This window comes from Serratia sp. JSRIV001 (genome assembly GCF_019968745.1).
Lineage (GTDB): Bacteria > Pseudomonadota > Gammaproteobacteria > Enterobacterales > Enterobacteriaceae > Chania > Chania fonticola_B.
Genome location: NZ_CP074147.1, coordinates 921,685 through 979,355, shown reverse-complemented (window position 1 = coordinate 979,355; position 57,671 = coordinate 921,685). Strand labels below are relative to the sequence as shown.

48 protein-coding genes (2 of these 48 only partly in view) are annotated in these 57,671 nt (G+C 55.4%); 17 read left to right on the top strand and 31 right to left on the bottom strand.

Annotated features, from left to right (window positions below; genetic code table 11):
• Nucleotides 1-37, top strand: partial view of an amino acid ABC transporter permease gene (locus tag KGP17_RS04345; RefSeq protein ID WP_059199800.1) — the end only. 731 nt of this gene lie to the left of the window's left edge; the window shows 37 of its 768 coding nt (coding positions 732-768); its start codon lies beyond the left edge, outside the window; its stop codon occupies nt 35-37.
• Entirely contained in the window at nt 21-743 is a 723-nt protein-coding gene (locus tag KGP17_RS04340) for an amino acid ABC transporter ATP-binding protein (protein WP_059199799.1), read from the top strand. Before KGP17_RS04345 ends, KGP17_RS04340 begins: the two co-directional genes overlap by 17 nt.
• A 48-nt stretch (nt 744-791) precedes the next feature.
• Here KGP17_RS04340 and KGP17_RS04335 read toward each other — a convergent pair whose 3' ends face one another.
• From KGP17_RS04335 to cysG, 5 genes are all read right to left on the bottom strand, one after another.
• Nucleotides 792-1,109, bottom strand: coding sequence for a DUF3561 family protein (locus KGP17_RS04335; RefSeq protein ID WP_059199798.1), 318 nt, complete (start codon nt 1,107-1,109; stop codon nt 792-794).
• An 88-nt stretch (nt 1,110-1,197) separates the two neighbouring features.
• Entirely contained in the window at nt 1,198-1,815 is a 618-nt protein-coding gene (gene cysC, locus KGP17_RS04330; protein ID WP_223498900.1) for an adenylyl-sulfate kinase, read from the bottom strand.
• A gap of 1 nt (nt 1,816) precedes the next feature.
• Nucleotides 1,817-3,247, bottom strand: a complete 1,431-nt coding sequence (gene cysN / locus KGP17_RS04325; protein ID WP_059199796.1) for a sulfate adenylyltransferase subunit CysN — start codon at nt 3,245-3,247, stop codon at nt 1,817-1,819.
• 12 nt (nt 3,248-3,259) lie between these two features.
• Nucleotides 3,260-4,168 (bottom strand): sulfate adenylyltransferase subunit CysD, encoded by a 909-nt coding sequence (cysD, locus tag KGP17_RS04320; protein WP_024485711.1) that lies wholly within the window; start codon nt 4,166-4,168, stop codon nt 3,260-3,262.
• Between the two features lie 10 nt (nt 4,169-4,178).
• On the bottom strand, nt 4,179-5,609 hold the full coding sequence (gene cysG, locus KGP17_RS04315) for a siroheme synthase CysG (RefSeq protein ID WP_094982117.1): 1,431 nt from the start codon (nt 5,607-5,609) through the stop codon (nt 4,179-4,181).
• A gap of 331 nt (nt 5,610-5,940) precedes the next feature.
• Between cysG and KGP17_RS04310 the strand changes: the two genes are divergently transcribed.
• The 3 genes from KGP17_RS04310 to KGP17_RS04300 all read left to right on the top strand — a co-directional run bounded on the left by KGP17_RS04310 (nt 5,941) and on the right by KGP17_RS04300 (nt 7,722).
• A complete protein-coding gene (locus KGP17_RS04310) occupies nt 5,941-7,023 on the top strand; it encodes an aminopeptidase (protein ID WP_223498899.1) in 1,083 nt (360 codons plus the stop codon).
• A gap of 83 nt (nt 7,024-7,106) precedes the next feature.
• The gene (locus KGP17_RS04305; RefSeq protein ID WP_024485708.1) at nt 7,107-7,382 is read left to right on the top strand and encodes a hypothetical protein; all 276 of its coding nucleotides are present in this window, start codon (nt 7,107-7,109) and stop codon (nt 7,380-7,382) included.
• Between the two features lie 13 nt (nt 7,383-7,395).
• Nucleotides 7,396-7,722, top strand: a complete 327-nt coding sequence (locus KGP17_RS04300) for a type II toxin-antitoxin system RelE/ParE family toxin (RefSeq protein WP_223498898.1) — start codon at nt 7,396-7,398, stop codon at nt 7,720-7,722.
• A 51-nt stretch (nt 7,723-7,773) separates the two neighbouring features.
• Here KGP17_RS04300 and cysH read toward each other — a convergent pair whose 3' ends face one another.
• The 3 genes from cysH to cysJ all read right to left on the bottom strand — a co-directional run bounded on the left by cysH (nt 7,774) and on the right by cysJ (nt 12,188).
• The gene (gene cysH / locus KGP17_RS04295) at nt 7,774-8,508 is read right to left on the bottom strand and encodes a phosphoadenosine phosphosulfate reductase (protein WP_179248794.1); all 735 of its coding nucleotides are present in this window, start codon (nt 8,506-8,508) and stop codon (nt 7,774-7,776) included.
• A gap of 162 nt (nt 8,509-8,670) precedes the next feature.
• A complete protein-coding gene (gene cysI, locus KGP17_RS04290; protein ID WP_223498897.1) occupies nt 8,671-10,386 on the bottom strand; it encodes an assimilatory sulfite reductase (NADPH) hemoprotein subunit in 1,716 nt (571 codons plus the stop codon).
• Complete coding sequence (cysJ, locus tag KGP17_RS04285) at nt 10,386-12,188, bottom strand: NADPH-dependent assimilatory sulfite reductase flavoprotein subunit (protein ID WP_094982120.1); 1,803 nt, start codon at nt 12,186-12,188, stop codon at nt 10,386-10,388. Before cysJ ends, cysI begins: the two co-directional genes overlap by 1 nt.
• 419 nt (nt 12,189-12,607) lie before the next feature.
• Between cysJ and queD the strand changes: the two genes are divergently transcribed.
• Nucleotides 12,608-12,967: a 6-carboxytetrahydropterin synthase QueD gene (gene queD, locus KGP17_RS04280; RefSeq protein ID WP_021179400.1), complete on the top strand. Its 360-nt coding sequence runs from the start codon at nt 12,608-12,610 to the stop codon at nt 12,965-12,967.
• Between the two features lie 210 nt (nt 12,968-13,177).
• Here the strand turns inward: queD and queE are convergent, their stop codons facing one another.
• Nucleotides 13,178-13,849 (bottom strand): 7-carboxy-7-deazaguanine synthase QueE, encoded by a 672-nt coding sequence (gene queE / locus KGP17_RS04275; protein WP_021179399.1) that lies wholly within the window; start codon nt 13,847-13,849, stop codon nt 13,178-13,180.
• A gap of 319 nt (nt 13,850-14,168) precedes the next feature.
• Between queE and KGP17_RS04270 the strand changes: the two genes are divergently transcribed.
• From KGP17_RS04270 to KGP17_RS04255, 4 genes are all read left to right on the top strand, one after another.
• A complete protein-coding gene (locus KGP17_RS04270; RefSeq protein ID WP_094982122.1) occupies nt 14,169-15,506 on the top strand; it encodes an aromatic acid/H+ symport family MFS transporter in 1,338 nt (445 codons plus the stop codon).
• 398 nt (nt 15,507-15,904) lie between these two features.
• Nucleotides 15,905-17,596 carry a urocanate hydratase gene (gene hutU / locus KGP17_RS04265; protein WP_024483429.1) on the top strand — a complete coding sequence of 564 codons (1,692 nt, stop codon included), beginning with the start codon at nt 15,905-15,907 and terminating at the stop codon, nt 17,594-17,596.
• On the top strand, nt 17,593-19,128 hold the full coding sequence (gene hutH / locus KGP17_RS04260) for a histidine ammonia-lyase (RefSeq protein WP_166734121.1): 1,536 nt from the start codon (nt 17,593-17,595) through the stop codon (nt 19,126-19,128). Before hutU ends, hutH begins: the two co-directional genes overlap by 4 nt.
• 140 nt (nt 19,129-19,268) lie before the next feature.
• Nucleotides 19,269-20,663, top strand: coding sequence for an amino acid permease (locus tag KGP17_RS04255; protein WP_059199787.1), 1,395 nt, complete (start codon nt 19,269-19,271; stop codon nt 20,661-20,663).
• Nucleotides 20,664-20,714: 51 nt separating this feature from the next.
• Here KGP17_RS04255 and KGP17_RS04250 read toward each other — a convergent pair whose 3' ends face one another.
• The 14 genes from KGP17_RS04250 to rlmD form a co-directional block, all read right to left on the bottom strand.
• The gene (locus KGP17_RS04250; RefSeq protein ID WP_094982125.1) at nt 20,715-21,911 is read right to left on the bottom strand and encodes a methionine gamma-lyase; all 1,197 of its coding nucleotides are present in this window, start codon (nt 21,909-21,911) and stop codon (nt 20,715-20,717) included.
• A 32-nt stretch (nt 21,912-21,943) separates the two neighbouring features.
• The gene (locus KGP17_RS04245; protein WP_094982126.1) at nt 21,944-22,315 is read right to left on the bottom strand and encodes a hypothetical protein; all 372 of its coding nucleotides are present in this window, start codon (nt 22,313-22,315) and stop codon (nt 21,944-21,946) included.
• An 11-nt stretch (nt 22,316-22,326) separates the two neighbouring features.
• The gene (locus KGP17_RS04240; RefSeq protein WP_223498896.1) at nt 22,327-23,517 is read right to left on the bottom strand and encodes an FAD/NAD(P)-binding oxidoreductase; all 1,191 of its coding nucleotides are present in this window, start codon (nt 23,515-23,517) and stop codon (nt 22,327-22,329) included.
• Between the two features lie 292 nt (nt 23,518-23,809).
• Nucleotides 23,810-24,532 carry a hypothetical protein gene (locus KGP17_RS04235; RefSeq protein WP_223498895.1) on the bottom strand — a complete coding sequence of 241 codons (723 nt, stop codon included), beginning with the start codon at nt 24,530-24,532 and terminating at the stop codon, nt 23,810-23,812.
• Between the two features lie 165 nt (nt 24,533-24,697).
• Nucleotides 24,698-25,441, bottom strand: coding sequence for a molecular chaperone (locus tag KGP17_RS04230; RefSeq protein WP_071926039.1), 744 nt, complete (start codon nt 25,439-25,441; stop codon nt 24,698-24,700).
• Nucleotides 25,442-25,449: 8 nt separating this feature from the next.
• Nucleotides 25,450-26,787, bottom strand: a complete 1,338-nt coding sequence (locus KGP17_RS04225) for a fimbrial protein (RefSeq protein WP_071682260.1) — start codon at nt 26,785-26,787, stop codon at nt 25,450-25,452.
• A 29-nt stretch (nt 26,788-26,816) separates the two neighbouring features.
• Nucleotides 26,817-29,384 (bottom strand): fimbria/pilus outer membrane usher protein, encoded by a 2,568-nt coding sequence (locus tag KGP17_RS04220; RefSeq protein WP_223498894.1) that lies wholly within the window; start codon nt 29,382-29,384, stop codon nt 26,817-26,819.
• A 20-nt stretch (nt 29,385-29,404) separates the two neighbouring features.
• Nucleotides 29,405-30,133, bottom strand: a complete 729-nt coding sequence (locus KGP17_RS04215) for a molecular chaperone (RefSeq protein WP_059199782.1) — start codon at nt 30,131-30,133, stop codon at nt 29,405-29,407.
• A gap of 138 nt (nt 30,134-30,271) precedes the next feature.
• Nucleotides 30,272-30,805 (bottom strand): fimbrial protein, encoded by a 534-nt coding sequence (locus tag KGP17_RS04210; protein WP_059199781.1) that lies wholly within the window; start codon nt 30,803-30,805, stop codon nt 30,272-30,274.
• 631 nt (nt 30,806-31,436) lie between these two features.
• Nucleotides 31,437-32,732 (bottom strand): phosphopyruvate hydratase, encoded by a 1,296-nt coding sequence (eno, locus tag KGP17_RS04205; RefSeq protein WP_021179388.1) that lies wholly within the window; start codon nt 32,730-32,732, stop codon nt 31,437-31,439.
• Nucleotides 32,733-32,812: 80 nt separating this feature from the next.
• On the bottom strand, nt 32,813-34,450 hold the full coding sequence (gene pyrG / locus KGP17_RS04200; protein WP_024483442.1) for a glutamine hydrolyzing CTP synthase: 1,638 nt from the start codon (nt 34,448-34,450) through the stop codon (nt 32,813-32,815).
• A 365-nt stretch (nt 34,451-34,815) separates the two neighbouring features.
• Nucleotides 34,816-35,610, bottom strand: a complete 795-nt coding sequence (gene mazG, locus KGP17_RS04195) for a nucleoside triphosphate pyrophosphohydrolase (RefSeq protein WP_059199780.1) — start codon at nt 35,608-35,610, stop codon at nt 34,816-34,818.
• Between the two features lie 60 nt (nt 35,611-35,670).
• Nucleotides 35,671-37,905 (bottom strand): GTP diphosphokinase, encoded by a 2,235-nt coding sequence (gene relA, locus KGP17_RS04190; RefSeq protein ID WP_021179385.1) that lies wholly within the window; start codon nt 37,903-37,905, stop codon nt 35,671-35,673.
• A 9-nt stretch (nt 37,906-37,914) separates the two neighbouring features.
• The gene (gene rlmD, locus KGP17_RS04185; RefSeq protein WP_223498893.1) at nt 37,915-39,252 is read right to left on the bottom strand and encodes a 23S rRNA (uracil(1939)-C(5))-methyltransferase RlmD; all 1,338 of its coding nucleotides are present in this window, start codon (nt 39,250-39,252) and stop codon (nt 37,915-37,917) included.
• Between the two features lie 67 nt (nt 39,253-39,319).
• Between rlmD and barA the strand changes: the two genes are divergently transcribed.
• Nucleotides 39,320-42,052 carry a two-component sensor histidine kinase BarA gene (barA, locus tag KGP17_RS04180; RefSeq protein ID WP_059199778.1) on the top strand — a complete coding sequence of 911 codons (2,733 nt, stop codon included), beginning with the start codon at nt 39,320-39,322 and terminating at the stop codon, nt 42,050-42,052.
• 275 nt (nt 42,053-42,327) lie between these two features.
• Here the strand turns inward: barA and garR are convergent, their stop codons facing one another.
• From garR to KGP17_RS04160, 4 genes are read right to left on the bottom strand one after another with little or no spacing between them, the layout of a single operon-like run.
• A complete protein-coding gene (gene garR / locus KGP17_RS04175; protein ID WP_223498892.1) occupies nt 42,328-43,212 on the bottom strand; it encodes a 2-hydroxy-3-oxopropionate reductase in 885 nt (294 codons plus the stop codon).
• A gap of 10 nt (nt 43,213-43,222) precedes the next feature.
• The gene (gene garL, locus KGP17_RS04170) at nt 43,223-43,996 is read right to left on the bottom strand and encodes a 2-dehydro-3-deoxyglucarate aldolase (protein ID WP_059199776.1); all 774 of its coding nucleotides are present in this window, start codon (nt 43,994-43,996) and stop codon (nt 43,223-43,225) included.
• A gap of 21 nt (nt 43,997-44,017) precedes the next feature.
• Nucleotides 44,018-45,349 (bottom strand): glucarate dehydratase, encoded by a 1,332-nt coding sequence (gene gudD, locus KGP17_RS04165; protein WP_059199775.1) that lies wholly within the window; start codon nt 45,347-45,349, stop codon nt 44,018-44,020.
• A 48-nt stretch (nt 45,350-45,397) separates the two neighbouring features.
• A complete protein-coding gene (locus tag KGP17_RS04160) occupies nt 45,398-46,756 on the bottom strand; it encodes an MFS transporter (RefSeq protein WP_024483471.1) in 1,359 nt (452 codons plus the stop codon).
• A gap of 443 nt (nt 46,757-47,199) precedes the next feature.
• Here KGP17_RS04160 and garD point away from each other — a divergent pair, with 443 nt between their 5' ends.
• Nucleotides 47,200-48,771 carry a galactarate dehydratase gene (gene garD, locus KGP17_RS04155; protein ID WP_223498891.1) on the top strand — a complete coding sequence of 524 codons (1,572 nt, stop codon included), beginning with the start codon at nt 47,200-47,202 and terminating at the stop codon, nt 48,769-48,771.
• 252 nt (nt 48,772-49,023) lie between these two features.
• Entirely contained in the window at nt 49,024-49,983 is a 960-nt protein-coding gene (locus KGP17_RS04150) for an IS110 family transposase (protein ID WP_059199085.1), read from the top strand.
• A gap of 126 nt (nt 49,984-50,109) precedes the next feature.
• Here the strand turns inward: KGP17_RS04150 and KGP17_RS04145 are convergent, their stop codons facing one another.
• The 3 genes from KGP17_RS04145 to dgt all read right to left on the bottom strand — a co-directional run bounded on the left by KGP17_RS04145 (nt 50,110) and on the right by dgt (nt 54,559).
• Complete coding sequence (locus KGP17_RS04145; protein ID WP_059199773.1) at nt 50,110-51,264, bottom strand: CdaR family transcriptional regulator; 1,155 nt, start codon at nt 51,262-51,264, stop codon at nt 50,110-50,112.
• A gap of 179 nt (nt 51,265-51,443) precedes the next feature.
• The gene (degP, locus tag KGP17_RS04140) at nt 51,444-52,850 is read right to left on the bottom strand and encodes a serine endoprotease DegP (RefSeq protein WP_059199772.1); all 1,407 of its coding nucleotides are present in this window, start codon (nt 52,848-52,850) and stop codon (nt 51,444-51,446) included.
• Nucleotides 52,851-53,041: 191 nt separating this feature from the next.
• The gene (gene dgt / locus KGP17_RS04135; protein WP_223498890.1) at nt 53,042-54,559 is read right to left on the bottom strand and encodes a dGTPase; all 1,518 of its coding nucleotides are present in this window, start codon (nt 54,557-54,559) and stop codon (nt 53,042-53,044) included.
• 138 nt (nt 54,560-54,697) lie between these two features.
• On the opposite strand from dgt, the gene mtnN reads away from it, so the two are divergent.
• The 4 genes from mtnN (at nt 54,698) to KGP17_RS04115 (ending at nt 57,279) form a co-directional block, all read left to right on the top strand.
• Nucleotides 54,698-55,399: a 5'-methylthioadenosine/S-adenosylhomocysteine nucleosidase gene (gene mtnN / locus KGP17_RS04130; protein ID WP_223498889.1), complete on the top strand. Its 702-nt coding sequence runs from the start codon at nt 54,698-54,700 to the stop codon at nt 55,397-55,399.
• A gap of 1 nt (nt 55,400) precedes the next feature.
• Nucleotides 55,401-56,207 carry a vitamin B12 ABC transporter substrate-binding protein BtuF gene (gene btuF / locus KGP17_RS04125; protein ID WP_166734105.1) on the top strand — a complete coding sequence of 269 codons (807 nt, stop codon included), beginning with the start codon at nt 55,401-55,403 and terminating at the stop codon, nt 56,205-56,207.
• Nucleotides 56,204-56,818, top strand: a complete 615-nt coding sequence (locus KGP17_RS04120) for a TRIC cation channel family protein (protein ID WP_059199769.1) — start codon at nt 56,204-56,206, stop codon at nt 56,816-56,818. Before btuF ends, KGP17_RS04120 begins: the two co-directional genes overlap by 4 nt.
• A 224-nt stretch (nt 56,819-57,042) precedes the next feature.
• A complete protein-coding gene (locus tag KGP17_RS04115) occupies nt 57,043-57,279 on the top strand; it encodes a hypothetical protein (RefSeq protein ID WP_059199768.1) in 237 nt (78 codons plus the stop codon).
• A 54-nt stretch (nt 57,280-57,333) separates the two neighbouring features.
• On the opposite strand, the gene erpA is transcribed toward KGP17_RS04115, so the two are convergent.
• On the bottom strand, nt 57,334-57,671 hold the 3' portion of the coding sequence (gene erpA, locus KGP17_RS04110) for an iron-sulfur cluster insertion protein ErpA (protein ID WP_021179368.1). 7 nt of this gene lie beyond the right edge of the window; the window shows 338 of its 345 coding nt (coding positions 8-345); its start codon lies beyond the right edge, outside the window; it ends in the stop codon at nt 57,334-57,336.

Sequence of the window (57,671 nt, the reverse complement as noted above, 5' to 3'; positions counted from 1 at the left end):
GGAAAAAAGGTTCGGTAAAAGTGATTCGCGTACATAACCTGCAAAAACAATTTGGCGAAGCCCACGTGCTGCGCGGGATCTCCTGCCAGATCGCGCCGAAAGAAGTGGTATGCATTATCGGCCCTTCCGGCTCCGGTAAAAGTACCTTTCTGCGCTGTATCAACGCGCTGGAGACGCTCTCGGGCGGTGAGATCGACGTCAATGGCTTTGCCATTCACGATCAGAAGACCGATCTGAACAAGATGCGTGAAAGCGTGGGCATGGTATTCCAACGCTTTAACCTGTTCCCGCATATGACGGTGTTGGAGAACATCATCATGGCGCCGATGGACGTGAAAAAACTGCCTCGCAGCGAGGCTATTGAACGTGCAGAGGTGCTACTGAATAAAGTGGGCCTGCTGGACAAAATCGATGCCTATCCCAGCAGCCTGTCCGGCGGGCAGCAACAGCGTGTCGCCATCGCCCGCGCATTGGCGATGGAACCGCAAATCATGCTGTTTGATGAGCCTACCTCGGCGCTGGATCCGGAGTTGGTCGGGGAAGTGTTGGCGGTGATGAAGGCGCTGGCTCTTGAAGGCATGACCATGGTGGTAGTAACCCATGAAATGGGCTTCGCCCGCGAAGTGGCCGACCGGGTGCTGTTTATCGATCAGGGGATCATTCAGGAAGAAGGCACACCGGAGCACATCTTCGGTAACCCGACCAATCCGCGCACCCAGGCATTTTTAAGCAAAGTTTTGTAACCTTCGGCACCGCTTTGACATCTCTTGGGCGCACTGGCGCCCTTTTTATTACCAGCCACTCAGAAAGCTGAACACCAGCCAAAACAGACAGATGACGGTGATACCGGTCAGCAGCAGCGTGAGGAACAAACGCCCGCGCAGCACCACGCTGAAGACAATACCCAGCAGCACCGAGGCTGGCATCAAAGCCAGGAAAAACGGCCAAGTATAAAGAAGGAAAAACAAGGTGTTAGAACCGTAAACTATAAAAGGCACGGTAAACGCCAGCCAATAGAAGACAAAGCCGCTGGTGCCGCCCAAAAAGGAGTACGAGGGTTCCTCTTGCTCGAGTTGGCTATCAATCACTAGTGGCGTGGCATTTTGCATAGCGTTCCCTGGTCTATTGGCTCGCTCTGCGGCGACTTGCTAGAGTAAAAAGCGCGTAGCTCGATCACGCCACGCGCTTTTTGCGAATTCAGGGTTTGATAATAGCCTGACCACGCAGCAGGTCTAACAATTGCGCGGTCAAATTTGTTACCAATTGTTCACCATTAAGCCGGATATCCGGCCGTTCCGGCGCCTCGTACACCGAATCGATACCGGTGAAATTACGCAACTCACCGGCGCGGGCCTTTTTGTACAATCCTTTCGGATCGCGAGCCTCACAAATCGCCAGCGGGGTGTCGACAAACACTTCGATAAACTGTCCCTCGGCCAACATTTCCCGCACCATCTGCCGTTCGGCACGGTGCGGTGAGATAAACGCCGTCAACACCACCAGCCCAGCATCCACCATCAGCTTGGCCACTTCCCCCACCCGGCGGATATTCTCGCGCCGATCGTCGTCGGAGAATCCCAAGTCGCGGCACAGGCCGTGGCGCACATTGTCACCATCCAGCAGATAGGTACTGACCCCCAACTGATGCAGCGCCTGCTCCAGCGCGCCAGCCACGGTCGATTTCCCCGAACCAGACAGGCCGGTAAACCATAGCACCACACCCTGATGGCCGTTCGCTGTTTCACGCTCCGCACGCGTAACCGCATGCGGGTGCCACACAACGTTTTCGTCTTTCGCTAACTCAGCCTCGGCCACGTTAATTCCCCTTCAGCAGGTCACGCGCACCCCAGTGTGGGAAATGCTTGCGTACCAAGGCGTTCAGCTCCAGTTCAAAGGCGCTGAAATTGCCCGCCGCTGCCGGATTATCCTGCTGCAAGGCTTCGCGGATCAACCCCGCGCCAACCGTGACGTTGGTCAAACGATCGATAAAGATCAGGCCGCCGGTATCATGATTTTGTTGATAGCTGTCCAGCACCAGCGGTTCGTCGAAGGTCAGCTCCACCAGCCCAATGCCGTTCAGGGGCAACACGTCGGCCTGATGCTGCGCCAGCGAGTTGATCTCCACCTGATGGCGAATGCTCTCAACGCGGGCGCGAGTTTTCTTCCCGGCTACCTTGATGTCGTAGCTTTGGCCCGGTAACAACGGCTGTTCTGCCATCCATACCACGTCCGCCAAGGCGCTTTGCGTGGCCTGTAGGGTTTCGCTGGCATCCACCAGCAGGTCGCCCCGGCTGATGTCGACTTCATCTTTCAGCACCAGCGTGATCGCTTCACCCGGCCCCGCCTCCTGCAGATCGCCATCAAAGGTCACGATGCGCGCCACGGTGGATTCAACGCCAGACGGCAGCACCTTGATGCGCTGGCCCACGCGGACCACACCGGCAGACAAAGTCCCGGCATAACCGCGGAAATCGAGATTCGGGCGGTTGACGTATTGTACCGGGAAGCGCAGCGGCTGATGTTCACGCTCGCTGATGACATCCACACTTTCCAACACCTCCAACAGTGTCGGGCCGCTATACCAAGGCATCTGTATGCTCTGGCTAGCAACGTTGTCACCGTCCAGTGCCGACAACGGGACGAATTTAATCTCCAGGTCGTTGGGCAACTGCTCGGCGAAGCTCAGGTAATCCTGTTTGAACTGTTCAAACACCGCCTGGCTGTAATCCACCAGGTCCATTTTGTTCACCGCCACCACCAGGTGGCGAATACCGAGCAGCGTGGCGATAAAACTGTGGCGACGGGTCTGATCCAGCACGCCTTTGCGCGCATCGATCAGCAGGATCGCCAAGTCGCAGGTCGAGGCACCGGTAGCCATATTGCGGGTGTACTGCTCATGCCCCGGCGTATCGGCGATGATAAATTTGCGCTTTTCGGTCGAGAAATAGCGGTAGGCCACGTCGATGGTAATGCCCTGCTCACGTTCTGCCTGCAGGCCATCCACCAGCAAGGCCAGATCGAGCTTCTCCCCTTGGGTGCCGATGCGTTTACTGTCGGTATGCAGGGTTGAGAGCTGATCTTCGTAGATCTGGCGGGTATCGTGCAGCAAGCGGCCAATCAGGGTGCTTTTACCGTCGTCCACGCTGCCACAGGTCAGGAAACGTAGCAGGCTCTTGTGCTGCTGCGCGTGCAGGTAGGCTTCTACCCCGCCCTGTTCGGCGATTTGTTGTGCAATAACGTTGTTCATTCCGGCGGCTCCTTAGAAATACCCTTGGCGCTTTTTCAGCTCCATCGAACCGGACTGATCGCGGTCGATCATGCGGCCCTGACGTTCGCTGGTGGTAGAAACCAGCATTTCCTCGATGATCTCCGGCAGCGTCTGCGCAGAAGAATCCACCGCGCCGGTCAACGGCCAGCAGCCGAGGGTACGGAACCGCACCATACGCTGGCTGATCACCTCACCCGGTTGCAGATCGATACGATCGTCATCCACCATCATCAACATGCCGTCGCGTTCCACCACCGGGCGCGGTTTGGCCAGGTAGAGCGGCACGATGTCGATCTTCTCCAGGAAGATATATTGCCAGATATCCAGCTCGGTCCAGTTCGACAGCGGGAACACGCGGATGCTCTCGCCCTTGTTGATCTGGCCGTTATAGTTGTGCCAAAGCTCCGGGCGCTGGTTTTTCGGATCCCAGCGGTGGAAGCGATCGCGGAAAGAATAGATGCGCTCTTTGGCGCGGGATTTCTCCTCGTCGCGGCGGGCACCACCGAAGGCGGCGTCAAAACCGTACTTGTTCAGCGCCTGCTTGAGGCCTTCGGTTTTCATGATATCGGTGTGCTTGGCGCTGCCGTGGACAAACGGGTTGATCCCCATAGCCACCCCTTCCGGGTTTTTGTGGATCAGCAGCTCGAAACCGTACTCTTTGGCGGTACGATCGCGGAATTGGTACATTTCGTTGAATTTCCAGCCGGTATCCACATGCAGCAGTGGGAACGGCAGCGTGCCCGGGTAGAACGCCTTGCGTGCCAGATGCAGCATCACCGAGGAGTCTTTACCGATGGAATAGAGCATCACCGGATTGCCGAATTCGGCGGCCACTTCACGGATGATATGGATGCTCTCCGCCTCCAATTGCCGCAAATGAGTGAGTCGTTTTTGGTCCATAACAGATCCTTTAAGCCAAATTCACGACGGCCGGGCGCGCTGCCACTGCCGTCTGCGATTGATGCCCAAACCAGGCGATTTGATGGTGTAATTCCACCACCTCACCGATCACCAGCAGCGCCGGTAACGGGGCCTGCCGAGTTAATTGTTCCAACTGTTGTAAGGTGCCAGTCTGCACCTGCTGATCGGCCCGCGTCCCCCGGCTGATCACAGCGACTGGCGTGCTCGCATCACGGCCATGGGCAATCAGGTTGCGGCTGATATCCGCCGCCTTCATCGTACCCATGTAGATCGCCAACGTCTGACGCGCCCGCGCCAGAGCAGGCCAATCCAAGCCGTCGTCATCGTCACGGCAATGGCCGGTAATAAAGGTCACGCTTTGGGCGTGATCGCGGTGCGTTAGCGGAATACCGGCATAGGCCGTAGCCCCTGCTGCGGCGGTTACGCCCGGCACTACCTGGAAGGGGATCCCGGCAGCGGCGGCCACCTGTAACTCTTCGCCACCCCGGCCAAAGATAAAGGGATCGCCACCTTTTAACCGCACCACCCGCTTCCCTTGCTGCGCCAGTTCCACCAGCAGGCGATTGGTCTCTTCCTGGATCACCGAGTGCGCACCGGCGCGTTTGCCCACGCAGATACGTTCGGCGTCGCGACGCACCAAATCCAGCGTCTCTTCACTCACCAGGTGATCGTAAAGCACCACGTCGGCCTGCTGCATCACCTGCAGCCCGCGTAGGGTCAACAAGCCGACATCGCCCGGGCCTGCCCCGACCAGTGCGATCTCACCTTGCGCCCCCTCATTACCCTGCGCAAAAGCCGTTAAATCCTGTTCCAACTGCTGCTGCGCCTGCTCCGTCTGGCCATTCGCCACCAACGTCGCGAAACGGCCGTTGAAGGTTTTCTCCCAGAAACGTCGTCTGGTCCCGATGGAAGCCAGCCGTTGCTTCACTTTGCCACGCAACCCTCCGGCCAGTTCCGCCATCTGCCCCAGGCTGGCGGGCAATAACGCTTCCAGCTTCTCACGTAACATCCGCGCCAATACCGGAGCTTGGCCGCTAGATGACACGGCCACCACCAACGGTGAGCGATCGATAATTGACGGGAAGATAAAGGAGCAGCGCGGTTGGTCATCCACTACGTTGGCCAGCACGCGGCGCTTATCCGCTTCGGCATACACCTCGGCGTTCAGCACGCTATCGTCGGTAGCGGCAATCACCAGAAAGACGTCGTCTAACTGCTGCGGCACAAAGTTCTGCCCCAGCCACTCAACGCGCCCTTGCAGGTGTTGGTGCTCCAGCTCTTCTGAGAGCGCCTGCGCCGCGATCCGCACCTGCGCCCCTGCGCGTAGCAGGAGGTCGACTTTGCGTGCAGCCACTTCGCCGCCGCCAACCACCAGCACAGGGCGGTGTTTCAGGTCGGCAAATATTGGTAGATAGTCCACAACGGCCTTTTCATATAACAGATTGATAGGGTGACTATACGGCGTGCGATTTGCCCCCTGAAATGACGAAAAGGCATGAGATGTTCTTAAAAGGAATAAGGCTGTTGGCATTGCGCCTAACTCGCTGTACGTAATGGGGTTACGGGTGCGGGTTAACAGAGCTTGCTTGATGTTGCCCAATGGTCAAACATGTTCCGCCCCAGGCAGGGATAGCAGCCGTTATCTCAGACAAAAATAGGACGCGAAGAAATTGTCTTATCGGCGCTGGCGTCCCATACTAACTACCGCAAAAATAATCGGCATCACTGCTGTCAGAGAAGGATTTTTAGGTATGTTTTCCCGCTTGTGTCTGAGGGCAGGGCTGTTGTTAGTCGCTCTCGGCAGTGCTGTAAGCGTTTCGGCCGCTACCAAACCCGTAAAAGAAGCCCCGATGGGCCAGTTCGCCGCCAACCAGATCCGCCATATCGCTACCTACTTCCCCGGCCGCATGGCCGGCAGCCCGGCAGAATTACTGGCCGCAGACTACCTGAAACAGCAGTTTACCGAGATGGGCTACCCGGCTGATACCCGTACCTTTGACGCCCGTTATCTCTACACCAATAAAGACACCAGTGAAAACTGGCGCAAGATCAGCGTCACCTCGGTGATTGCAACCAAAAAGGGTGAGCGGCCCCAGCAGGTCATCATCATGGCGCACTTCGATACCTATACCCCGCTAAGCGACGATGAGGTGGATAATAACCTCGGTGGCCTGACGCTGCAGGGGGTCGATGACAATGCCTCCGGCGTGGGCGTGATGCTGGAGTTGGCCAACAGGCTGAAAAACATCCCCACCACCTATACCCTGCGCTTTGTGGCCATGAGTGGCGAAGAGCTGAAGTCAGTAGGCGCTAAAAACTACCTTGGCCGTATGACGCCGGAGGAACGCAAAAACACGCTACTGGTGATTAATCTCGACAGCCTGATCACCGGAGATCGCCTCTATTTCCACTCCGGGCGTAACACCGAGCCGGAAGTGGTGGCCCGATCCCGCGATCGTGCGCTGAGCATCGCCCACCGTTATGGTATTGAGGCGGCCATCAACCCAGGCAGCAAAGGTTTTCCAACTGGCACCGGTTGCTGTTCCGATCAGATCGTCTTCGATAACGCCAAAATTCCGGTGATGGCGGTAGAAGCCACCAACTGGTCGCTGGGGGATAAGGACGGCTATCAACAACGCGCCACCAGCCCTAGCTTCCCGCAAGGCATTACCTGGCATCGTCCGCAATACGACAATCTGCAATATCTGGAAACCCACCTGCCAGGGCGAATCGACAAGCGCAGCCGCGACAGCGTGCGGATCCTGTTACCGTTGGTAAAAGAATGGGTGCAGGCACATCCTGTCCCTGAGCCGAAAAAGAAAAAGAAGAAATAATTGGACGTAAAATCGAGTACAAATTTTGTACTCGACATCTCGGTTAAGTATACTGAGAGAAACCCGTATTCGAGAAAAAACTAATGAGTACGCACAAAACCTTATCGCAACAAGCGACACGAGAGAGTCTCGGTTCACCTGATAGTTTCAAAGGAGGTGTTTGGGTGACTAAAAATGGAACCGCAGAATTATTCGTCCAAACGGCCTTGGAACGACAAGAGGAATTGGCTGCCTGGGAACAGGAGCAGCAAACCCATGCACTGCTAAAACTGGTGCTGAAATCCAAGCAAGAAGTCGCCGAAGGGAAAGTCCTGACTCCTGATGAAGCATTAAAAAGGCTAAGGGCTGCAAGAGGTTAAGGAGTAACCAACCATGTATGAAGTGCGTCTGACCGAAACCGCATTTCAGTGCCTTGCCGATATAGAGTCGTTCAAAACAGCCACTATTGGTTCAGTGGATGCAGGACACTTTGTAGACCAATTGCTCTTGGAAGCTACTGCCACGTTGCGAGAAGATCCCAAGCGCTATCGTTTTAACGCCACTTTGGCTGATTATGGCTTAGGACTACGAGAACGTCTGGATAAACACGAATACCGGACGCTGTATGAAATCACCGGTCATACCTTCGACATCTTGCTGTTTTTGCATACCCGCCAAGATTTGACCCGCGCACTCAGACGTCACATGTTATTGAGCTAGAACTTAATTAGTCGGGCCCTCGCAGAACCCGGTTCGTTAACTATGCGCTCATCAACCTTCGTGCAGACCACACTCGCGCTTCAGGCCGAAGAAGCGGGTTTCTTCCTCGCTCATGCCTTCCTCCCATTTACGGGTGGTGTGGATATCGCCCACCGACAGGTAACCCTGATCCCACAGCGGGTGGTAGCTCAGCCCATGTTCGGTGAGATATTGGTAAATCTGGCGGTTATCCCAGTCGATGATCGGCAGGATCTTGAATACCCCACGCTGCACCGCCAGCACCGGCAGATTGGCACGGCTGCCCGATTGCTCACGGCGCAGGCCGGCAAACCAGGTTTGCGCACCTAGCGTTTCCAGCGCGCGGTTCATCGGCTCAACTTTATTGATTTGGTTGTACTGCTCAATACCCTCTACGCCCTGCTCCCACAGCTTGCCGTAACGCGCCTCTTGCCAGGCTGGTGAATGCTTGGCGCGGAATACCTGCAGGTTCAGGTTCAGTTGGTCGGCCAGTTGGTCGATAAACTGGTAGGTTTCTGGGAACAGGTAGCCGGTATCGGTCAGGATCACCGGGATATCCGGCTTGATGCGCGTGACCAGATGCAGACACACCGCCGCCTGAATACCAAAGCTGGAGGAAAGCACAAACTCCCCCGGCAGATGTTCCAACGCCCAGGCAACCCTCTCCTGTGCCGAAAGCTGTTCCAACTGGCCGTTGACGACCGCCAGTGCCAGCGCCTGCCCGGACTTCGGTAACGCGTTCAGCGCCGCCAGATCCAATTCAGCCATGATGCGATCTCCTGAAAGTGTTGATGTGGCCCCTCACCCTAACCCTCTCCCACAGGGAGAGGGGACCGAAATGTGCCCTCGTCGGCATATCACTCTATACAGCGACCGAAAGGACCGGGGTAAGGAAGACTGGCTGCAGCGTAATAAATGCAGCCGTGCAAGTTATTCCCAGAAATCCTGAGCGGGATCCACCACCGGCCGGATAATCCCGGTACGCACGGTGAAATCGCCAAAGCCTTCGCCAGCGGTGCGCTCTGTTGCCCAACGTCCTACCAGTTGGTCGATGGTTTGCAGGATTTCGTCTTCGTTAATATTTTCCCGATACATGCGGGGAATGCGCGTCCCTTCACGGTTACCACCCAGATGCAGGTTGTAACGGCCAATCGCTTTACCAACCAGCCCAATCTCTGCCAGCAATGCTCGGCCACAGCCGTTCGGGCAGCCGGTGATACGCAGCACTACGTGCTCATCCCCCACGCCATGCCGATGCATGATGCCTTCCACCTTGGTCACAAACTCCGGTAAGAAGCGCTCGGCCTCTGCCATCGCCAGTGGGCAGGTTGGGTAGGACACGCAGGCCATCGAATTCTTGCGCTGCTCGCTGATGCTATCGTCGATCAGGCCATGCTCGCGTGCCAGGGCTTCGATCTTCGCCTTTTCGCTTTCCGGTATGCCAGCCACGATCAGATTTTGGTTGGCTGTCAGACGGAAATCACCCTGATGGATCCTGGCGATCTCGGCCACGCCGGTTTTCAACGGACGGCCTGGATAATCCAGCAGGCGACCGTTTTCAATAAACAGCGTCAGGTGCCAGTGATTATCAACCCCTTTGACCCAGCCGATGCGATCGCCACGGCCGGTAAATTCGTACGGACGCACCGGCGCAAAGGTGATGCCAGCCCGCTTTTCTACCTCGGCGCGGAAGGTATCAACCCCCACCCGCTCCAGCGTATATTTGGTTTTGGCGTTCTTACGATCGGTGCGGTTGCCCCAGTCACGCTGGGTGGTCACTACCGCTTCAGCAACGGCCAGCGTGTGTTCCAGCGGAATATAGCCAAACTCACTCGCCGTACGCGCATAGGTTTTCTTGTTGCCATGCTCGATAGACAGGCCGCCGCCCACCAGCAAGTTAAAGCCCACCAGCTTGCCGTGTTCGGCAATCGCCACAAAGTTCATGTCGTTGGCGTGCAGATCCACATCGTTCTGCGGCGGGATCACCACCGTGGTTTTAAACTTGCGCGGCAGGTAAGTGGCCCCCAGGATCGGCTCTTCGTCCGTGGTCGCGACTTTTTCTTTATCCAGCCACACTTCGGCATAGGCACGGGTACGCGGCAGCAGGTGCTCGGAGATTTTCTTCGCCCATTCGTACGCTTCCTGATGCAGTTCCGACTCCACCGGATTCGAGGTGCAGAGTACGTTACGGTTCACGTCGTTAGCCGTCGCCAGCGCATCCAGCCCCAGGCGGTTCAGCAACTGGTGCACCGGTTTCACGTTACCTTTGACGATGCCATGGAACTGGAACGTCTGCCGGTTGGTGATACGGATGCTGCCGTACAGCGTGCTTTCCGCGGCAAATTTGTCGATCCCCAGCCACTGTTGCGGGGAAATAATCCCGCCTGGCAAGCGGCAGCGCAGCATCATGGCGTGGCGCGGCTCGAGTTTTTGTTCGGCACGTTCGGCGCGAATATCGCGATCGTCCTGTTGGTACATGCCGTGGAAACGGATCAGCAAGAAGTTATCGCCGGTAAAGCCGCCGGTCAGACCGTCTTGTAAATCTTCGGCAATGGTTCCGCGCAGGAAGTTACTCTCTTTCTTCAGACGCTCAGCATCGGTCAGTTTGCCTTCAACCACCAGAGGTCCAGGGTGTTTATCACTCATTAGTAAACGTCTCGCTGATAACGGCGCTCAAGGCGCAGCTCGCTTAAGAATTCGTCTGCCAGCTCGGTATCCATACCACCGTGCTCGGCCACCAGTGCTAACAATGTGTTTTCAACGTCTTTCGCCATGCGGTTGGCATCGCCACAGACATAGATGTGCGCGCCCTGCTGGATCCAGTTCCAGATTTCCGCGCCCTGCTCACGCAGCTTGTCCTGCACGTAAACCTTATGCTGTTGATCCCGTGACCAGGCCAGATCGATGCGGGTTAGCAGACCCTCTTTTACATAGCGCTGCCATTCAACCTGGTACAGGAAGTCTTCGGTAAAGTGCGGATTGCCGAAGAACAGCCAGTTCTTACCCCCGGCACCTTCCGCTTCACGTTGCTGCATAAAGGCGCGGAACGGGGCAATACCGGTACCTGGACCGATCATGATCACCGGCGTTTCCGGGTTGGCGGGCAAACGGAAGTTGTCGTTATGTTCGATAAACACCCGCAGTTCGCCTTCCTCTTCCAGACGATCGGCCAGGAAGCTGGAAGCCCCACCGGCACGGCTGCGGCCATCAATGTCGTAGCGCACCACGCCAACGGTGATGTGCACTTCGTTTTCATTCTCTGCCTGAGAGGAGGCGATGGAGTACAGGCGCGGCGTCAGCGGGCGCAGCAGGCTGAGTAACTGCTCTGCGTTCAGGTCGGCCGGAGCCTGGCGTACCATGTCCACAATCGGGGTGTTATGGGCGTAGTGTTGCAGTTTAGGCTTGTCAGCCAGCAGGCCAATCAGCTTTTCGTCTCGCGACAGCCCGGCATATTTTTCCACGATCGGCGTAGTGTTCTGCGTCAGTTCAAAGTGGCTACGCAAAGCTTCACGCAGCGACAGGGTTTGCCCCTCAACCTCGACCGGTTCGTCGCCTTTCAGCCACAGCAGTTGAACCAGCTCCTCCACCAGCGCCGGATCGTTGTCAAACCATACGCCCAAGGCATCGCCCGGCTGATAGCGCAGGCCGGAATCGCCTAAATCGATCTCTATATGGCGCACATCTTTATCGGAAGCGCGGCCAGTGATCTTTTGCTTGGCCGCCAGTTGCGCGGTCAGTGGTTGTTCTTTGCTGTAGGGGCTGCTGTCCAACTGATCGACCGCACCGCTGGCCAATGCTGCCGGAGCACTGTTTTCCGCTGGTGCTCGAGCCTTCAGGACTTCCACCACCTGCTTGCGCCAGGCGATAGCCAGTTCCTGATAATCCACATCCGCATCGATGCGCTCCACCAGGCGCTCGGCCCCCAGCTCGGCCAGCTTGCTATCAAAGTCTTTGCCGGACTGGCAGAAATTCTCATAAGAGCTATCCCCCAGGCCAAACACCGCAAAGGCGGTTTCATTGAGTTTGGGGGCTTTTTTCGAATGCAGGAATTTGTGCAGCGCCACCGCTTCTTCCGCTGGCTCCCCTTCCCCTTGGGTGGAGGCGACCACCACCAGCAGACGCTCCTGGGCGATTTGCTTGAACTTGTAGTCACCGGCATTCACCAGGGTGACGCTCAGCTTCGCCGCCAGCAGATCGTCGCGTAGCTGTTCGGCCAGACGGCGTGCGTTACCGGTCTGGGAAGCAGAAATCAGGGTGATGCTGGCCGCAGGGGCTGCGGCAACCGGTGCTGAAGCCACGCTTCCCGGCTGCTGATTAACCCTGCCCCAGAAATAACCAGAGAGCCACGCCAGCTGCGTTGGGGAGTACCCGCCAATGACGGCCTGCAAACTCGAAAGCTGTTCGGGGGTCAGCGGGAGCAAAGATGTTGGAGGAACCTGAGTCGTCATCGCGGTACGGATATCCTATGCTTAGCCAGTGTCAGTCGCTGTAATTGTTGTTGTGTAATGTCCTGAAAAGACCAGGAGAGTTTGTAAGGTTACCGAGCGTCATTGCAACGATTAAATAAGGGATAGCAATAATTAATAACCAAAACGACTAAGCAGTTTTCCTGGTAAGGGATAGTGGCTAAATCGTTAGATGTTTATTTTTAATTCATTGTTATTTAATGAGTTAATTTCTCAAAGTTTGAATGACTCGCATTTGAGGTGGATAACGTCCCCCTATCGGCTCAATCCCGCCCAAATAAAAAATGCCAGCAGCGCTACATGCTGCGCCCCTGGATCTCCCCTGAAGCAGCCCAAAAGATAGTAACCAGGGCCGCTTTCCGTTAGTATTCGGCGGTTTTTGAGTCAATGAGGCCGTAATAATGGCAACCACGCTATTTAAAGATTTTCAGTTTGAAGCCGCACACCATCTGCCAAACGTGCCAGAGGGCCATAAATGTGGCCGCCTGCACGGGCATTCGTTTATGGTGCGTATTGAAGTGACCGGGGAAGTAGACGCCCATACCGGTTGGGTGATGGATTTTGCCGAGCTGAAGGCCGCTTTCAAGCCGATTTGGCAGCGCCTGGATCACTATAATCTGAACGATATTCCTGGCTTGGAGAACCCGACCAGCGAAGTGCTCGCCGCCTGGATCTGGCAGCAGTTGAAACCGCAGCTGCCTGAATTGTCGGCAGTGATGGTCAAAGAGACCTGTACCGCAGGCTGCGTATATAAAGGTTAACAGGGCAAGGCTCAGGGTGAGGCGATTGGCTCCGGTGCAATCTCCCTCACCCTAACCCCAAGGAGAGGGAACCGATCGAGTTCGTTGATTGCTCAGCGTTTTACTTTCCTTTCTTGTTCTTACTCCCCTTTTCAGAAGCAGCACGATCCCACCAAAGGCTCCGGGCAGCTCCCTCTCCCTGTGGGAGAGGGTTGGGGTGAGGGGTAGGTCTTAAGCAATATTCAAATACTTATGCGTCTGCATCGAAAGCCGCCAGTTGCGGGCAATGCAGGTCTCAATACACAACCGCGTCGCCTCTTCTTTCTGGCTGATCGGCTGCAAAGCGATAATACGGTGTTTTTCGTCGTGCAACGTTGCCAGCAGCTCATCCAACGCCTCAATATCACGTTCACGCCCGACCGGATGCTTGATCTCATCGGCCCGCATCAGCGCCTGCTCTACTACCTTCAAACCACCGCGCATATTCACTTTGGGTGAAACGGTGACCCAGGTATTGGGGGAACAGAGGACTTCATGGGTGCCACTGGTTTCAATTTGGCAGCCGTAGCCCGCATTCTCAAACAGTTTGGTCAACGGGATCAGATCATAGATGCACGGCTCACCGCCGGTGATCACGATATGGCGCGCGGTATAGCCCTGCTGTTCGACCACCTCCAGCAATTGTTCCGCACTGGCGCTTCCCCAGGCATCGCTCTCGGCAGTTTTCACCAGGATGCGTTGCATATCCACTTCCCGATCGGCGTCCTTTTCCCAGGTGTGTTTGGTATCGCACCAGCTGCATCCCACCGGGCAACCCTGTAGGCGAATAAAAATGGCCGGAACGCCGGTGAAATAGCCTTCGCCCTGCAAAGTCTGGAACATCTCATTAATCGGGTACTGCATCGCTTTCTCAATCTGTCTAGGTAAAGACGCATTATCGCAGATCCCGACCGGGCGACCAAACCTGGAAAAGTGTATTAAATTTTGTCCGTTCGGCGACGACCAGCAGCTTTCTCCGGTTAACCTGCTAATAGGTGACGTTTATTGCAGACTTAACACCACCCCCCTATGTTATCCACCGCTCAAAACAAACATAAAATTAACATTTAAAACGAAAATATTTGACATAAAAGCGCCTGTGACGCAGATGTATAGACAGGCAGGCACAAGTCGGGCGCAGTTCCGACGATCCATCAACATCCTATCTGCGTTTAAGGAAACTATGGCCCATTCCACCGAGTTGAATATTCAGCAGGCTATCGACGACAGCAAATTTTCGCTGTTTCACTGGACCCTGATCATCCTGGGTTTTCTGATCCTGGCAATTGACGGTTACGATACCGCGGCGATGGGCTATATCGCCCCTTCGGTGGCCAAAGACTGGGGGATCGTGAAACAGGATCTGGGGCCGGTATTAAGCGCGGCGCTGCTTGGCCTTTCGTTAGGAGCCCTGGTTGCCGGGCCGATTTCTGACCGCGTTGGCCGCAAACGGGTGCTGGTGTTCTCCTGCCTGTTCTTTGGCCTTTCCAGCCTGGCTACCGCCTACGCGGGTTCACTCAATAGCCTGACGCTGTGGCGCTTCCTCACCGGGCTTGGGCTGGGTGCCGCCATGCCAAACGCCATCACGCTGATCTCCGAATATGCTCCGCAGCGCTGCCGATCGCTGGCCATTAACACCATGTACTGCGGCTTTCCGCTGGGAGCAGCAGGCGGTGGCGCCATCTCTTCCTGGCTGATCCCCGCTTACGGCTGGCACAGCGTGTTGCTGCTGGGGGCCATTGCCCCGCTATTGCTCACCGTGCTGTTGATCCTGCTGCTGCCGGAATCGGTGAAATACATGGTTAACCGTGGGCAAGATGCCGCTAAAATCAAACAGATTGCCCAACGTTTTATCAGCTATAACATCAGCCACATCTCCCGTTTCTACCTGTATGAGGACAAGCTGGCCCTGTCGAAGACCAGCGTCGGCCTGCTGTTCAGCCGCCCCTACCTGGTGGGGACACTGATGCTGTGGCTCACCTACTTTATGGGATTGGTGATCTACTACGTATTACTGAGCTGGATGCCGCTGTTGATGCAAGGGTTGGGGTATCAGCTTGAGCAATCGGCGATCCTGACGTCGCTGTTCACCTTCGGCGGTACACTGGGGATCCTGATGGCTGGCTGGTTGATGGACCGCTGGAATGCCCACAAGGTGGTTTCCACCGGCTTTGCCATCAGCGCCCTGCTGATTGTGGCGATGGCCACCGAGGATAGCCAGATCGTGCTGCTCGGCGCCTTTATCTTCCTGATGGGCATTACCATGAACGGCGCGCAATCCGGCCTGCAAACCCTGGCTGCCACCTACTACCCAACGCACAGCCGCGCTACCGGTATTGCCTGGATGCAGGGGATTGGCCGCTTTGGCGGCGTGGCTGGCACCATGATGGCGGCTCAGCTACTGGCGATGGAGTGGCAGGTGCAGAGTATTTTGCTGTTCCTGGCGATCCCGGCGCTGCTAGCCAGCCTGGCCACGGTATTTAAAATGACGCGTTCAAGCGCATTGCAACCGGCTATCTAACCTATTGATTATATTAATGGGCGCTGTATACAGCGCCCTACAAATCGTTGTCTCCCAATCCTCCGGTAATACGTTTTTTTTATCTCTCCCGCTTAGTTGTAATCCAGATGTAAAATTATTGTGATTTGTCGCTCAAAAATGACACTATTTTAATTCATTTTTGTAGAGCAGCTCACTGTTTTGCCACGTCCGGCTAATGGTCTTAATCCGAAAACAAAACATAAAAACCTGATTTAAAACACAAATAACCTTTTCTTATGCCATTTTTCGCAAATTGTCGCCGCTGTTGCATATGCTTGTACATACAAGTATATGTTAATAAACCCCGCTCATTGTTATGGCCTGTGAGTTGCCGTCATAAGATGAGATTTGTACCGATACTGTTTGAGGAACTAGCTGTGACTGCAAATAACAAAGTTCGCCATGTTGATATTCGCGCGCCCCGCGGCACACAATTAAACGCCAAAAGCTGGCTGACCGAAGCGCCGCTGCGCATGCTGATGAACAACCTCGATCCTGAAGTGGCTGAAAATCCACACGAACTGGTCGTTTATGGCGGTATCGGCCGCGCAGCCCGTGACTGGGACTGTTACGACAAGATTGTTGCCACCCTCAAAACTCTGGAAGACGACGAAACCTTGCTGGTGCAGTCCGGCAAGCCGGTCGGCGTGTTCAAAACGCACAGTAACGCCCCGCGCGTGCTGATTGCCAACTCCAACCTGGTGCCTCACTGGGCAACCTGGGAACACTTTAACGAATTGGATGCCAAGGGTCTGGCGATGTATGGCCAGATGACCGCTGGCAGCTGGATCTACATCGGTAGCCAGGGCATCGTGCAGGGCACTTACGAAACCTTCGTCGAAGCTGGCCGCCAGCATTACGACGGCAGCCTGAAAGGCCGCTGGGTGCTGACCGCCGGGCTGGGTGGCATGGGTGGCGCACAGCCACTGGCCGCTACCTTGGCCGGAGCCAGCTCGCTGAACATCGAATGCCAGCAGAGCCGCATCGATTTCCGCCTGAAAACCCGCTACGTCGATGAGCAGGCCACCGATCTGGATGACGCACTGGCGCGCCTGAAAAAGTACTGCGCCGAAGGCAAAGCCATCTCGATTGCCCTGTGTGGCAATGCGGCAGAAATCCTGCCGGAGCTGGTCAAGCGTGGCGTTCGCCCTGACATGGTTACCGACCAGACCAGCGCCCACGATCCGCTCAACGGTTACCTGCCAAAAGGCTGGAGCTGGGAAGAGTATCGCCGCCGTGCACAAACCGAACCTGCGGTGGTGGTGAAGGCTGCCAAACAGTCAATGGCCGAACACGTAGAAGCCATGCTGGCGTTCCAGAAAATGGGCGTGCCTACCTTCGACTACGGCAACAACATTCGCCAGATGGCCAAAGAGATGGGCGTTGATAACGCCTTTGACTTCCCAGGCTTTGTACCTGCGTATATTCGCCCGCTGTTCTGCCGTGGCGTCGGTCCGTTCCGTTGGGCGGCGCTGTCTGGCGATCCGCAGGATATCTACAAGACCGACGCCATGGTCAAAGAGCTGATCCCAGACGATGAGCACCTGCACCGTTGGTTAGATATGGCACGTGAGCGCATCAGCTTCCAGGGCCTGCCAGCCCGTATCTGCTGGGTTGGCCTCGGCCAACGCGCCAAGTTGGGCCTGGCGTTTAACGAGATGGTACGCCGCGGCGAACTCTCTGCTCCAATCGTCATTGGTCGTGACCACCTGGATTCCGGCTCGGTCGCCAGCCCGAACCGTGAAACCGAATCCATGAAAGACGGCTCTGATGCCGTATCCGACTGGCCGTTGCTCAACGCCTTGCTCAACACCGCGAGCGGTGCCACCTGGGTGTCTCTGCACCACGGCGGCGGCGTCGGCATGGGCTTCTCCCAACACTCCGGCATGGTGATCGTCTGTGACGGCACCGATGAAGCCGCCGAGCGTATCGCCCGCGTGCTGCATAACGACCCGGCCACCGGCGTCATGCGCCATGCCGATGCGGGTTACGAGATCGCTATCGACTGCGCCCGCGAGCAAGGTCTGAACCTGCCAATGGTTGCCGCTACTCAGGGAGAAAAAGCATGAACGCTCTGACTATCCGCCCAGGTAAGCTGACGCTTGCCGAACTGCGCCAGGTTTATCAGCACCCGGTCACACTGACGCTGGACGACAACGCCTATGGCGCGATCCAGCAGAGCGTTTCCTGCGTGGAACGCATTGTGGAAGAGAACCGCACCACTTACGGTATCAATACCGGCTTTGGCCTGCTGGCTTCCACCCGTATCGCCCGCGAAGATTTGGAGAATCTGCAACGTTCCATCGTGCTGTCACATGCGGCCGGTGTGGGTGCACCTACCGATGACAACCTGGTGCGCCTGATTATGGTGCTGAAGATTAACAGCCTGTCGCGTGGTTTCTCCGGCATCCGTCTGGAAGTGATCCAGGCGCTGATGGCGCTGGTGAACGCCGAAGTGTATCCGCATATCCCGCTGAAAGGCTCCGTCGGTGCTTCAGGCGATCTGGCCCCGCTGGCGCACATGAGTCTGGTGCTGTTGGGCGAAGGTAAAGCCCGCTATCAGGGCGAGTGGTTACCGGCCACCGAGGCGCTGGCCAAAGCGGGTCTGAAGCCGTTAACGCTGGCAGCCAAAGAGGGTCTGGCGCTGCTGAACGGCACCCAGGTTTCCGCCGCCTTTGCGCTGCGTGGCCTGTTTGATGCCGAAGATCTGTTTGCTGCCGCCACCGTCACCGGCAGCCTGACCGTGGAAGCCGCACTGGGATCTCGCAGCCCGTTCGATCCACGCATTCATGAAGTACGTGGCCAGCGTGGGCAGATCGACGCCGCCGCCGCTTATCGCCACCTGCTTGGCGCGCGTAGCGCCGTGTCAGACTCACACGCCAACTGCGAAAAAGTGCAGGATCCTTACTCCCTGCGCTGCCAACCGCAGGTGATGGGTGCCTGCCTGACGCAGATCCGCCAGGCCGCAGAAGTGCTGGAGATCGAGGCCAACGCCGTTTCCGATAACCCGCTGGTGTTTGCCGAACAGGGCGATGTGCTGTCCGGTGGCAACTTCCACGCCGAACCGGTAGCCATGGCCGCCGATAACCTGGCGCTGGCATTCGCCGAAATCGGTTCACTTTCCGAGCGCCGTATTTCACTGATGATGGATAAGCACATGTCGCAGTTGCCACCGTTCCTGGTGGATAACGGCGGAGTAAACTCCGGCTTTATGATCGCCCAGGTCACCGCCGCCGCGCTAACCAGCGAGAACAAGGCACTGGCGCACCCGGCCAGCGTTGACAGCATCCCAACCTCGGCCAACCAGGAAGACCATGTCTCGATGGCGCCGGCAGCGGGCCGTCGCCTGTGGGAAATGGCGGATAACGTCCGCGGCATTCTGGCCGTAGAATGGCTAGCGGCCTGCCAGGGGCTGGATCTGCGTAAAGGTCTGCAAACCACTGCAGGGCTGGAGCAGGCTCGGCATCTACTGCGCGAACATGTCGCCTACTACGATAAGGATCGGTTCTTCGCCCCCGATATCGAAGCAGCCAGCCAACTGTTGGCAGCAGGCCATCTGACCGCGCTGATCCCAGCCACTTTGTTACCTAGCCAGGCGTAACGCCTTTAGGCCGTGCCCCGTCAGTCTGGAGCACGGCCTATTACCCTGCACAATTCGTCCTCTATCCCGCCGGGGTTCGTTCCCCCTGTGCGGATAGCGCTGCCTGTCCGACAACAATATGATTAAAACGGAGAAGCAACATGCGTAATGAGAAACCCCAGCTCCGGCGTGGCCTGAACGCGCGACATATCCGCTTTATGGCCCTGGGTTCGGCCATCGGTACCGGTCTGTTCTATGGTTCCGCTGGCGCTATTCAACTGGCTGGCCCGGCCGTACTGCTTGCCTATCTGGTGGGTGGCGCGGCGGTATTTATGGTCATGCGTGCCTTGGGGGAGATGGCGGTGCATCAGCCCGTCTCCGGCTCCTTCGGCCACTACGCCAGCCATTACCTCGGCCCGTTGGCGGGCTTCCTCACCGGATGGACTTATACCTTTGAAATGGTGATCGTGGCCCTGGCCGACGTGACGGCCTTCGGCATCTATATGGGGCTATGGTTTCCGGATGTCGCTCAATGGGTCTGGGTACTGAGCATCATTCTGTTTATCGGCGCGCTTAACCTGTGCAGCGTCAAAGTGTTTGGCGAGATGGAGTTCTGGCTGTCGCTGGTCAAGGTTGCCGCCATCGTGGCGATGATCGTTGGTGGGGCTGCCGTGATGTTGTTCGGCTTCGGTGTCACGCAGGAAGCGACCGGCTTCAGCAATCTGTGGCAACACGGTGGCTTTATGCCTAACGGTATTGGTGGCGTCATTGCCTCCCTGGCGGTGGTGATGTTCGCCTTCGGCGGGATTGAAATTATCGGTATCACCGCCAGCGAAGCCAAAGATCCCGCCAAGGTGCTGCCCAAGGCGATCAACGCCGTGCCGGTCCGTATCCTGCTGTTCTACGTGCTGACCCTGCTGGTATTGATGTCTATCTATCCGTGGAACAGCATCGGCCAGAACGGTAGCCCGTTTGTCGAGATTTTCAGCCATATGGGCATCAGCTCGGCGGCTAACGTGTTGAACGTCGTGGTGATCACCGCTGCCATCTCCGCCATCAACAGTGACATCTTCGGCGCTGGCCGCATGATGTACGGCATGGCGCAGGATGGGCAAGCACCTAAGGCCTTCACCAAGCTGACCGGTAACGGCGTACCTTGGATGACGGTATTGGTGATGTCCATTGCTCTACTGCTGGCCGTAGTGCTCAACTATCTGATCCCCAAACAGATCTTTATCATCATTGCCTCCATCGCCACCTTTGCCACGGTGTGGGTATGGCTGATGATCCTGCTGTCGCAGATCGCCATGCGCCGCACGCTCACTAAAGATGAAGTGGCCAAGCTGAGCTTTCCAGTACCTTGGTGGCCAGTCGCTCCTGCATTGGCTACGGCGTTTATGGTGTTTGTGATCGGCCTGCTCGGTTACTTCGAGGAAAGCCGTATCGCGCTGTATGTCGGGCTAGTCTGGGTAGCCTTCCTGACGCTGGCTTATACGTTGTGGGTACGCAAAAAAGGTGGGGAAACCTCTGCCGTAGTCTCAACGGAAAGCCGCTAACAACCAGCCCACCAGCCTCGATTAATGAGGCTGGTGCCCGCTGCGGCAGGTTTACTGGCAACGCGCCAGCGCCTGATTGATATCCGCCTTCAAATCTTCAACATCTTCCAGCCCGGCAGAAAGCCGGATCAGCCCATCGCTGATATGGTGCCGCCGGCGTTCTTCGGCGCTGTAGGCTGAGTGCGTCATACTCGCCGGATGCTGCGCCAAGGATTCGCAATCCCCCAGACTCACCGCCCGCAGGATCAGATTTAATCCGTTGAGGAAGCGGATCCCGGCCTCCATTCCCCCTTTCAGCTCAAAGGCCAGCATCCCGCCAGGGCGGCTCATCTGCTGGCTGGCTAAGCCATGTTGCGGGAAGCTTTCCAATCCAGGGTAATACACGCGCTCCACCGCCGGATGCTGTTCCAACAGTTCTGCCAACTGCTGAGCGTTGTCGCAATGGCGCTCCATGCGCAATGGCAGGGTTTTCAGGCCGCGGAGCAGCAAAGACGCATCCTGCGCCGATAGCACCGCACCGGTCATGTCCTTCAAGCCAATCAGACGGATCTCCTGCGCCAACTCGGCTTTGGCGATCACCAGCCCGGCCAGCAGATCGCCATGCCCACCCAGGTATTTGGTGGCAGAATGCACCACCATATCGGCCCCTAAAGCCAGAGGCTGTTGCAGGTAAGGCGTGCAGTAGGTGTTATCCACCAACAGCAGCGCTCGTGGTTGCCCGTGAGTGATTTCGGCGATGGCCGCAATATCGATCAGGCGCATATTCGGGTTGGCTGGCGTTTCGCAATATACCAGCCGGGTGCGTGGCCCAATGGTCTTCGCCAGTTGCTCCGGGCGTGTCAGGTCAACGTGAGTGATTTTCACGCCGTAACGCGCCAGGCCATGATGGAAGTAGCTAAAGGTGCAGCCATAAATCGTCTCATCGACGATCAGTTCATCGCCCGGTGCCAGCAGCGTCCAACAACAGGCAGTGATCGCTCCCATGCCGGAGGAGAAAGCCACGGCGGCCTCTCCGCCCTCCAGGTTGGCGATACGCTGCTCCAGTAAATTCAGCGTCGGATTGGCAATGCGTGAGTAAAAATAGCCAGGCTCGGTACCAGCGAAACAGGCACCGCCATATTCCGCCGAAGGAAAGGTAAAGGTCGAACTCATAAAAACCGGTGGGCAAAGTGCACCCAGAAATTGCTGCGGGTCATAACCGTGATGAATGGCACGTGTGGCGAACGCCTGTTTGGAATTCATTGACATAAAGATGTCCTGTTGAGGGAGAAGAGTTGCCGTCAGCTTTCTGCTGGCAACGATGAGGTACGCAAACGCTGGCCGATGATTTGCAACGTGCGCAACACCAGCATCAATCCTAATAGCGTGTCCGGCTGACGCAGCAGCGCATAGACCGAACGGTAGTTGGCGGGCGAGGTGTTCAATTGCAGCTCGCTATGCGCCATCTTCAACGCCATGCCGCCCTCCCAACCCGCAGCGACGACGCCTTCGAACACTCCAGCCAGTTTTTCCACCAGCGCGTTGTCCGCAATATCCGTTATGTCAGACAGCAACGACAGCAGATCGACCACGTTATCCAGCCTGCCGGTCGCCAGCAGCGGATCAAGCTTGGCCAACAGGGCATCTAACGGTTGTGCTTGCGATGAGTCCATACTTCCTCCGTTCAAATCAGTCCACGTACGGTGGCCCAGTACAGGCCACGGTTAAACCCGTTGCGCAGCATGCCTCCAAGCTTAGTGGCAGGCGTGGGGATCACGTCATGGCGATAGTCGTAAACCAACGGCATACCGGCCTGTAGTCCCATTTGGGCAATGGCCTGTACCTTACCGTCATAATGGCTATGAGGCTGGCCCAAACGCAGTTCCGCGACGATATTGTCGGCAATCACCGGGGCCTGGTTATGGCAGGAACCGCCCGCCTTGCTGACCGGCAGATCGACAGTATCGCCAATCACATAAACGCCCTGCTGGCCATAAACTTGCAGTGTCTGGTGATCGGTGGGAAGCCAGCCTTCGCCGTTATCGATATCGCTCAGCCAGGTGTTGCGTACCGCTTCTACCGCACGGATCGGCGGGGTAGCCATCAGGATGTCGAAGGGTTGTTCGTCGCCCTCGGAGGAATAGGCAATGCGCCGTTCGCTATCCACTTTGCTTAGGGTAAAACCTCGCTGATGCTTGATATCACGGGCCGCAAAAATGCTGTGCAGAGCCTCGCCAGTAGGGCGTTGCAGGAACAGGCAGTTACGCAGGAGCTGCGAAATGGTCGGGTAGGTGTAAACAATTTCAACGTTGTTACGCACCCCGCGCCGCCGCAGGTAGTCATCCAGCATCAGGGTGGTTTCTATTGGGGCAATACCACATTGGTGCGGTACGTTGGGCGTTTGCGGGAACGACACCGTGATAAAAATGCGCCCTTTCTCGATAGTAGCCAACTTTTGCGCCAACTGGCGAGACGCCTGATATTGGTAAAAGTGATCGCCCGCCTGGGCCAATCCTTCAATCTGTTCAGGCCAGGGTACGCAGCCGGTGGCAAAGACTAAAAAGTCGTAGTGATATTTATTGCCACTGCGGGTATAAATACAACGCTGGGATAAATCGAATTGTTCAGCCTTATCAATAATAAACTGTATCTCTGGACGTAATAGGCTTTGCTGCGGCCTGGTCAGTTCTTGTTTGAAAAAAGCATTAAAGGCGACATACATAAACGCGGGCTTGTAATAATGCACCGGCGAGTCGGAAATCATCATGATTTCAATCTGATTATTGATAACCTCACGATGTAACTTGGTGGCCAAAAGATTGGCCAGCATGGTACCTCCCGTACCACCACCTACAATAATTATCCTACTTCGCATTCCAACCTCTCAGTCTGTATGCAACAAAGTACGACAGCCAATGGCATTATTCCACCGGCTCTATTTAAGGTATTTAATCGAGGGGAAGCAGATATTTACCTGATAGAATTAAGAGTCTAGTAGCTAACAGCCATAAGGCATAATGAAAATAAATATTAAATTAGGATTATTATTACATTAATAAAATCATGGCGTTATAAATATTGAAAGTAAAATAAATACCATGATAATTAGTTGAATACTATAAATTGCATATTGCAGCTATATCACTAGGGTGGTTTTTCTGACAGACCTAGTTATTATGCTGCTGACATGCTCCATCCAGGCTGTAACCCACCATCGCCATATACAGGCTAAAGTAGCGTTCTGCCATCTCAATAAACGAGCTATTTAACTCAATCAGCACGTTATTTTTGGTGGTGAGCAGGCCCGATTTTTCCGCCGCCAGCAGGATCCGATTGATATGCGTACGGGACACCGAGCTAAACTTGGCGATCTCCGCCGAAGACAAAAACAGCACGTGGGAATTATGACGGATACTTTCTATAAAGAGCATCAGTAACACCATATGGCCCGCATCTTTAGTAATAAATAATGCGGCCTGTGGAACCAGATCGATCAGATAGATCTCCTGTATCATCAGTTGGCCGTAAACCTTGAAGAACGCAGGTAAAAACCAGCTCTGATCCAACAGGTCGGCAACCGGAATTTCGGGGGCTAACGTTTGATAGGGCAGCGCCATCGAGGAAACCAGCTCATGGGTTTGGCGCAAAGCATTCGGGGTAGGCCTAAACAACAGCGTGCGCCGGTCTTGATCGTCCTTCTTGACCTCCAGCCAGCGCCCTACGCGCAGAAAGAACAGAAACGAATCCAACGCGTTCTCGCTGATAATATCTTTGTCTTTAAAAAAGGCTTTAACATCCTTCAGGGCGGCCTCGCTTTGGTTGTAATAAATGGCCAGCAGAGTCGAGCAGATAATAAAGCGGCTGTTACGAAAGATGATTTTGTAGAACATAGGATGATTCCGATAGGTTTCATCTATCATCACGGCGTGTTTAATTATCGCCTGATGGAACCGCCCCGAGCTTCTTATCCTGGCGGCCCGTTGTGCCAATTCAAGTTCGATCTGAGGTTTATTGGGTAGCATCTTTTTCTCTATTTAGCCACAAGGTGAGGCCTGTTATTTCCGTACGGCATATTGTTGATCGACCGCATTACCCTGGTCATCGATAATGGCGGCGTTGACCACTGCTGAGGAGATAGCTCCTGATTGAACAATACCATCAATCCGATACTTTTTGCTGCCAAAAGGCGGCGTCATCATATCGCTCTCTTGTTGCACCGGATAATCCTGCTGGCCAATGCGCAACGCAAGACGGGAAAAAGAGAGATAAACTGGCGACGGGTTATCGCACAGCAAGACGTAATGATTATCTTCCTTTTTCAGTGTGAACACCGGCTTGGGCGCATCCTTCTCTGCCGCGACTACCGCCTTGGGCCGATAGAAAATCTTCATCTGGGTGTTCATCGCCATGGTCACGCTAGGCTGAAGCGGGGGGATCACCGGGCGTGTCGGTGGAATTTCGTACAGATTAATCCAGAAGACCGATTCCCTATCCGTTGGCAGTGACTGCTGGTTATAAATCAGCCTCAGCCCTTTCATGGTCTTGGGCTGCATGCTAAATACCGCAGGCAAGCTGACAAAAGGCGCTGTTGATTGCTCAGGGGCCGCATTGACATCCCCATCGTCTACCCAGGTTTGCACCACTATCGGATAGTCGTTGGTATTGAGGAGCATCAAGCTTTTTTCATTATCGCCCTCACGAAAAATCACTCGCGTCGCGGAGGCAATAATGCCGGCCTGAGCCAGCATGGCAGGTAACAAGCCACCGAGCAGCAGTAGCGTACAGACGATTTTCTTCATAATGTTCTCTACTGTACCTTGACCCAAACATACGCCTTGGCATCAACCTTGCCCGCCGTAACGGTCTGGCCCGGCAAGCGTGATAATGTGGCTGTCAACTGCGTGGTGTAATGAGTATACCCCGTCGCGGTACTGCCCCCGCTGCTTGCGCCATCGAGAACTGGATACCAACCCGCATTGTTACCCTGTGGGCACTGGCCAGCACTACAACGAGCCCAGCCGACAAAGTTCATTGGCGTACCGTTGCTACTGTTAGAGAGTGCAATTCCCACGCCGGTCGCTACACTGCTGTCCGTGCCATAACCGTCAGAGAGCAGATAGCTGACGCCACCGCTGGCGTTGACCAGACCAAGCTGTTGCGCCAGAGCAAAGCTGGCATAAGGGACTTGCAGACCCAAGGCCGTACGATTGGTACTAATCCCCGAAACGGCTGCATTATCACATTCGATATTGATGGTGAACTGGGCCTGCGAGGTTCGCCCCGCGGTTAATTGACCGACGGAAAGCGTGGGCAGGATCACCAGCGGCGTGACGTTACGTGCCACACAGGTGGCGGTGTAAGAAAGAGAAGAAATCGGCGACGTCCCCATCCCCATCGCGTTCCAACGCCCGGTTCCCCAGGTCGAATAGTTGGTGGCTGAATCGCTACCAATAGGATCAGACGCAATACCCGGCCCTTGGAAGGTCACATAGCCATTAGGCTGGATGCAGGTATAGTTCGAATTACCCGTGGTGGAAGCCATGCCAGTCAATGGATTAGAGGCACTGTAACCACAGTAGTTACTGGCACCACGGCCAGGGAGCGAGCTGATGCGGATCAGATCTGCCCGGATGGGGCTGAAATCCTTGACCCGGACCTGGATCTTGTTACCCACGGTGGCATAACGGGTGATCGGCGTTGCCTGCCAGTAACGGGTAAATACCTTGCCCGAATCCAGATGAGTGAGACGAATACCGACATAGGGGAAGTAGGTGGCAAAATAGTTGGGATTGCCGTCCGCCGCCCCTAAATCATAATACCCCCCCACCCGGTCGTCACCGTTGGTGGCAAACACTTCAAAAATCTGCCCGACGTCGCTAGCATCGCACTCATACAAAACTTTGTTCGGATCTGGGTAACGGACGCCGGAGGTGAAATCAAACACGCTACTGCCCAGCGGCGTGCCTACGGGCTGCAGGTATGTGCTGGTCAGGTTGATACGCCCCAGGCCGATCCCGACGCCACAGGCGTCGCAACCGGAGTCAATGGCTGGCGAAACGCGGGTGCATCTGGCCGCCGCTGGTAGGCAGACCCCTGCAAATAGGCCTCCCAACAGCGCCAACCGCAGCAGTGAAAATAACTTCATGGCATAACCTCCGGTGAAAAATCGGTAAATCAGCGGCATGTCGCCTTCAATAACAGGATCGGCTCATCGCTTGGTGGGGGTAATTTATAGGGTAAGCTGCATCGTTCAGCCGCCCCTTTTCCCCAGCGTAAGGTCAATTTCCCCTGCGGTTTATCGCTGCGCAGATAGACCTGATTAGCCTGGCCGACCATGCCGACATCATTATTGTTCTCATCATAGACCGAGGTCCCCATCGGGATGATGCTGCCATCTGGCCGCTGAACCTTGATCAACACCGCCTGACCTCGTATCGTTTTGAAGTGCAGACGCACCGTGGCTCCTGCGAAAGGTGCCACGCGCTGTTGCCCACTTTCCAATTCTGCTTTGCTGCTCATCCCCTGCGGATTCAAAGCCACAGTATTGAAATGATAGGGCACCAACGAAGGAACCAGCGCATAACCGAAACGATCGACACGGGCACCCTGCCCATCCATCACTTGCGCACCACGCGCACCAGGGGCATCGATCAGGGCAAAGGTATCCCCAACATAAGGCCCAAGCGTGACTCCACCGCGATGGGCAACCACTGCCCCCTGTAGTGCTGCCGATCCCTGCCAATATTGGCTGGATGCTGAAACCGAGCCGGTGGCACTGGCATAAGGCAGGCGGGTTTGCAGATTCCCCCCCCAGATACTGTTATGGTTATTATCGTCGGTGGTGAAATTAAGCCCATAGCCGACCTGCTGCGTCTCCCCCACGTTGCCCGAGAGCGCCGCCTGATAACTCCCCCCCTGTCCTTGGCTATGATTAGAGAACAACGATGCCGTTGGCGCAGAAGAAGAGCGGCCAAGAGGAAAGGAAACCGAGAGCGAACTAACGGTTTGCGAGGTGTTGGTACTCGCGAAACCATTGCTATTCACATAAGGCTGATTTCCGTCGTAATAGGCGCTATTGTTGCCGTTCAGGCTACGGGTACGCGTCACCGAAAGGTTCAACGCGACGCCGTTGCCAAATACCTTGCCCCACCCCAACTGTAGCTGATTATCCCGGCCACGCCCATCGCGATAATCCTGCGTAGAGCCTGACAGCGTCAGGTTACCCAATGAGCCGATCCCCTGATTGACGGCCACTTCAAAGCGCGACTGCTGGCGATAGGAATCGGATTGCCAACTTTGTCCACTGCGTTCTGCCTGACGTACGCCAAGCACATCGCTCAAATCACGAAACCCTTCGGTGGAGTAACGATACCCGGCGATGGAAAGCGTGGTATCCGTTGGGGTAAAGCTTTTGCTATAGGACAGGTGCAGCATCCAGCCCGAGGTGGTGCCTTCCGGCAGGCTGGCATGGGAAAAAGTGCTATCCAGGCCAAAAGCCCCCAGCGAGTTACTGTAGACCCCACCCAGCATCAAGGCCTGATAACCATCAGCCAACTGGTTGCCAGTATTAAACGTCAGAGAGTTGCTCAAACCATACTGCCAGGTCAGTTCACTGAAAAGATCGTTGTCGCCGATAAAGCGCGATCGACCAAGAGTCGCCGAATAACGTGAGGAGCCGGGGCGCATGGATTGGGGAACGGCAGAGAATGGCACGGTGAAGGTGCTGACGCTACCATCTGCCTCGGTCACCACCACCGTCAGGTCACCGGAGAAGTTGGTGGCAAACAGATCGTCAATCGCAAAGGGACCAGGGGCCACCGTGGTTTCATACAGTTGGCTTTTGCCCTGAAACACGGTCACCCTGGCGTTACTATTGGCAATACCGCGCACCACGGGAGCATAGCCTCGCAGCGAGTCCGGCAACATACGATCGTCCGACGTCATCCGGACACCGCGAAACCCCAGCCCGGCGAAGAAATGGCCGTCGGTAAAACCTTCTCCCAGCAAAACCTCACTGCGTAACGGCAGCACCGCCCGCTGGACATAGCGGCGGCTGGTATCCCAATGGCTGCCAAATTCATTATCAAAACGGAAGCTGGATTGCTGGCGGTAACGCCATAGACCCAGGTTAAAACCCCCATTCAGATTGGCGAAGGTGGAATTGAGATCCTTGGTCTGCCCCTGGCGGTAGTTGACGTGATATTGGTTAACGTTGTAGTTGAAAAACGCCATTGTTTCACCGCTGCTCAGGCTGTCAGGGCTGACGCTGCCACGGGGTTTATGGTTCAACAAACTCTGTGGGATACTGAGATCCAATCTTAGTTGTGACATATCGGCCTGAACCTGAATATCTTTAAGATCGCGTCCAGGTTGCAGGCAGCCTTCCGCAGGCGCCACCGGCACTTCCTTTAGACCAAGGCGTTCCAGCTGTTGTCGGTCAAAACACGGCAAAACGCGCCGATCGTCACCCAAAACAAAGCGGATTTTGCTGCGTTCAACAAATACGCCGTTGGTAAACAGTTCGACCTCATAGTTGCCTGGCGTCACCAGATCCTGTTGGTTGAACTGTTCGAGTTGCGTAGTGCTGAAAACGCTGCCGCGCAGTAAATCGGCGTCGAAGGCGTAGTCGTCGTCCGTCGCGCCTTGTGCCAGGGAGATCCCGCCCAAAGAGAGCAAAAAGAGGCCATAGCGGCAGCACGTTGATAGCAGAGGCGGAAATGTGGGATAGTTTTTAAGCGACATCAGGACCTCCCTGTCCTTTTTTAGTGCGGCGTCTCTAACGTTACGGGAACCTCTACCCCGTAGTCATTCATGACGCCGAGCACCACTTTCAGTTTCCCTTTGGGGAACGCCGAGCCGAGCGGCCAACTCACCTGCGAAAAAGGCGCGACCATATCGGCCGGTTCAATATGCAGGTTTTTATTGCCGCTTTTGGCATAGCTGATGCTGACGTAATAAGGCGTGGGATTACTGACCTGTAATGCATTGCCATTACGCTGGATTTGCAACTGTTTACCCGCCTGATTCCCCTCTCCCGGCAGCCCTTCTGGCCGATAGAACACCTTCAACCGGTTGCTGACCAACAGTACCAGCTTGTTTTTATCCGTTTCGCTTTGCTTGACGGCTGGCACCTGGAGGAAGTTAAGGTGAAACAGGGATTCTCGGTCGGTCGGTAAACCTTTGCCGGTGTACATCAAACGTACCATTTGCCCGCTATGGGCATTCATCCGGAAAATCTGTGGCGATGCGATAAAAGGGGCATCGGCCGTTTCGGGCGTCGATTTGTCATTATCGATATCGAGCCAGACCTGGAGCAGCGCCGGAGCAGCATCATCGTTGGTAAACTGCAGCGTCTTTTCGCGTGCCTGGGCCGGGTAGATCACTCGGTTGCCCAGCATGGTGACGCTGGCAGCAGCGCTATCGACAATCAGCAACGTCAGGCTGAACAGCAATGCCGCCCAACAAGAAAAGGTACGTGTGGTATACGCCATAAGAGAGACCAGTCAACAAGACTAATAACTCAGCACCCCTTAGCGTTTCGGGCGGTGCTGACGTTATTATGGGTAACAGGTTATTTCCCGCCATCAGGCTTGAGCCTGGTGGCGGAAACAACCTGGAGCGGAAGAGTATTATTTATACGTAATCGCATATTGTGCCGTGGCGATCACTGAACCTGCAGTCACCCCAGCTTCTTCGGCATAATAACGGGCAACCAGTTCTTGCGAGGTTGATGTCGCGCCGGTTGCCAGCGTCATTGCGCTGGTGGTGGCCGTTGAACCCGTAGTAAAGCTCAGTGGCGTGGTGGCATCGCTATCCAACAGTTGAATAGAAACCTTGGTCGCATCACCGGTGTTACCCAGGTTGCCATTGGTAGTCGTGTTATTGCCCACAAATACCGTCTTGATGGAGGTGTCGCTGGCCGCGGTAGTACAACCGGTTACGTTAACGGTAAAGGTTGTGTCACCAGCGGTGGCACCTTTGGTAGCGAGCGAGCTGGCCGCAACCGTCTGCAGTAACACCACCGGATTGGCTTCATTGCCGTTAATATTCACCGAGCAGGTTTGAGTACTCACTTCACCCTTGAATTGCACGGTGTTGGCTGAATCTGCCATGGAGGTGCTAGAGAATGCAATTAAAGCGAGAGCCGTCATTTTGATTTTCATAAGAAATCCTTTTAATTTACTTTTTCCAATAAAGCAGTCCTGGCAGTAATTAATTACTGGCTTAAACTCACTAAGAATATACATGTCACACTATATTTCTAAAACGCCCTGTGGACATGTGAGATTATTCTAGCAAACCCAGATTTTTCCTAACAACCATTTTTTCGTCGCAATCGCATATAATAGAATTTATTTACATTTTGTAACAACTATTAATCTTGCTTTTTAGATAAATTAAAACATTAAATATCAATAGGTTAAGATATCGCCATGATCACAACGCCACAATAATAAACATTTTGAAACATATTGGCCTTTTTAGGGGGTATTCCCTAAGGTTAGGAATATTCCTGTCATTTTAATATTTTAATGTCTTTGTTTAGATAATTATTGATTGTTCAGTAACCATTCAGATGTCGAAAACTAGGTCGCCGGGGCTGGAAAATACCACCACAAAACAGGAAATCTATCGCTGAAATACCCCTCCCCGCCACCAAGAAGAATCTTAAATAAATTTTTACACCATGTCGCAGATTGGTGAGTTCATTTAACATAGGCATAAAAAAACGGAGAGTACCTTTACGGCACTCTCCGTTTGCTTACTGATTCAGTAACGAATCAAACCGTTATATTACTGACCTTTAACTTCTTTCAGGCCATTGAACGGTGCGCGGTTGCCCAGCGCTTCTTCGATACGGATCAGTTGGTTGTATTTAGCAACGCGGTCAGAACGGCTCATAGAACCGGTTTTGATCTGGCCAGCCGCAGTGCCTACCGCCAAGTCAGCGATGGTAGCATCTTCGGTTTCACCTGAACGGTGAGAGATCACCGCGGTGTAGCCTGCGTCTTTCGCCATCTTGATTGCAGCCAGAGTTTCGGTCAGAGAACCGATCTGGTTGAATTTGATCAGGATAGAGTTAGCGATGCCTTTCTCGATGCCTTCTTTCAGGATCTTGGTGTTGGTCACGAACAGGTCGTCGCCCACCAGCTGGATTTTGTCGCCCAGCACTTTGGTCTGGTATGCGAAACCATCCCAGTCAGATTCGTCCAGACCGTCTTCGATAGACACGATTGGGTATTGCTTGGTCAGGTCTTCCAGGAAGTGAGTGAACTCTTCAGAAGTGAAGGCTTTGTTGCCTTCGCCAGCCAGCACGTATTTGCCGTCTTTGTAGAATTCAGACGCTGCACAGTCCATCGCCAGAGTAATGTCTTTACCCAGTTCATAACCTGCCGCTTTTACCGCTTCAGCGATAACAGCCAGCGCTTCGGCGTTAGAACCCAGGTTTGGCGCATAGCCACCTTCGTCGCCTACGGCGGTGTTCATGCCCTTGCTCTTGAGTACTTTAGCCAGGTGATGGAACACTTCAGAACCCATACGCACGGCTTCTTTCAGCGTTTTAGCGCCAACAGGCTGGATCATGAACTCTTGAATATCAACGTTGTTGTCTGCGTGCTCACCACCGTTGATGATGTTCATCATAGGCAACGGCATAGAGAATTTGCCTGGGGTGCCGTTCAGTTCAGCGATGTGCTCATACAGCGGCATACCTTTAGAGGCAGCAGCGGCCTTGGCAGCAGCCAGAGAAACAGCCAGGATGGCGTTAGCGCCAAACTGGGATTTGTTCTCGGTACCGTCCAGATCGATCATGATCTTGTCGATGTTAGCCTGGTCTTTGGCATCTTTACCCACAACCGCCTGAGCGATTGGGCCATTTACTGCGGCAACGGCTTTCAGTACGCCTTTACCCAGGAAACGAGACTTGTCACCGTCACGCAGTTCCAGTGCTTCACGGGAACCGGTAGAAGCACCTGACGGCGCTGCAGCCAGACCGACGAAACCGCCTTCCAGATGCACTTCGGCTTCAACAGTTGGGTTGCCGCGTGAGTCGATGATTTCACGACCGATGACTTTAATGATTTTGGACATTAGGTTTTCCTCAGACAAGTTAAACTAAAACTCCAGACAAACAACGCGCGGTTTTGGCCGCGCGTTGCTTACTAAAACTCTTATTTCACCTGACGCTTCTGGTGTTCACCGGCCGCCTTGACGAAGCCAGCGAACAACGGATGTCCATCACGCGGCGTCGACGTAAATTCCGGATGGAACTGACAGGCCACAAACCACGGATGATCAGGCAATTCAATAATCTCAACCAGCTTGTTGTCCGCAGAACGACCCGCCACACGCATACCTGCGGCTTCGATCGGCTTCAACAGCATGTTGTTGACTTCGTAACGGTGACGGTGACGTTCCACGATGGTTGGTTCGCCGTACATCTTGCGCACCAGGCTGTTGTCGGTCAGGTGGCATTGCTGGCCACCGACGCGCATCGTGCCGCCCAGATCGCTTTCTTCGGTACGGACTTCGACGTTGCCGTCTTCGTCACGCCACTCGGTGATCAATGCGACCACCGGGTACTTACAGTCTGGCACAAATTCGGTGGAGTTAGCATTTTCCATCCCCGCCACGTTGCGCGCAAACTCCATCAACGCCACCTGCATACCCAGGCAAATGCCCAGATAAGGAATTTTGTTTTCACGCGCGTAGCGTGCGGTCATCACCTTGCCTTCCACGCCACGATAGCCAAAGCCGCCAGGGATCAGGATGGCATCCAGATCTTTCAGCACTTCAACGCCGCGGGTTTCAACATCCTGCGAATCGATCAGCTTGATGTTGACGGTCAGACGGTTTTTCAAGCCACCGTGCTTGAGCGCTTCGATCACCGACTTGTAAGCATCTGGCAGTTCGACATATTTGCCGACCATGCCGATGGTCACTTCGCCGCCTGGATTGGCTTCTTCGTAGATCACCTGCTCCCACTCGCCCAGATTGGCTTCCGGCGGTGTCAGGCTGAATCGTTTACAAATATAATCATCCAAGCCCTGAGATTTCAAGAGGCCTGGGATTTTATAAATGGAATCAACGTCTTTCAGGGAGATAACCGCTTTTTCCGGTACGTTACAGAAAAGAGCGATTTTAGCGCGTTCATTAGCAGGAACTGCGCGATCGGAGCGGCAGATCAGCACATCTGGCTGAATACCGATGGAAAGCAGTTCTTTTACCGAATGCTGGGTAGGTTTGGTTTTCACTTCACCCGCGGCTGCCAGGTATGGCACCAGCGTCAAATGCATGTACAGAGTGTGCTCACGGCCCACTTCGACGGCCATCTGACGAATGGCTTCCAGGAACGGCAGGGATTCGATATCGCCGACGGTGCCGCCGATTTCGACCAACACCACATCGTGGCCTTCGCCGCCTTCGATGATGCGTTCTTTAATGGCATTGGTGATATGTGGGATCACCTGTACGGTGGCACCCAAATAGTCGCCACGGCGCTCTTTGCGCAGCACATCAGAGTAGATACGCCCGGTGGTGAAGTTGTTACGACGCGTCATTTTGGTACGGATGAAGCGCTCGTAGTGACCCAGATCCAGATCGGTTTCTGCCCCGTCTTCGGTGACGAAAACTTCCCCATGCTGAATCGGGCTCATGGTGCCCGGATCCACGTTGATGTACGGGTCCAGTTTCATGATGGTAACGTTGAGGCCACGGGCTTCAAGAATAGCCGCCAAGGAGGCTGCGGCAATGCCTTTACCCAGAGAGGATACGACCCCGCCGGTTACAAAAATATAGTTAGTTGTCATGCTGAACCTGAGAGTTTAGGTTTAAAGACGATGGAAGAACCAAGACGGGAAAGTAGTATACCCGAACCTCTCTTGACCTACAAACGATCGTTTTACCTGCCATCATCTCAACCACCCTCGTGAGTTCATCCCGGTTTAATCGTTCGGCCCCCGTTTTAGAGCCTTTTAGAAACAATGGGTTAGCATAAAAAACTGCGTACAAACCGAGTTTAGATGCAATAAAACACCTTAGATTTCAGTTTGTTGAGCTTTTCTGCCGGTTAAACCAGATTCAGCAATCCACAACCGGAGCTTAACCGTTTCAGCTTGAGCAAATATTGTCGCCGATCAAACAAGCGACACAGTTAGGACAACGGTATTGGCAATTAGTTTTCCAGGCGTTTTACCTGCTGCCAGGCCTCTTCCATCTGCTCCAACGTGGCTTCCTGCATTGTCAGACCGCGGCTTTGCACGATCTCCTCAACCTGGCGGAAGCGGCGTTCAAATTTGCGGTTGGCCACCTGCAACGCCTTTTCCGCCTTATGACCCAGATGGCGGGAAAGATTGACCGTGGCAAACAGCAGATCGCCAATTTCCTCTTCCAGCTTCTGCTCGTCTACCACCGCCTGCTGGGCTTCGTGCATCACTTCATCCAGCTCTTCATATACTTTGCCTACGACCGGCCCCAAGGTGTTCCAGTCGAAGCCGACCGCGGCACAGCGCTTCTGGATTTTATGAGCTTTCATCAGCGCCGGTAAGGCATTGGGAATATCATCCAGCGCTGAGTGCAGCGCTTTCTCTGCTCGTTCACCGGCCTTCAACTGCTCCCAGCGGGCGGAAACCGCCGCGCTGTCTGCTGCCTCAGCCTCACCGAAGATATGCGGGTGACGGCGTTCCAGCTTGTCGCTGATGGCGTTGCACACCTGGTCGAAGTCAAACAGCCCCTGCTCCTGGCCCATCTGAGCATAAAACACCACCTGGAACAGCAGATCGCCCAGTTCATCACGCAGCTCGGCATAGTCCTGGCGCTCAATGGCGTCCAGCACTTCGTAGGTTTCTTCCAGAGTGTAAGGTGCGATGGTGGCGAAGGTCTGCTTACGATCCCACGGGCAACCCACCTGCGGATCGCGCAGGGTTTTCATAATGGTCAGCAGGCGTTGCAGTGGTGTTGGTTGGGTCATGTTGAACTCTCTGAATAATTAAGGGCCCAGCATGCTGAGCCCTTAAGCAAAAAACAAAAATCAAGCGCCGTGCAGGCGTTTGGCGTCGATAACGTCGGGCAGTTGATTGAGCTTGGCCAGCACACGCCCCAGCACCACCTGGTTATAGATTTCGATGTCCATATCGATGGTGGCCAGCTGCTTTTTGGTGTCGCTGCGGCTGGCGACGCCCAATACGTTGACCTTCTCGTTGGCCAGGATAGTGGTGATATCACGCAGCAAACCGCTGCGATCGTTGGCCACGACGCGTACCACCAGCGAATAACCGCTGGAGTAGCTTTCCCCCCAGACCGCATCCACGATACGTTCCGGCGCATGAGACTGTAGCTCCGCCAGTTGATCGCAATCCGCACGGTGGATCGAGATCCCACGTCCCTGGGTAATAAAGCCGACAATGTCGTCACCCGGGATCGGCTGGCAGCAGCGGGCAATGTGGTGCATCAGATTGCCGACGCCTTCGACCACCACGCGGCCATTATCTTTGTTGCGGGCCGAGGTTGCCGGGGCTTTCTGCTGGGTCAGTTGGCGTAACGCTTCGCGATCCTGCTCCTCGGCACTAGGCTTGTTGAGCTTGCCCTGTAGGAAGTTCACCATCTGGTTGAGACGGATATCGCCGCCGCCAATGCTCGCCAACACTTCATCCAACGAGTTGACGTTATAACGCGGGATCAGCAACTTTTCGGCTTCCCGCAGGCTGATACCGAGGTGTTCCAGCTCGTTGTCCAACATCTGCCGCCCGGCCAGGATGTTTTTATCGCGATCCTGCTTGCGGAACCAGTTGTGGATCTTGGAGCGCCCACGGCTGGTGGTGACATAACCCAGGTTCGGGTTCAGCCAGTCACGGCTAGGGTTCGGCTGCTTCTGAGTGATGATTTCAATCTGATCGCCCATCTGCAACTGGTAGGTAAACGGCACGATACGGCCGCCGATCTTGGCACCGATACAGCGGTGACCGACGTCGCTGTGGATATGGTAAGCAAAGTCCAGCGGCGTGGAGCCGGCTGGCAGATCCACCACGTCGCCCTTCGGCGTAAACACGTAGACGCGATCGTCGAACACCTGGCTGCGCACTTCGTCGAGCATTTCGCCCGAGTCCGCCATCTCTTCCTGCCAGGCGATCAGCTTACGCAGCCAGGCAATACGTTCTTCGTAGCCGGAACGCGCCGTAACCACCGCGCCTTCTTTGTATTTCCAGTGTGCAGCGACGCCCAGCTCGGCATCTTCGTGCATCTGGCGGGTGCGGATCTGGATCTCCAGCGTTTTGCCACGCGGCCCGAGCACCACGGTATGGATCGACTGATAGCCGTTCGGTTTCGGGTTGGCGACATAGTCGTCAAACTCATCCGGCAGATGGCGGAAATGGGTATGGACGATGCCCAATGCCGCATAGCAATCCTGCAGGCGCTCTACCACTACGCGCACCGCACGCACGTCGAACAGCTCATCGAACGCCAGCGATTTCTTCTGCATCTTACGCCAGATGCTATAAATGTGTTTCGGGCGGCCATAAATTTCCGCCTTGATGCCTTCGATCTCCATCGCGCTATGCAATGAAGCCACGAAGTCATCAATAAACTGCTCGCGATCGATACGGCGTTCATGCAGCAGCTTGGCAATGCGTTTGTATTCATCGGGATGCAGATAGCGGAAGCAGAAATCTTCCAGTTCCCATTTCAACTGGCCAATGCCGAGGCGGTTGGCCAGCGGGGCGTAGATATTGGAACACTCTTTGGCCGCCAGCACGCGTTCGTCTTCCGGCGCATCCTTCACTTCACGCAGGTGGGCAATACGCTCTGCCAGCTTGATCACTACGCAGCGGAAATCTTCCACCATCGCCAGCAGCATGCGGCGCACGTTATCGACCTGCTCGGAGCCCATCGAGTCGTTGTGGGTGGCTTTCAGTTGGCGGATGGCGTCCATATCGCGTACGCCGTGCACCAGGGAGGTAATGCCGGAACCGAACTCTTCGGTAAGGGTCGCTTCAGGAACGATCGCCGCGTCCACCAACGGGAACAGCAGCGCCGCGCGCATACTGTCGTTATCCATGCTGAGGGTCGAGAGGATCTCCACCATCTCCAGGCCACGCCATAGCAGCAACGGCGCATCGGGATGGTCTTTCGTCTGCTGTTCACAGTAACGCCAGGTTGCGGCTAATCGCTCACCTGACTGCGGGTTGGGCAACCCCAGGCTGGCTATCCAGTCATCAAGCGCGAATTCACCCGCCGTATTCAGATGTGCAGTTCTTACCGCGACCATAACTTCTCCCTACTTTTTCCGCGACCCGTGGATAAACAGCGCCATGGATTCAAGATGCCCCGTGTGCGGGAACATATCCAACATCCGCACACGCGCAAGACGATAACCGGCGTCCAGCAACACTTTGCTGTCGCGTGCCAACGTCGTGGGGTTACAGGATATATACACCACGCGCTCTGGCGCCAGTTTTACAATGTGTGACATCACCCCAGCCGCGCCTGCGCGGGCTGGATCCAGCATCACCTTATCAAATCCCTGTGCTGCCCATGGTTGTCGCGCAACGTCATCTTCCAGATTTTCATGGAAAAAGGAGACATTACTGAGCCTATTCCTATCGGCATTATATTGCCCATTCGCTACCAGCGTGGCAACACCTTCAATCCCGACCACCGCCTTGGCCCGCTTGGCCAGCGGCAGGGTAAAGTTGCCCATGCCACAAAACAGATCCAATATGCGATCATTGGGTTCAATCTTGAGCCATTCAAGAGCCTGAGCCACCATTTGCTGATTTACCGCATCATTTACCTGAATAAAATCGCGCGGATTGAAGTCTAAGCGTAGCCCGTCAACCTGATAATAAGGCGCTTCACCGCACAGTTTTTCCAGCCGTTCGCTATCCGGTGCCAAATAAACGGTGGTGCCATTTTGCTGGGCAAACTGCTGCAAAGCCTGACGATCGCCCTGCTTGAGTGCATCCAGGTGGCGCAACACCAGCACCGGTCCGTTATCCGCCAACACCAGCTCCGCATGGCCCAGACGCTGCACGGCCTGCAAGCCGCTCAGGCATTGATACAACGGCACCAGCAGCCGTTCCAGTTCCGGCGCCAATACCGGGCACTGCTTCACCGCCACCAGATCGGACGAGGCGGCCTGGTGAAAACCCATCAGCAAACGATGCTGCTGGGGTTGCCACTGTAACCCCAGCCGCGCCCGCCGACGGTAACCATACTGCGGCCCGGCAATCACCGGTTCCTGCTGCGGCGTCACCCCGGTTTCGCGGTAGATCAGGCGCCCCAGCGCCGCCGCCTTGCTTTGCTGTTGCAGCGCCTCGGAGACATGCTGCTGCTGGCAACCTCCGCACACACCAAAGTGTGGGCAGCGCGGCTCAACGCGTTGTATGCTGCAATTTAACAGTTGCCTGAGCTGACCTTTGGCGAATTGCCGTTTGTCCTGCGTCAACTGAATTTCGGCCTGTTCCCCCGGCAAAACGCCGGGGATAAATACCGCTTTGCCTTCATGGCGTGCCACTCCCTGGCCAAATGGATCGAGGTCCGTTACCGTCACCGTGAATATTTGTGAAGCTTGCCGGGTCGTCACGCGGCGTTTCGGAGAGTAGAATTGCGCCATAATTATTGATTGTGTGTTGGTTAATTAAGCTTAAGATTAGCCTCCAATTCTCCCACATTGGAATCCCATGACCAAATACAGCTTGCGCGCGCGCATGATGATCCTGATCCTGGCACCGACTTTATTGATCGGTCTGCTGCTCAGCACCTTCTTTGTAGTGCACCGCTACAACGAGCTGCAGGAGCAATTAGTCGATGCTGGTGCCAGCATCATCGAACCTCTGGCCGTCGCCAGCGAATATGGCATGACCTTCCGCAGCCGTGAATCGGTCCGGCAACTGGTCAGCCTGTTGCATCGCCGCCATTCGGATATTGTCCGGGCGATCACCGTATTTGACTCGCAGAACAACCTGTTTGTCACCTCCAACTATCACCACAATTATACCCAGTTGCAGTTGCCCAAAGGTGTGCCGATGCCCACCGATATGATGCTGACCCGGCGTGGCGATTCGCTGATCCTGCGTACGCCAATCCTGTCGGAGTCACAGTTCCCGGACGAGGACACCAGCGGGGAGGCACATCCCGACAGCAATCTCGGCTATGTGGCGATCGAGCTGGATCTGCAATCGGTACGCCTACAGCAATATAAAGAGGTGTTCGTTTCTACCCTGCTGCTGCTGCTGTGTATGTGTATTGCCATTCTGTTTGCCTACCGCCTGATGCGCGACGTCACCGGCCCGATCCGCAATATGGTCAACACCGTCGACCGTATCCGCCGGGGCCAGTTGGATAGCCGGGTCGAAGGCTTTATGCTCGGCGAGCTGCAAATGCTGAAAAACGGCATCAACTCGATGGCGATGTCGCTGACCGCCTATCACGAGGAGATGCAGCAGAACATCGACCAGGCCACCTCCGACCTACGTGAAACGCTGGAGCAAATGGAGATCCAGAACGTTGAGCTGGATCTGGCGAAGAAGCGCGCGCAGGAAGCTGCCCGTATCAAATCGGAATTCCTGGCCAATATGTCCCATGAGCTGCGTACCCCGCTCAACGGGGTGATCGGCTTTACCCGCCAGACGCTGAAAACCGACCTGAGCGCCACCCAGACCGACTATCTGCAAACTATCGAACGCTCGGCCAACAACCTGCTGACCATCATCAACGACGTGCTGGACTTCTCCAAGCTGGAGGCTGGCAAGCTGATCCTGGAACACATTCCGTTCTCGCTGCGTGAAACGCTGGATGAGGTGCTGGTATTGCTGGCCCCTAGCGCACACGACAAAGGGCTGGAGCTGACCCTGGATGTGCAAAACGATGTGCCAGAGCAGGTAATTGGCGATTCACTGCGGCTACAGCAGGTGATCACCAATCTGCTCGGCAATGCGGTGAAGTTCACCGAAACCGGCAATATCGATATCCGCGTTGAGCTACGTAACCAGTTGGAACGCCAGGTGGAGCTGGAGGTGCAGATCCACGATACCGGCATCGGGATTTCTGAACGCCAGCAATCGCAGCTGTTCCAGGCTTTCCGCCAGGCAGATGCCAGCATCTCGCGCCGCCATGGCGGCACCGGGCTGGGCCTGGTGATCACCCAGAAGCTGGTGAAAGAGATGGGGGGCGATATCAACTTCCACAGCCAACTCAACCGTGGCTCGACCTTCTGGTTCCACATCACCCTCGATCTCAACGAAGGCATGTTGTCGCTGCCACCTAGTCTACCGGATTTGCGCGGTAAGACGTTGGCCTATATCGAAGCCAACCCAACGGCGGCCCAGGCAACGCTGAATATGTTGAGCGTCACCCATTTGGTGGTAACCCATTCGCCAACCCTGGGGCAATTGCCGAAAAATCATTATGACTTCCTGTTGGCAGGCGTACCGATCCCTTATCGGGATGCTAATGGCCAGCATCGAGACAAGCTGCTGGAGTCGCTGAAACTTGCCGATCGGGTGATCCTGGCGGTACCTAGCCAGTCGCAGATCGATGCCGAAAAAATGAAAAAGCTGGGCGCTATCGGCTGCCTGACCAAACCGATCAGCAGTAATCGCCTGTATCCGTTACTGCGTCTGGAGGCCCCGCTGCGTCAGAACGCACCAAAGGTACATAGACGCTTACCGCTGACGGTGATGGCGGTCGATGATAACCCGGCCAACCTGAAGCTGATCGGTGCCTTGCTGGCAGAACAGGTAGAAAAAACGCTGCTGTGCGAAAGCGGTGAGGAAGCCATCGTGCTGGCACGTGATAACGTGCTGGATATGATCCTGATGGATATTCAGATGCCGAATATTGACGGCATCCGCGCCAGTGAGCTAATCCGCCAGATGCCGCACCACAACTCCACGCCGATCGTCGCCGTGACCGCCCATGCGGTGAGCGGCGAGCGAGAACACCTGTTGGAGGCTGGCATGGATGACTATCTGGCCAAGCCGATTGACGAAGCCATGCTGACACGGGTGCTCTCCCGTTATCACACCATCGAGCTTGAACCAGAGGCAGCCCAGCCGCGTAGCCCAGCTGAACCACCGTTATCGCTGGATTGGCCGTTGGCATTGCGCCAGGCCGCCAATAAAGAGGATCTGGCGCGCGATCTGTTGCAGATGTTGATCGAGTTCCTACCGCAGGTCAGCGATCGGGTAAAAGCCGTGCTGGAAGGAGAAGAGGACGACACCATTCTCGATCTGATCCACAAGCTGCACGGCAGTTGCAGCTACAGCGGCGTTCCGCGCCTTAAGCAACTGTGCTTCTATCTTGAGCAGCAACTGCGTCAGGGTGTGAGCAACGGTGATTTAGAACCGGAATGGCTGGAGCTGTTAGATGAGATTGAGCTGGTGGAGACGGAAGCGAAGTTCCAGTTGGGATAAGCCAGACCCCTCACCCTAACCCTCTCCCACAGGGAGAGGGGACTGTCCGGAGTTGTAGCAAGGTGCCGTGTCAATCTGTTAGCTGGGTAAAAGGGTTAGAGTTAGGGGTTAGGGTGGGCCTGAAAATTCGGTGGTGTACCTTGGATGAGGGGACAATCGAGTTTGTTGAGATAGCCCCTTTATTTGCGAAAGAGCAGGGGCTAACAGCTCCCTCTCCCTACGGGAGAGGGTTGGGGTGAGGGGCGTCACCTTAACTAACCAGTACTCCGCTGCCCCTATCGGGTAACCTCTGCCTTGGCCAACTTTTCGTAATAACACGCCAGTGCGCTGTGATCGGCATTGCCCAGACCATCTGCGCGCAGTGCTTGCATCATTTCCATCACCGCAGCGGTCAGTGGTAGCTGTGCCCCCACGCCATGGGAGGTATCCAGCGCGTTGGCCAGATCCTTGATGTGCAAGTCAATGCGGAAACCCGGTTTGAAATTGCGATCCATCACCATCGGTGCCTTGGCTTCCAACACCGTGCTGCCCGCCAGCCCACCACGGATCGCCTGGAATACCAGGTCTGGGTTGACCCCGGCCTTGGTGGCCAACACCAGCGCTTCGGACATCGCCGCAATATTCAGCGCCACGATCACCTGATTCGCCAGTTTGGTGACGTTGCCAGCACCAATATCGCCAGTGTGCACCACCGAACCGGCCATGGTTTTCATCACGTCAAAACAGCGATCAAACACCTCTTTATCGCCACCCACCATCACCGACAATGTGGCATCTATCGCTTTAGGCTCACCACCGCTTACCGGTGCATCGAGCATGGCAATCTGTTTGGCAGCCAGGGCTTCGCTGATTTCACGGCTTGCCAGTGGAGCAATAGAACTCATGTCTATCAGCACAGCCCCCGCTTTCGCTCCCTCAATCAGGCCATTTTCTCCCAATGCCACTTCCCGCACCTGCGGTGAGTTAGGCAACATGGTGATCACGATATCGCTCAATGCGGCCACCGCCTTTGGCGTGGCGGCAACATCGGCACCCAGCGCAGCCAGTTCAGCCACCGCTTCGGCATTGCGGTCCATTACCACCAGCGAATAACCCGCCTGCAGCAGGTTTTTGCTCATGGGTTTCCCCATAATCCCCAAGCCAATAAATCCAATTTTCATCCCGTTCCCCTTATTCAACAGCCTGTTTAAACCGATCGCACAAGGCCTGCGTGGCCGTGCGGAATACGCCAAGATCGCTGCCGACGGCCACGAACCTGGCTCCCCATTCCAGATAACGGCGGGCATCAGCCTCAGCCGGTGCCAAGATGCCGCTGGCTTTACCGTGCGCGCTGGCTCGCTCAAAAATATGACGGATCACCGCCTGCACCTCCGGGTGATTTGGCTGGCCGAGATACCCCAAAGCGGCGGAAAGATCCCCCGGCCCGACAAAGATGCCGTCCACGCCCTCTACGCCAGCTATCGCGTCCAGGTTATCGACCCCCTGCTGGCTTTCGATCTGCACCAGCACCGCTATCTGCTGGTTAATCTGGGCGAAATAGTCCGGCACGGTGCCGTAACCGTTGCTACGGTGCGACACCGAGACCCCACGGATCCCCGCAGGGGGATAACGCGTCGACGCTACCGCCAACTCTGCCTGCTCAGCACTTTCCACAAACGGGATCAAAAAGTTGTAGAAACCGATATCCAGCAGGCGTTTGATAATCACCGGTTCGTTGCAGGGCGGCCGTACCACCGCGGCGCTAGGGCTGCCCTTGAGCGCCATCAGTTGCGGCACAAAAGTGCCTATGTCATTCGGCGCATGCTCGCCATCCAGCACCAGCCAGTCGAAACCGGCCAGCCCCAAGACTTCGGTGGAGATCGGGTTGGCAAGCGCAGACCAGCAGCCGATCAGGGTTTCGCCCGCGAGCAACGATTGACGAAAAGGGTTATGGCAGCTCTTCATGAAATTTCCTCTGTAGACGGATTAACGCACCAGGCACGGGCGTTTGTTATCAAAGATCCAGCCAGGGATCAGGTACTGCATACCCTGCGCATCGTCGCGTGCCCCAAGCCCGTGTTTCTGGTAAAGCTCATTGCCCCGCATTAAACGATCCCGATCCAGCTCGATCCCCAATCCTGGCCGTTGTGGAATCTGTACGCGGCCACCGACAATCTGCAGCGGTTCCCGCGTCAGCCGCTGGTTGCCCTCCTGCCAGATCCAATGGGTGTCGATCGCCGCAATGTTGCCCGGTGCCGCCGCGGCCACATGGGTGAACATCGCCAACGAGATATCGAAATGGTTATTGGAGTGTGAGCCCCAGGTCAGGCCGAACTCATGGCACATCTGCGCAACGCGCACCGATCCCTGCATGGTCCAGAAATGAGGATCCGCCAATGGAATATCCACCGACTGCAACTGCAGCGTATGCCCCATCTGCCGCCAGTCCGTGGCGATCATGTTGGTCGCGGTAGGCAGGCCAGTGGCACGGCGGAACTCCGCCATCACTTCCCGCCCGGAGAAGCCCTGCTCTGCCCCGCAAGGATCTTCGGCATAGGCCAACACGTTACGCAGCTGTTTGCCGAGTGCGATCGCTTCTTTCAGCGACCAGGCCCCGTTGGGATCGAGCGTGATGCGCGCCTGAGGGAAGCGCTGCGCCAACGCCGTGACGGCCTCAGCCTCTTCACTGCCCGCCAATACGCCACCCTTTAGCTTGAAATCGTTGAAGCCATACTTATCAAAAGCCGCTTCCGCCAGGCGCACAATGCTTTGCGGCGTCAGCGCTTGTTCATGACGCAGGCGATACCAGTCGCAGGCCTCATCCGGCTGGCTCTGGTAAGGCAGCGGCGTTTTGTTGCGATCGCCGACATAAAACAGATAACCGAGCATTTCCACCGAGTCACGCTGCTGCCCATCCCCTAACAGGGCCGCTACCGGCACATCAAGGAACTGCCCCAACAGGTCCAGCATCGCTGCTTCAATGCCGGTCACCACGTGGATGGTGGTACGTAAATCGAAAGTCTGTAGGCCACGCCCGCTGGCATCCCGATCGGCAAAGCGTTCGCGCACCCGGTTCATCACGTTCTTGTACTCCCCCAGGGTTTTGCCGACCACCAGGGACTGGGCCTCTTCCAGGGTTTGGCGAATTTTCTCCCCTCCAGGGATCTCCCCTAGCCCGGTATTACCGGCGTTATCCTGCAAGATCACGATATTACGGGTGAAGAATGGGGCGTGAGCTCCGCTGAGATTGAGCAGCATGCTGTCGTAACCGGCCACCGGAACAACCTGCATGGCAGTAATTTTTGGTGCTGTAGTCATAGAGATGTCCTCAAAATTGTGGGTTCAGTTGCCAAACTCGCTGCCGTGTCATTGCCTGCTGGCCTTAGCCATGGGTTTCAGTTCGATACGCTTGATATCCCCCACGATGAACAGGTAGCTGGCCACCGCCAACAGCGCATGGATCCCGACGTAGACCAGCGCGCCGTTAAACGATCCGGTGGTACCAATGATGTAGCCGATGGCGATCGGCGTGACGATGCCGGAGATATTGCCGAACATATTGAACAGGCCACCGCTCAGGCCGCTGATCTCTTTGGGGGCGGTATCTGCCATCACTGCCCACCCCAGCGCGCCCAGCCCCTTACCGAAGAACGCGGCGGCCATGATGCCCACCACCATCCATTCGGTTTCAACGTAGTTGCAGAAGATCATCGACATCGACAACAGCATGCCCAGCACGATCGGCGTTTTACGGGCGAAGGTCAGCGACTGGGTACGGCGCATCAGGTAGTCGGAAATCACCCCGCCAAGCACCCCACCGACAAAACCACAAATGGCAGGAACCGAGGCGACAAAGCCGGCCTTGAGGATCGACATCCCCCGTGCCTGCACCAGATACACCGGGAACCAGGTGATAAAGAAATAGGTCAGCGCGTTGATGCAGTACTGGCCGATATAGACGCCAATCATCATGCGTGATTGCAGCAGTTGCTTGATCTGGAACCACTTCTCGCCTTTGACCTTCACCTGCGTGGCCTGTTTCTGATCCATATTGATCAAGGCACCGCCGGCTTCGATATAGTCCAGTTCCGCCTGGTTGATGCTGGGGTGATCTTTGGGATTGTGCAGCACCTTAAGCCAGACAAAGCTCAGGATGATGCCCAGCCCGCCCATAAAGAAGAACACGTGCGACCAGCCAACGGCATGCGTCAGCCAGCCCATGATCGGTGCGAAGATCACCGTGGCAAAGTATTGGGCCGAGTTGAAGATCGATACCGCCGTGCCACGTTCATGGGCAGGGAACCAGGCGGCGACAATCCGGCTGTTGCCGGGGAATGACGGTGCTTCTGCCAGGCCGACCAGGAAGCGCAGCGCAAACAGCGCTATCACGATGCCAAAACCGCTGAAGATATCCACGAAGCCTTGCAGCAAGGTAAACAATGACCAGATGAAGATGCTCCAGAAGTACACCCGTTTGGAGCCAAAGCGATCCAGTAACCAGCCACCGGGGATCTGACCAATCACATAGGCCCAGGAAAACGCCGAAAAGATATAACCCATTCCAACCGGATCGAGGCCAATATCCTGAGCCATTGCGGTACCGGCAATAGAAAGCGTGGCACGATCGCCATAGTTAAATGAGGTGACGATAAACAGCATTACCACGATCCAGTAACGCTTATTGGTTCGCTTGATAGCACTGTTGGCAGCGCTGATAGTAGACATGGTGCTCTCCTGCATTACTATATTCATCCTGAAAAACCGCTAAAAATAGCTCAGAACGAAAGGTTTAAATTAAATTGCAGCCTTTTTTGAGCAGTTCGATTAATACGGCATCGGCAATTTTTAAACGCATTAACGCTTGGTGGAGAAAAGTATAGGGAACCGGCTGCCGCGACTCATCGGGCAAATAACCCAATAACAGGGCTAATATGGCGGCTTGTTTATGGCGTATGCCCAATCGGGTGCGGGCTGGCTCACGGATCCCCCAGTTGCGTGAGCTATCTCACAGCGGATTAGCACAATGCCAAAGATTGACTCCCGGGAAACGCCAAATCTAGGTCATTTGCATAATGCCCGACACAATTGTGAATGTTATGCTTTTTGCTGAGCCAGTTTTTCGATTATTACCCACGGCGTACATAAATCAGAGTACGTGAGGTTTCACTATGTCCGAATATGCAGTTGGCAGTATTAAAGCATTACCGCGCTATATTCAGGTTCATCGGCAAGATAACGTCGCCATTGTGGTTAATGACTATGGATTGCCTAAAGGGGCAAGCTTCCCTTGCGGTCTGACATTATTGGAGCATATTCCCCAAGGGCATAAAGTTGCGCTGCAAGATATTCCTCAAGACGGCACTATTTTGCGCTATGGCGAAGTGATTGGCTTTGCCGCACGGGATATTCGCCGTGGCAGTTGGATTGATGAATCGCTGGTACTGCTTCCCCCGGCCCCCGAGTTGGCCAGCTTGCCACTAGCCAACAATGTGCCCCAGGCATTACCGCCTCTGGAAGGTTATACCTTTGAAGGCTACCGTAATGCCGACGGCAGCGTTGGCAGCAAGAACCTGTTGGCGATCACCACCAGCGTGCACTGCGTGGCCGGTGTGGTGGATTATGTGGTGAAAATCATTGAGCGCGACCTGCTGGCGAAATACCCCAACGTTGACGGCGCGGTGGGTCTGAATCATCTCTATGGCTGTGGCGTCGCCATCAACGCTCCCGCAGCGGTGGTCCCTATCCGCACCTTACATAATCTGGCGCTCAACCCGAACTTTGGCGGCGAAGTGATGGTGGTGGGGCTAGGCTGCGAGAAATTGCAGCCGGAACGCCTGCTGCAGGGAACCCCAGATGTACACCCCATCTCCGTGGATGAAAGCCGGATTGTGCGCCTGCAAGATGAGAAACACGTTGGGTTTCAGGCCATGGTGGCCGATATTCTGGCCGTGGCAGAGCAGCACCTGCAACGCCTGAACCGTCGCCAGCGGGAAACCGTGCCAGCCTCAGAGCTGGTGGTGGGGATGCAATGTGGCGGTAGCGATGCCTTTTCCGGGGTGACGGCCAACCCGGCGGTAGGTTTTGCTTCCGACCTGCTGGTACGTTGCGGGGCAACCGTGATGTTCTCCGAAGTCACCGAAGTGCGTGATGCCATCCACCTGTTAACCCCACGGGTTGCCGATCAACAAGTTGGCAAGCGCTTACTGGAGGAGATGGCCTGGTATGACGATTACCTCAACCAAGGGCAAACCGATCGCAGCGCCAACCCTTCACCCGGCAACAAGAAAGGCGGTTTGGCCAACGTGGTGGAAAAGGCATTAGGCTCGATTGCCAAATCTGGCAGTAGCGCGATTGTCGAAGTGCTCTCCCCCGGCCAACGCCCCAGCAAACGTGGGCTGATTTATGCTGCCACTCCCGCCAGCGACTTTGTTTGCGGCACGCAGCAGTTGGCTTCCGGCATTACGGTGCAAGTGTTCACTACCGGCCGGGGAACCCCTTACGGCCTGACTGCCGTGCCGGTGATCAAAATGGCAACGCGCAGCGCGCTGGCCGAACGCTGGCACGACCTGATCGATATCAACGCCGGAACTATCGCCACCGGGGAGGCAACCATTGAGCAGGTGGGCTGGCAACTGTTTGAACTGATCCTGGATATCGCCAGCGGCCGCAAGCAAACCTGGTCAGATCAATGGGGTTTGTTCAACGCGTTGGCGGTATTTAACCCGGCACCGGTTACTTGAGTGCAACGCCCCTCACCCTAACCCTTATGTCTTGATCTTCTCCGCCTTAGCGGAGAAGATCCCCGACTGATCATCGGGAGATAGCCGGTGAGCTCCCCCTAACCCTAGTGCCTATGAGCCCGTGGGAGAGATTGTGCCCCGGCTGTCTATTTCCCTGTCGCCTTGTAGACCGAACGGTATCCTGTGCCTATGAGCACCTACATATAAGGATGGTCCGGCGATAAATTTCAGACATGGTTATGGAGTGCCATAATGCGTAGAACCCCTGTCGGCGTTGATATCGCTAAACACAAATTTGATGTCGCCGTACTGCTGGACAATCAGAAGTATAAAACCAAAAAGTTTGCCAATACCCCTTCTGGATGCCGCGAGTTCGCAGCCTGGTTGAGCCGCTTTGGCGACTGTCATGTCTGTATGGAAGCCACCGGGAGCTACAGCACGGAACTGGCCACTTATCTGGCAGACAACAACTACCACGTCAGTCTGATGAACCCGGCGTGTATCCATTCCTTCGGCAATACAGAACTGGCCCGGAACAAAACGGACAAAAGCGATGCAGCGATGATAGCCCGCTACTGCGCACTGCATCAGCCTGCCCCGTGGTTCCCAGCCCCGTTGAGCGAGCGCCAGTTGACCGCGTTGGTCAGGCATCTTAAGAACCTGGAAGAGATGCGTCAGATGGAAGAAAATCGCCTGGAGGTGGCCGAAGCAGTCATCGTCCCTTCACTCAATGAGCACATCGCCACGTTGGATGAACTGATACGAGAAACGAAAAAGAAAATCAGTCAGCACATCGATGATAACCCTGACCTGAAACGGGACAGCGAGTTGCTAAAAAGTATCCCTGGAGTGGGAGAGATGCTGAGCTCCAGCCTGCTGGCCTTCGCAGGAAACCTGCGTCGGTTCACCAGCAGCAAGGCCCTGGTAGCGTACGCAGGACTGAATCCACAGCGATGTGAGTCGGGGATGTTTAAAGGGAAAAGCCGGTTATCGAAAGTGGGGCACGGTGAGCTGCGAAGTGCGTTATACATGCCCGCGGTAGTGGCAGGCCAATACAATGTTGTGGTTAAAGACTTAACAGAAAGGCTGAAGTTGCGTGGGAAGTCGGGCAAAGAAAGAGTGTGTGCGGCGATGCGAAAGTTGCTGCAACTGGCCTATGGTGTGGTGAAATCAGGAAAGACATTTAATGCGGAAATACCGCTTGCCGGATAGCCGACAAGACGGTATCTCTCCCCAAGGAGAGGGAACCGAACGTGCAACTATTTAGCCTCCCGACTCCGTATTAGCTGGGGGGTTAAATATCGCGACACTGAAGCTTGAGGCTGGCGTACAGCTAGCCTAGTCTTCATCAAGCTGTAACCCCACATACAGCAACAGGCGCGCATCGAAATTGGCCAGGTTCAACCCGGTGAGTTCGGATATGCGATTGAGACGATACTCCAGCGTATTGCGGTGAATATAGAGTGCCTTGGCGGTCGCGGTGGGTTGCACATTATTCAGGAACCAGGCATTTAAGGTACGCAGCAGCAAACCATTACCGTCCATGGCTTTCAGACGTTCCAACGGCCGAGCCAGCTCATCCGCCTGCCAACCGCTACGCAGGCTGCCCAGCAATACCGGCAGCATCAGATCCTGATAATAATAGGCCCATCGCTCAGGCATGCGCTGCTTGCCAACGGCCATGGTGGTGCGCGCAGTGCGATAGGAACGCACCAGGCTGCCTGGGCCAACGAAATAGTTGCCGAGCGCAATACGCACTCGTAAACGGCTGCTTTCATTGATCCGCACCAGCAGATTCTCCACTCTCCGCCGGTGGGCCTCGGCATCCCAACGCCCATGGTGATTCAGCGCCGGTTTAAGTACCACCATTTCACTGAGAGAAACAATGGCGATCAGGTTGTCACGTTCCGGCAGCGTCAGCAGCTCCTGTAACTGCTGCAACTCGGCCATGGCGCTGTCGACTCCCAACTGGCCGCTATCCACCTCCACTACCGCCGCGACGCGGGGTTGGTTGGGATCTATCCCCAGGCGGTGCGCCCATTCCATCAAGGCCGGTGACAGCTCCTCCGTACGGATCAGGTTCAACACGAACTCTTCACGAAAGCGGCTGTCCTGCGCCAACAAACTCAACAATCGCGCCTGCTCCAGCATCATTTCAGCGGTCATGCAGACCAGTTCACCGTACTGCCGCAGTTGCACCGGATCGCCAGTCAGGCCGATGACCCCAACGATATTCCCGTCAACGTGCAACGGCAGATTAATACCGGGCCGAACGCCGTGCAAATGACGGGCAACGGCATCGTCTATAGCGACCACCCTGGCCTGAGACAGCACCAGCAATGCCCCTTCATGCAGTTCCCCCAGCCGCTCAGGATCGCCACTGCCAATAATCCGGCCCCGGTTGTCCATCACGTTGATATTGCTATCAATAATTTTCATGGTGCGAGCGACAATTTCCCTGGCTAGCTTGGCATCAAGATGATACTCCGCCATTGCGTCTTATCCCCGTCGGATGATAAACCAACGTTCAGCATACCGACGCGCCTCTACTGGCACATTGTGCAGATGCCCAAATGCGTTTTGGCCGGGCGTGAGTTTGTGCTCAAACTCACAGTTTTTAGCCATAAAAAAAGGCACGCCGAAGCGTGCCTCTGTAGAACAACGTGACAACATTACTGCATCAGCAGATACAGCGTCGAGTCGCCACGTTGGATGTTCAACGCCAACACCGCAGGCTTGCTGTCGAGCACCTTACGCAGTTCGCCCAGGTTAGTGATCGGCTGCTGGTTCACACCCATGATCACGTCGCCTTTTTTCAGCCCGATGCGCGCAGCGGCACTGCCAGGTTTCACCTTCTCAATCTTCACACCTTTCACTTTGTCGGTGCTGTTGCTCAGTTCTGCACCTTCAATACCGGTGTAAATATTGCTGGAATCAACCTGCTCCTGGCTGCTTTGCTCAAGCGTTACGTCAATGGTCACCGGCTTGCCGTCGCGGATAATGCCCAGCGCCATCTTGGTGCCCACCGGCAAGCTGCCGATTTCAGCACGGAACGACGCAAAGCTGGAGATGGCTTTACCGTTCAGGGTGACAATCACGTCACCGGCCTTGATACCGGCCTTGGCAGCGGAGGATTTCGGCACAACCTGGCTGACGAATGCGCCACGCTGGGCGTCCACTTTCATCGCTTGCGCCAGCTCGGAGTTCAGCTCGGTACCCATGATGCCCAGCTCACCGCGTTTAACCTGGCCATATTCCACCATTTGCGAGGTCAGGTTTTTCACCATGTTGCTTGGAATAGCGAAGCCGATACCGATGTTGCCGCCGTCCGGCGCCAGGATCGCAGTGTTAATGCCAACCAGCTCACCGTTCAGGTTAACCAACGCACCGCCGGAGTTACCCCGGTTGATCGCCGCATCGGTCTGGATAAAGTTTTCGTAGTTTTCAATGTTCAAGCCGCTACGCCCCAAGGCAGAAACGATCCCGGAGGTCACGGTTTCACCCAGGCCATACGGGTTACCGATCGCCACGGTGTAATCACCCACGCGCAGCTGCTCGGAATCGGCCATTTTGATCGCTGACAGGTTTTTGGCGTCCTTCAGTTGGATCAACGCGATATCAGATCGCGGATCCTTGCCGATCACCTTGGCTTCAAAGCGACGGCCATCGCTCAATTGCACCGTGATCTTGCTGGCATTGTCTACCACGTGGTTGTTGGTGACCACATAGCCTTTGTCCGCGTTGATGATGACGCCTGAACCCAGGGCCTTAAAGGCTTCCTGGGTAGTTGGCCCACCCGGCGCGCCACCTTGGCACATTGGGGAACCTTGGAAGGGTGAACCATCCTGGCAGAACGGCGACATTTGCTGTACCGTTTTCGCATTCACCGCGGCACTTCCTTCCACGTTAATGCTTACCACTGAAGGCATCACTTTTTCCAACATCGGTGCCAGGCTTGGCATCGGTTGGGCGCTAGTGGAGGCAGAAGCCGTTTCGGCGGCGTTGGCGGTCGTTACCGGACCCATTGCCAAACCAATACTCAAAGCCAGGGCGCTTAAAACCAGTGCTGTTTTTTTCATCTGTGTGTCTCTTAAAATCGTTCAAAAGGAATACCGGGTCTTGGTGCTTAGTAAGAGCCTGCTGATTAGCTGAAGTTCCCCTGGTGCGGCGGGCTAATAGTAAACAAATATTGTCGGTCTTTACAAAACTCGAAATAATGTTCCAGCTTGAGAGTGATCTCGCTAAAATAAGCGAGAATTATCTCATGATTTTATTCCGCCGCCATTAAACGACGATATTCATCATAGGCATAAAGGTCGGTCATGCCGCTGATATAATCCTGTAACAACCGCGCCCGGAAATAATATTCCCTAATAGCCTGCTGCTCGGCAGAAAGATGCTGCAAACCTTCCACCGCCTCGACATAGGCCAGGCGATGTTTGGTCGAAAGCTTGTGAAACAGCCGCGTTTCAATCGGGAACGCCCGGTGGCTGTCTTCCCGCACCAGCTGGCTGAAATCGGCCAGCGACATGGCCAGCAGCGGGCTATAAATGTCCAGCAGGCCGTTGATCACCCGGTAACCCTGGAGTTCCAACTGCTCCACTTCCGGGTGGTTGAACACGTGTTTGAACGCAACGTTCTTGAAGATAGCCAGCAGGCGGCAAGCCGGGCTGGCATCCTCCAACAAGGCTCCGTTAAAGTGGCCGTGATACACCGAGTCCAGGTTATCAATAAACCGCTGGGCCGCATGGGGAACCAATTTGGCAACGGTAAATACCCGCAGGTACATAAAGAACTGATCTTCTGAACTGCGACGCGCCCCGCTGCGCTCTATTTTGCGAAACGCACTGGCCACGGTCTTATCAAACAGATCCCCTGGAGCAATCTCGCCCCATTCCTGGGTTAAATGCTGATACAGCTGCTCCACGGTAAAGATGTTCTTTTCTACCGCGTCTTCCAGATCGGCCACGCAATAAGAAATATCATCGGCGGCTTCCATAATATAGGTAAGAGGGAAACGATCGAACTCTCCCATATGTAATTCACGCCGCAAACGATCGACAAAGGCTTCTTCCGCCAGATAAAACCCCGGCTTCTTCATCAGATAGCTGTGGCTGGCGGGAATATCGCTCGCCCAATAGGCCGGGCGGGTATATTTCAGGATGCAGCCAACCTGCGCATAGGTCAGGTTCAATTTCAGCAACGTGTAGACCAGGCGGATCGCCTGAGCATTGCCCTCAAAATGGCTGAGATCGTGGCGAATACGGCTGCGCAGCCGGTTAAGGTCGCTCTCCCCTTCATGCAGGCGTAACACCTCTACCTGGCAGCGATCGTAGCTACCCGGCTCACTGCCACAGCTGGCGGGATCGAGCCGCTGGCGGAACCAGTCGTTGATGGCCGATTCGCCGAAATGGCCAAACGGCGGATTGCCGATGTCGTGCATCAGGCAGGCCATTTCGACAATGCTCTCGAAAGGATCGAGCAGCTTGCTCAGGCCAAGCGCATCAATACGCTTTTCCTGTTTGAAGCGGTTGAGGATCTCTTTGGCAATATGCCGCCCCACCTGTTGTACTTCCATCGAGTGGGTCAGACGGCTGCGCACCGCCGCGTTACGCTCCAGCGGAAACACCTGCGTTTTCTGCTGCAAACGGCGTATCGCCGCAGAATTGACAATGCGACCGCGATCGCTCTCGAACTGGCGAATGATGTCGTACTCTTCTTCGGCTTCAATCGGCTTGCTAAAAGGCCGCTGAAAGCTGATCTTCTGCTTAAAGTCGATCCCGGACATCTGTTTCTCCTCCCGTTGCGCATTCCCTCCGTGATAACAATTCCCGGCGGCGGATGCAACGGTATTGCGGATTATCTCTCTCACAGAGCCATGATAGACTATGGCGCAATTTCCATACCCTATCAGCGAGTATTATTTATGAAAGTAGGCATCATCGGCGCAATGGAAGAAGAAGTTACCCTGCTGCGCGAGCAAATTGCGAACCGCCAGACCCTGCAACGTGCGGGTTGTGAGATCTATACCGGCCAAATCAACGGCGTGGAAGTCGCCCTGCTCAAATCGGGCATCGGCAAAGTGGCAGCGGCCCTGGGTACCACCCTGCTGCTGGAACAGTGCCAACCCGATGTGGTGATCAATACGGGTTCCGCCGGTGGCCTGGCCGCTACGCTGAACGTGGGTGATATCGTCGTGTCTGAAGAAGTGCGCTATCACGACGCCGACGTGACCGCCTTTGGCTACGAACCGGGCCAGATGGCCGGTTGCCCGCCAGCATTCGTTGCAGATCCTGCGTTGATCGAGTTAGCGGAAAACTGCATCAAGCAGCTTAACCTTAACGCGGTACGCGGCCTGATTTGCAGCGGTGACGCCTTTATTAACGGTGCCGAGCCTCTGGCCCGCATCCGCAACACCTTCCCAACCGTTGCCGCCGTTGAGATGGAGGCCGCCGCCGTTGGCCACGTTTGCCATCAGTTCGGCACGCCATTCGTGGTGGTACGCGCGATTTCCGACGTTGCCGACAGTGAATCCCATATGAGCTTCGACGAGTTCCTGGCGGTAGCCGCCAAGCAGTCCTCGCTGATGGTCAATACCATGCTGCAAGCCCTGGCCAAGCGCGGTTGATGTGAAGCTGCGTCTGTGCGCCCTGCTGAGCTGGCTGATCCTGGGGATGCTGCTGCCTGCCAGCGCCGCCCAACGGGTGATCAGCCTGGCACCGAGCACCACGGAGCTTGCCTACGCGGCCGGTATGGGGGATACCCTGCTGGCCGTCAGCGCTTACTCCGATTATCCCCCTGCCGCCAAACAGTTGGAACAGGTCGCCTCCTGGCAAGGGATCAACCTGGAACGGATCCTGGCGTTGAAACCCGATCTGGTTCTCGCCTGGCGTGGCGGTAATCCCCAGCGGGTATTGGATCAGCTTGCCTCCTTCGGCATCCCGATTTTTTATGCAGATGCCAAGAATATTGACGAGATCGCCCAATCGCTGGATGCGTTGGCGCAGTACAGCCCTTATCCGGAACAGGCACATCAGGCCGCTGCCAGCCTCCGCCAACAGGTAGAGGAGCTGAAAACGCGCTATGCCAGCAATTCGCCAAGGCCAGTGCTGCTGCAGTTTGGCACCCAACCGCTGTTCACCAGTTCGGCGGCCACGTTACAAAGCCAGGTGCTGTCCTTGTGCGGCGCAGAGAATATCTTTGCCGATAGCCCCGTGCCTTGGCCGCAGGTGAGCCGTGAGCAGGTGCTGGTGCGTAAACCGCAGGCCATCGTGATCAGCGGGAATGCCCAGCAGATCGCCAATGTGAAAGCCTTCTGGGGCCCACAGCTGGACGTGCCGGTGATTGCCCTTGAGGAAGATTGGTTTAACCGTGCCGGGCCACGCATCATGCTGGCGGCACAATCACTATGCGGTCAATTGGCGGAGATCCATTGATGGTATTTTGGCTGGATATTCTTGGTACGGCGGTGTTTGCCATTTCTGGCGTGTTGCTGGCGGGCAAATTACGGATGGATCCCTTTGGCGTCTTGGTACTGGGAGTAGTGACCGCGGTCGGTGGCGGGACGATCCGTGATATGGCGCTCGCCAACGGCCCGGTATTCTGGGTAAAGGATCCCACCGATCTGGTGGTGGCGATGATCACCTGTGTGCTGACGCTGCTGCTGGTGCGCCAGCCGCGTCGGTTACCGAAATGGATCCTGCCGGTGCTGGATGCCATCGGGCTGGCGGTGTTCGTCGGGATCGGCGTCAATAAGGCGTTCGCCGCAGGCAGTGGACCGCTGGTGGCGGTCTGCATGGGAGTGATCACCGGCGTCGGCGGCGGGATTATCCGTGACGTGCTGGCCCGTGAGATCCCGATGATCCTGCGAACCGAGGTCTACGCCACCGCCTGCATCGTTGGCGGAGCGGTGCACGTCACGGCGTTCTACAGCTTTGGTATGCCGTTACAGCATGCCATGATGTTGGGGATGATCATCACGCTGGGCATCCGCCTGGCCGCCATTCGTTGGCATCTGAAACTACCGGCTTTTATCCTCGAACAGTAATTCTTGCCTCCGCCAGCTTCGGCGGAGGCTTTGCTGTTAATTAGTATATTCGACTATTATATAAGCAATGTGCTATTATTTTGCGCTATTAAAATGCGCTTGAATAATGTAATCATCCAGTTAACTCTTCGTTAAAAATTATCCCGCGCCATTAAGTTCCGTTCACTTTTGCCGATAGGTCCTATTGCTGTGGCCTGCGGATAGGTATTGTTTTGAATTTAAGCATGAAGAAAAATCTTTTGATCGCCAGCACACTGTTGTTGAGCAGCAGCGTGCTGGCCGAAAACACCAGCGGCAAGATGGGTATCAGTCTGACGATTGTGCCCACCTGCAGCGTAACCACGACCGGCAACACGCCACAGGTAGAATGCGGCAATGGCACAGTCTTGCAACCGAAGATGAGCCATAGCAAACGGATAGTAGACGATCGGGAAAGCGAACTGATCACCGTGGAATGGTAGGCACAAAAAAACCCGCGCACCGTACAGGCAGGCGGGTTTTTTAACGGCGGCAGATCAGATACTGAATGAAGAACCGCAGCCGCAGGTGGTTTTGGCATTCGGGTTAGTCACGATAAAGCGTGAACCTTCCAACCCTTCGGTATAATCCACCGCGCCGCCAACCAGATATTGCAGGCTCATCGGATCAACCACCAGCGCAACGCCCTGTTTCTCGATGGTCATATCGCCGTCGTTGATCTTGTCATCAAACGTGAAGCCGTACTGGAATCCACTGCAGCCACCACCGGTAATGTAAACCCGCAACTTCAGGTTTGGATTCTCTTCGTCAGCAATCAGGAATTTCACCTTGCTTGCTGCTGCCTCGGTAAATTGCAGGGGCAGTGCTGTTTCAT

Excerpts from the sequence above, each read along its gene's own strand:
- KGP17_RS04335 (WP_059199798.1), bottom strand. The coding sequence starts at position 1,109 with ATGCAAAATGCCACGCCACTAGTGATTGATAGCCAACTCGAGCAAGAG.
- cysN (WP_059199796.1), bottom strand. The coding sequence starts at position 3,247 with ATGAACAACGTTATTGCACAACAAATCGCCGAACAGGGCGGGGTAGAA.
- cysD (WP_024485711.1), bottom strand. The coding sequence starts at position 4,168 with ATGGACCAAAAACGACTCACTCATTTGCGGCAATTGGAGGCGGAGAGC.
- KGP17_RS04310 (WP_223498899.1), top strand. The coding sequence starts at position 5,941 with ATGTTTTCCCGCTTGTGTCTGAGGGCAGGGCTGTTGTTAGTCGCTCTC.
- KGP17_RS04305 (WP_024485708.1), top strand. The coding sequence starts at position 7,107 with ATGAGTACGCACAAAACCTTATCGCAACAAGCGACACGAGAGAGTCTC.
- KGP17_RS04300 (WP_223498898.1), top strand. The coding sequence starts at position 7,396 with ATGTATGAAGTGCGTCTGACCGAAACCGCATTTCAGTGCCTTGCCGAT.
- cysH (WP_179248794.1), bottom strand. The coding sequence starts at position 8,508 with ATGGCTGAATTGGATCTGGCGGCGCTGAACGCGTTACCGAAGTCCGGG.
- cysI (WP_223498897.1), bottom strand. The coding sequence starts at position 10,386 with ATGAGTGATAAACACCCTGGACCTCTGGTGGTTGAAGGCAAACTGACC.
- cysJ (WP_094982120.1), bottom strand. The coding sequence starts at position 12,188 with ATGACGACTCAGGTTCCTCCAACATCTTTGCTCCCGCTGACCCCCGAA.
- queD (WP_021179400.1), top strand. The coding sequence starts at position 12,608 with ATGGCAACCACGCTATTTAAAGATTTTCAGTTTGAAGCCGCACACCAT.
- queE (WP_021179399.1), bottom strand. The coding sequence starts at position 13,849 with ATGCAGTACCCGATTAATGAGATGTTCCAGACTTTGCAGGGCGAAGGC.
- KGP17_RS04270 (WP_094982122.1), top strand. The coding sequence starts at position 14,169 with ATGGCCCATTCCACCGAGTTGAATATTCAGCAGGCTATCGACGACAGC.
- hutH (WP_166734121.1), top strand. The coding sequence starts at position 17,593 with ATGAACGCTCTGACTATCCGCCCAGGTAAGCTGACGCTTGCCGAACTG.
- KGP17_RS04255 (WP_059199787.1), top strand. The coding sequence starts at position 19,269 with ATGCGTAATGAGAAACCCCAGCTCCGGCGTGGCCTGAACGCGCGACAT.
- KGP17_RS04250 (WP_094982125.1), bottom strand. The coding sequence starts at position 21,911 with ATGTCAATGAATTCCAAACAGGCGTTCGCCACACGTGCCATTCATCAC.
- KGP17_RS04245 (WP_094982126.1), bottom strand. The coding sequence starts at position 22,315 with ATGGACTCATCGCAAGCACAACCGTTAGATGCCCTGTTGGCCAAGCTT.
- KGP17_RS04240 (WP_223498896.1), bottom strand. The coding sequence starts at position 23,517 with ATGCGAAGTAGGATAATTATTGTAGGTGGTGGTACGGGAGGTACCATG.
- KGP17_RS04235 (WP_223498895.1), bottom strand. The coding sequence starts at position 24,532 with ATGTTCTACAAAATCATCTTTCGTAACAGCCGCTTTATTATCTGCTCG.
- KGP17_RS04230 (WP_071926039.1), bottom strand. The coding sequence starts at position 25,441 with ATGAAGAAAATCGTCTGTACGCTACTGCTGCTCGGTGGCTTGTTACCT.
- KGP17_RS04225 (WP_071682260.1), bottom strand. The coding sequence starts at position 26,787 with ATGAAGTTATTTTCACTGCTGCGGTTGGCGCTGTTGGGAGGCCTATTT.
- KGP17_RS04220 (WP_223498894.1), bottom strand. The coding sequence starts at position 29,384 with ATGTCGCTTAAAAACTATCCCACATTTCCGCCTCTGCTATCAACGTGC.
- KGP17_RS04215 (WP_059199782.1), bottom strand. The coding sequence starts at position 30,133 with ATGGCGTATACCACACGTACCTTTTCTTGTTGGGCGGCATTGCTGTTC.
- KGP17_RS04210 (WP_059199781.1), bottom strand. The coding sequence starts at position 30,805 with ATGAAAATCAAAATGACGGCTCTCGCTTTAATTGCATTCTCTAGCACC.
- eno (WP_021179388.1), bottom strand. The coding sequence starts at position 32,732 with ATGTCCAAAATCATTAAAGTCATCGGTCGTGAAATCATCGACTCACGC.
- pyrG (WP_024483442.1), bottom strand. The coding sequence starts at position 34,450 with ATGACAACTAACTATATTTTTGTAACCGGCGGGGTCGTATCCTCTCTG.
- mazG (WP_059199780.1), bottom strand. The coding sequence starts at position 35,610 with ATGACCCAACCAACACCACTGCAACGCCTGCTGACCATTATGAAAACC.
- relA (WP_021179385.1), bottom strand. The coding sequence starts at position 37,905 with ATGGTCGCGGTAAGAACTGCACATCTGAATACGGCGGGTGAATTCGCG.
- rlmD (WP_223498893.1), bottom strand. The coding sequence starts at position 39,252 with ATGGCGCAATTCTACTCTCCGAAACGCCGCGTGACGACCCGGCAAGCT.
- barA (WP_059199778.1), top strand. The coding sequence starts at position 39,320 with ATGACCAAATACAGCTTGCGCGCGCGCATGATGATCCTGATCCTGGCA.
- garR (WP_223498892.1), bottom strand. The coding sequence starts at position 43,212 with ATGAAAATTGGATTTATTGGCTTGGGGATTATGGGGAAACCCATGAGC.
- garL (WP_059199776.1), bottom strand. The coding sequence starts at position 43,996 with ATGAAGAGCTGCCATAACCCTTTTCGTCAATCGTTGCTCGCGGGCGAA.
- gudD (WP_059199775.1), bottom strand. The coding sequence starts at position 45,349 with ATGACTACAGCACCAAAAATTACTGCCATGCAGGTTGTTCCGGTGGCC.
- KGP17_RS04160 (WP_024483471.1), bottom strand. The coding sequence starts at position 46,756 with ATGTCTACTATCAGCGCTGCCAACAGTGCTATCAAGCGAACCAATAAG.
- garD (WP_223498891.1), top strand. The coding sequence starts at position 47,200 with ATGTCCGAATATGCAGTTGGCAGTATTAAAGCATTACCGCGCTATATT.
- KGP17_RS04150 (WP_059199085.1), top strand. The coding sequence starts at position 49,024 with ATGCGTAGAACCCCTGTCGGCGTTGATATCGCTAAACACAAATTTGAT.
- KGP17_RS04145 (WP_059199773.1), bottom strand. The coding sequence starts at position 51,264 with ATGGCGGAGTATCATCTTGATGCCAAGCTAGCCAGGGAAATTGTCGCT.
- degP (WP_059199772.1), bottom strand. The coding sequence starts at position 52,850 with ATGAAAAAAACAGCACTGGTTTTAAGCGCCCTGGCTTTGAGTATTGGT.
- dgt (WP_223498890.1), bottom strand. The coding sequence starts at position 54,559 with ATGTCCGGGATCGACTTTAAGCAGAAGATCAGCTTTCAGCGGCCTTTT.
- mtnN (WP_223498889.1), top strand. The coding sequence starts at position 54,698 with ATGAAAGTAGGCATCATCGGCGCAATGGAAGAAGAAGTTACCCTGCTG.
- KGP17_RS04115 (WP_059199768.1), top strand. The coding sequence starts at position 57,043 with ATGAAGAAAAATCTTTTGATCGCCAGCACACTGTTGTTGAGCAGCAGC.